This window comes from Parabacteroides sp. FAFU027, from assembly GCF_022808675.1.
Classification (GTDB): Bacteria; Bacteroidota; Bacteroidia; order Bacteroidales; family UBA7332; genus CAXXIC01.
This window is the reverse complement of record NZ_JAKZKV010000017.1, coordinates 1-55,171: the sequence shown is the minus strand read 5'-3', so window position 1 is coordinate 55,171 and position 55,171 is coordinate 1. Positions and strand designations below refer to the sequence as shown.

Genomic DNA, 55,171 nt, shown 5'->3' with positions numbered 1-55,171 from the left:
TTTCCAAAAGTCTCAAGCAATCTTCGTTGGGCCGCTGCCCTTCCTGTTTAGCGAGTGCAAAAGTAGTCGGTTTATCTATTCGCTCCAAATTATACGACGCCTTTTTTCTGTTAAAGAACATAACCTATTAAGAGACATACTACATAGAAACGACTTTGCATTAAGTCGAATTTGCATAAGGCGCAAAGTGAAAACAATATCGTTCTAGTATTGGTTTACCTGAAAGCACAAAAAGATATGAGATTAACGTTTCTACCATGTGCAAAAAAAATCCGGATAGCAATGCCACCCGGATTTTTCATATTTTCTAAGACACATCACCCTGGAAGGTTTTCGTCTATAATCTCTATTTTCTTAGCAACTACATCTAAATCGTCTTTTAGCTTCTGAATTTTTTTATTCATCTCATTAAGCAAGCTTCCGCCAGATTTAGAAGACGCAGATAAGAATCCGATATTATTCTCATAAGTTTTGAGTTCTCCCTTAATATTTTCATAGGTACGAACCAATCTTTCTCTTTCTTTATAGAGTTTGTTCTGCGAATTATCCTCTTCCGCTATAGTATTGATATTGCTCTTGAATGATTGTAGTCGTAGATTTGACTCTTTCATATTAAACTGAGCAAACAATTTGTCAATTACAGAGTGATATGCATTATAAATTTTATCCTTTTCTTTAAATGGAACATGCCCCAAAGCATTAAACTCATCCATTAAAGCACGAACGAGCTTCACCCCTTCCGTAGCATCAACATCACCATCGATAGCATTAAGCTTTTCAATTATCTCTTTCTTCTTGACCAGGTTTTCATGTTCAACTTCTTTACTTGAGGCAAAATGTTTATTCTTTTGCTCAAAGAAATAGTCACAGGCAGAAATAAACCGCTTCCAAACCGCATCTGAATGTTTTTTAGAAACAGGACCTACGGTTTTCCATTCCTTTTGCAATGCGACCAAAATATCTGCTGATTTTTTCCAATCGTTGCTATCTTTCAATGCTTCAGCCTGCTCGCACAGAGATTTCTTTTTCTCCAGATTAAGAGCCATATCATCTTTCACCTGCTTATAAAATGCAGCTTTAGCATCGAAGAACTTATTACAGGCATGACGGAAACGATCAAACAATTCGCCATTAACCTTTTTAGGGGCAAATCCAATTGTTTTCCACTTTTCCTGGATATCAAGAAGTTCTTTAGTTTTATCTTCCCATTTCACAAATGAATTTAGGCTTTCAAAATCAATCCCCTCTACTGTTTCACATAGAGCTACTTTTTCAGCTTCATTAATCTGCTCTTTCTCACGCAATTCATCAAAATATTGCTGATGACGTTTATTTATGATAGTAGATGCATTTTTGAATCTTTCCCATAGCTCTTCACGGTGCTCTTTAGCAACGGGGCCAATTTCACGCCATTCTTCGTGCAATTTCTGCAGTTGATGGAACGATGATATTATTTCATTATCCTGCGCCAACTTATCAGCAGTCTCGCAAAGTTGAAGTTTATGCTCATAATTCTTTTTAAAATCATAATCCCTCAACTCCTTATTAATCTTCAGTAGCTCGTAAAAATTCTCTACCTGAAGCTGGTAGTTTTTCCACAGATCGTTCAGATTTGTTTGAGGAAGCAGGGTGATTTCTTTGAAGCGTTGTTGCAATTGCTGAAACTCAGGGTAATGCTTACCCACTTCATCAGCTTTCTCACATAACGCTTTAATTTTCTCAATAATACCAAGCTTTTCCTCTAAATTAGCCTCACGCAACCGTTGCTGTTCAGCAGCCAGCGCCGCTTTCTTTTCTCTGAAAGCGTTTAATAATGATTTGAAAATCTCCTCTTTATCATCCGGCTTCTGAATGAATTCATCCTCAACTCCACCCTCTTCAATGAAGCGTTTACGGGATTCTTCTGTCTCCTGCTTTTGTATTTTGTAAAAGCTTTGTTTTAATTCTTCGACAAGGTCTTTAACCTCTTCCACCGGTTGCTCGATTAACTCTTTCAGTTTTTCGATGATTTCCTCTTTCATATTGTTATAGGCATTATTTTCCAGAACACAAATTAAACTAAAAAAAATCTTAACCCATAGCGTTTGGCCGGCTTTTTTTCAGTTCAGCTCCAAAAAAGTTCAATAATCTGCTAATCTATTGATTTTGTTCTATCAATTGTGTCAATTCAATAAACTCATTTACACTCAATTGCTCAGGACGTTTATCAAAAACCGGCAAAGAAAATGCCGGGTTATCTTTATTCATCATTGTTTTCAATGAATTCCTGAGCGTCTTACGACGCTGGTTAAAACCGGTTTTAACGACAGTCTTAAACAACTTCTCATCGCAAGGCAATTCTTTTACTTCATTACGGGTCATCCGGATGACAGCGGACTTAACTTTGGGGGGAGGATCGAAAACATGCTCTGATACGGTAAAAAGATATTCAACTTTGTACCAGGCTTGCATCAACACACTCAAAATGCCGTATGTTTTACTTCCGGGACCAGCGGCCATTCGCTCTGCAACTTCTTTTTGAATCATCCCGGAACAACAAGGAATCAGGTCTTTGTGATCAATGACTTTGAAAAAAATCTGGCTCGAAATGTTATAGGGATAATTGCCTATTATACAAAACGGCTCATGATATAAAGTGTTCAAATCCATCTTCAAGAAATCGGCCTCAACAATTCTTCCGGCTAAAGCAGGAAAATGCTGTTGTAAATAAGGAACGGATTCCCTGTCAATTTCGACAACGGTAAGATTATGGCCTTTATCCAGCAGAAAACGGGTAAGTACCCCCATCCCCGGTCCTACTTCTAATACAGGTAAATTTTTATATTCGCCTAAAGTATCGGCAATTCGTTCTGCGACCGATAAATCCTTTAAGAAATGCTGACCCAGAAACTTTTTTGGTCGGACTTTATTCATTCGTATTGGTTATTTCGACTTCTTTTTAAATTGATTAAAACAAGGAACAAATTGATAGGGGAAAGCGTTTTCGATACATAAGAATTGACAGCTAATTTTCCACAGATTCTCCCTGTTTTTTCCACGTTGTTATCCTTATAAGGCATTAACTTTGCAAAATAACACAAAATATCCTGATTAACGGCATTGGCTAGGTAATTGTTCTATAAAAATGAAACTAATAAAGGTCATTCTTAGAATTACGATTCCATTAGCATTGGGCATTCTGATCTTTTGGTGGGTGTACCGGAAAATGGATTTCGGGCAGATTCTGGATATTATGAGCCAGGGCATTCACTACGAATGGCTCATCATTTCCTGTTTGTTTGAACTACTAGCCCATATTATCAGGGCTATACGCTGGAAGATGTTGATCAATCTGCTGGGAGCTAAGCCTTCAATCAAAACTCTTACCAATTCCGTTTTTATTAATTTCGGAGGAAATCTGGTACTTCCACGGCTAGGGGAAGTTTCCCGTTGCGTTTTTATTTCCCGAAAAGAAAATATTTCTTTTTCAAAGGTATTTGGCACCTTGTTATCTGAACGTATCGTGGACAGTATTCTGGTAATTTTGATGGTTGTTATTGGCTTTTTTACCATGAATGATATCTATATGGATTTTCTGGAAAATCATGTCCACATCCATATTCCCTTTCGAAAGTGGTTTACCTCTCCCGAATTTTACCTTTTAATCGGATTTCTTTACCTGGCTGGATATATTATCTACAAGAAAACGAGACACCCGAGATTGGCACTGAAAATCAGGGTTTTTCTCCATGAATTGGTAATCGGGATCAAAACCTTTACCATTCTACCGCACAAGTGGCGATTTACTTATTTATCGGTAGCCATCTGGATATGCTATTTTATGCAGTTGTATTTATGTTTCTTTGCATTAGATTTTACCAGCCATCTTAACATCCGGATTGCCCTGGCGATGTTTGTGATGGGAAATATTGCCTTTGCGCTTCCCGTACAAGGCGGTATCGGCCCCTGGCACTTCATGGTGATCTCAACGATGATGTTTTATGGAATAGAACAGACTCATGCGGCTGCATTTGCTTTGGTGGCTCATACATTAATGACGCTGATAAATGCTCTGTTTGCGATTTACGCGCTCATATTTTCAGGAACTAAAGATGTAAAAACAAACAACTAATACGGAGTCGCCCGGGCGGCTTCTTTCACATTAAAACCACTTAACAATGAAAGTAAACGAACTTGCGCCACAGCCGCTGTGGTCAATTTTTGAGACTATCTCACACATTCCTCACCCCTCCCATCATTTGGAACAAATCACCTCTTATGTAGTAGATTTCGGTAAAAAACTCGGGCTGGAAACCGTTGTTGATGAAACCGGAAATGTGGTAATAAAGAAACCGGCTACTCCGGGAATGGAAAACCGTAAAAAAGTGGTGCTACAAGCCCATCTGGATATGGTTCCCCAAAAAAATGCAAGCGTCAACCATGACTTTACCAAAGACTCTTTACAATTGATTGTTGAAGGAGACTGGGTGAAAGCCAATAATACAACGCTCGGTTCAGATAACGGAATTGGTGTAGCTTCTATCCTGGCTGTATTGCAGGCAACCAATCTGAAGCATGGTCCAATCGAAGCGCTTCTTACAGCCGATGAAGAGACCGGTATGTATGGCGCTTTTGGCCTGAAACCCGGATTCATTGAAGGAGAGATCCTTATTAATACAGACTCTGAAGAAGAGGGAGAACTCTTTGTGGGTTGTGCCGGCGGAATGGATATGACCGCAACTTTTCAGTATAAAGATGTCTCTGAAATTCCCGAAGGAGATATCGCATTCAAACTAAGCCTGACCGGACTGAAAGGTGGGCACTCGGGTGTCGACATTCATTTGGGGCGCTACAATGCCAACAAGTTGCTTTTCCGTTTTCTGAAGACTGCTGTTGCTGAATATGAAGCACATCTCTCGTGGGTAAGTGGAGGTACGCTACGCAATGCTATACCGCGCGAAGCATTTGCCATTGTAACCATTCCCAATCAATTAAAAGATGAATTTCTGGATTTGGCGGCTGAGTTTGAAGGTATATTTAAAGATGAGAATGGAGCAACCGAACCTAATCTTGCTTTTAAAGCCGAAGAAACCGATTTGCCAAAAACTCTTCTTCCCGAAGAAATCCAGGATGACCTTATCAATGCCATTGTGGGTGTGAGAAACGGAGTTGCACGCATGAATCCCGGTTTGCCCGGAGTTGTTGAAAGTTCTTCGAATCTGGCTATTGTGGAAACAGAATCCGGAAAAACTACTGTAAATATTTTGATTCGCAGTTCACTGGAAACGATGAAAGAAGCATTGGCATCAAGCCTTGAAAGTGTATTCCTGTTGGCTGGGGCAAAGGTCGAATTCAGCGGCGATTATCCGGGATGGGCTCCAAATCCCGACTCCCCTATCCTGAAAACGATGAAATCGGTTTACCTGAACCTGTATGGAAAAGAACCGACTATCAATGTCATCCACGCCGGATTGGAATGCGGTATCATCGGAGCTGTTTATCCGGGCATGGATATGATTTCATTTGGTCCAACGCTTAAGTTTCCACACTCTCCGGACGAAAAAGTGAATATTCCGTCTGTTGAACGATACTGGAATTATCTGGTCGCAGTTCTGGAAAATATTCCCGTAAAATAAAAAATCAGCGTTTCAAAGTGGGAATATGTGTCGCAATTCTGCAGGAGATAATCCCGCCTCGGGAATGAGCCATGCAATTTTGCAGGAGATAATCCCAACCCGGGAACGAGCCCTGCAATTTTGCGAGAGAGCGTCCCGAGACGGGAACGTCTCTTTCAATTCTGCCGCACATCTTCCCGGTACGGGACAAATTCTTGCAGTTTTGTTTATTCCAATCCATTACAATAAAAGAGGCTGCCTCACCCGAGACAGCCTCTTTCACAATATAAAAAAACACATTAGTCTTGCTCTTGCAATTGCAGTTTTTCGTATTCTTTGAGCAGTTTATCCTGAACATCACCCGGAACAAGCTCGTAGGCGGCAAACTTCATACTGAAGGAAGCTCGTCCTCCGGTCAGGGAACTTAATGCTGTCGAGTAGTTTGACATTTCCTTCAACGGAACTTTAGCAATCAGCTTTTCAAAGCCTTTCTCGCTCTGCATTCCCATGATGACAGCACGGCGTCCCTGAAGGTCACTCATTACGTCACCCATCTTTTCGCCCGGCACTAAAACCTCGACATCATAGATAGGTTCCAGAATTTTCGGACCGGCTTCTTTAAAGGCCTGGCTAAAAGCATTCCGACCAGCCAGACGGAAGGAGATCTCATTGGAATCCACCGGGTGCATTTTGCCGTCATATACAATTACGCGGACATCGCGGGCATACGAACCGGTCAAAGGTCCTTGTTCCATTCTATCCATCAGTCCTTTCATGATGGCAGGCATAAAGCGGGCGTCAATTGAACCACCAACAATACTGTTGATGAAGACCAGTTTGCCACCCCAATCCAAATCGACCACCTGCGTATCACGAACTGATATTTTAAATTCCTGACCGTTAAACCGATATACTTCAAGAACCGGTGCGCCTTCGAAGTATGGTTCGATGATCATGTGTACCTCTCCAAACTGGCCGGCACCTCCCGATTGCTTTTTATGACGAAAATCAGAACGGGCAGCTTTCGTGATGGTTTCGCGGTAAGGAATTCGCGGTTCGAGAAACTCAATGTACATTTTATCGTTGTGCTCCAGACGCCATTTCAGGGTTTTCAGGTGAAATTCTCCCTGACCGGAAACGATAATCTGTTTAAGCTCTTTGGAATGCTCGATAACCCAAGTCGGGTCTTCTTCGTGCATACGGGTGAGCAATTCGCTGAGTTTCTCGGCATCAGCTTCATTGACCGGCTTGATGGCCCGGCGATATTTGGGTTCCGGATATTTAATGAAGTCGAACCTGTAATCACAACCTTTATCGTTCAAGGTATTTCCCGTGCGGGTATCTTTTAGTTTCACTGCAACACCGATATCACCGGCTACCAACTCTTCTATTTTCGTACGGATTTGCCCGGCCACACAGAATATCTGTGCCATACGCTCTTTAGAACCCCGGTTAGCATTTACTAAATCGACTCCTTCGTGGATTTTACCGGACATCACTTTGAAGTAAGTAACCTCACCGATGTGTGGCTCGATGGTGGTCTTAAATACATAAAGGCTGGTGGGGCCATTCACATCGGGAGAAATATCTTCGCCGTCAGTGGTTACCACGTGTGGCATTTCGCTTACGAATGCACACACATTTCCCAGGAACTCCATCAGACGGCGCACACCCATATCCCGGCCGGCACAGACGCAAAATACAGGAAACATGCTGCGGGTCAATAATCCTTTATGAATACCTTCTCGCATCTCATCTTCGCTCAGCGTACCCTGTTCGAAAAATTTCTCCATCAGTGTTTCATCGTTCTCGGCGGCTGCCTCGACCAGTTTCTGGTGTAAATCTTCTGCTTTATCTTTTTCCGAATCGGGGATTTCGAGGATATCGGGTGCTCCCCCTTCGGGCTTCCATTGATACATCTTCATTTTCAACACGTCCACCACGGCATTAAACTGCGGCCCGCAAACAATTGGATACTGAATCTTAACGACTTTGCTGCCGTAATTTTCCTTTAGCTGTTCGACCACATTGTCGAAATCAGCCTTTTCACCATCCAACTGATTGGTTACGAAAATGGTGGGTTTACCCAGTTTTTCCGTAATGCGAAACATGTTTTGAGTTCCGACTTCCACACCATACTGCGTATTGATGAGCAACAGCGCTGTATCGGTAACATTCAACGCGGTATAAGCGCCGCCTACAAAATCATCCGAACCCGGACAATCCACAAAGTTCAGCTTCTTCCCGTTCCACTCTACATGGAAAACCGTCGGAAAGACACTATAGCCGTATTCCTGCTCTACAGGAAAATAATCACAAACGGTATTATGTGCATCCACACTACCGCGACGTTTTATAATACCACCCTCGTAGAGCATAGCCTCAGCGAGTGTGGTTTTTCCCGAGCCTGAACTTCCCAACAATGAGATGTTCTTAATTTCATGTGATTGATAAACTTTCATGGCCAATCGTATTAGTTGGTTAATGAATTAAGAAAGGAAATGCACTCGCAAATTATGTTTTTTTATCAAGTACACCAACAAATTGCCACTGTTAGACAACATGATTAACAGACTATGTTTACAGGGTATATTCTTTAGCGTGAAAAGAGGTTACATTCTGATGAATGCTTTGTGAATAGCTGAAAATATCGGAATAACCCATTCGCATTTCGGTGATTAATGCTTATTTTTACCTCAACATTATATGACAAAGAATTATGAGCCTGACTGTTAATCTGATACCCATCATAGAAAAAGGGTGGTACAACTACAACCCCAAACGCCATATCCGCAAAATCGAGGATTTAAGCGTCAATGTCTCTACCAATAAGGTTTTTAAAATCACTTTCAAAGACAAGACCTTTGTCTTTGCCAAGGTTTCCAACTTTGGGAAGTTTGAGAATTTCAAGGAAGACCACCAGATTATTAATGTATTGGCAAATAATCTGGAGCGGCCTTACGACCATTTCCTGTCCAGTTCGCTGATGAAAGGCGACCAGCTCTACCTCTACCGGCATGAAGATGAATACATTGACGTGTGGATGGTATTTTACCGCGCGGTGAGGGTGAAAAACACGTTACCCAAACGATTGACTGACGAGCAGGTGCGCATTTTGGGAAAAGAGGTGGCCAAGTTTCACAAGATTTGCGACGAGATGACGCCGGTTTTGCCTCAATCTTCCAAAACGTTGATAAAAGACATCAACCACCTGTTGCGCCGTTTGGAAAAAACAGACAGCATGCTCCGGTTTATGGGCTATAACGACCTGATTCGTGAGCATTGTCATATTTTCCTAAAAAATGCCGAGACTCTCGGATATAAAGACTTTATCAAAATCCCTGTGTTTGTGGACTGGAATATCGGAAACTTTTCGGTGCGCGACAACAATACGCTCTTTTCGCGCTGGGATTATGACTGGTTTCGGATGAGTTCGCGGGTGCTTGACTTTTATTCGTTTAGCCGGGTTTGTTCAGATATTGGCGACAAGACCGATTTTTCTTACACATTTTCCCAACTGAATGAGCCTCGTTTCCTTGAATTCCTCAAAGAATATCACAAGGTGTTCCCATTGACCCGAAATGAAGTTCTATTTATGAAGGAAGCTTACCGTTTCTTTATCCTCAACTATGTCATCAGCAACGGGCGCTTCTTTTTTACGGACGCATATGCTCAGAAGCTGCAAAAAGAGGCCTATCAATTGCATTTGCCCAATCTGGATAGCGGATTCAATGCCGATTTGATTCTGGATGCGTTGGGACTCTGATTGGTTTACTGCTTAAACTAACGTTAGTTTACCGGCGAAATCCGCACGAGTTTACATGTGAAACTAACCCGTGTTTTCCATCCGAACCAATATTACAACATAGCGCTACCCACTACCGGGCGATAGTGAGTGACGCTATAATATTTTTGAGGGTATCGCTATAACGTTATATTGACCCCTTATCCCGCACGAGGTTATTTACGGTACTTGCAACATCCCGGCAGATTGTTATAGGTCTTATTATCAGCCTTGAATTTGTCGGTGTCGTGACCCACTTTGGCAATGGCCTTCTGAATGGACTCAACATTCGTTTTGTTGCTGTCGAAATTCACATGAATCTTTCTGGTCTTCATATCCCAGACGGCAGAGGTGACTCCTTTGACCGATTTTGCAGCTTTTTCAATACGCTCTTTGCAGGTTTCACAATTTCCATACACCGTAAACAGGGCATGTTGCGCCATTTGCATATCTTCATGACCGGCATGTTTGTCCGCCGTTTTCGCTTGTCGCATACTGCCGTGTACATGTCCGGTTGATGTATTGCCTGCCTTTTCATTCATCATGCTGGGTTTCCCTTCGAGCTGCGCTGCGGCATCCACATTGAAAGTGCCCTGGGTGACGATTTCCTCGCCTTCCTCCAATCCCGAAACCACGATGTAGCTGTTGCCGAGGCGTGGGCCAATCTCAATCTCGCGGGTCTTGAAGGCCGGTTGTGCAGCATCTTTCTGTTTGACGAAAACGATGGAGCGTTTGCCGGTCCACAATACAGCCGAGGAGGGAATGACCAGTTTGTCCTGATAACGGTCAAGATTGGCGCTCACTATACCTGTGGCAAACATTTCGGGCTTGAGCTTACCGCCCGGATTGGGAACTTCGACACGAATCTTCGCCACGCGGGTATTCGGGTCAATGACCGGGTCGATAAAGGATATGCGTCCGGAAAAACGGGTTTCAGGCATGGCCTGTATGGTGAAGTCAATCTTGTCTCCTTTTTTGATAAAAGGCAAATCACTCTCGTAGGCATCAAACAAAACCCACACATGCGACAGGTTGGCCACGTCGTAGAGCACACCGCCCTGCGAAATGTAATCGCCGTTGTTTACCCGCTTGGCCGTGACAATGCCGGACGAATTAGCCACAATAGCCACGCTCTCCTTCACCCGGCCGCTGCGTTCCACTGCCGAAATCTGCCCATCGGTAAGCTTCCACTGGTGAAGCTTTTCGCGTGCAGCCTGATAGATTTCGGGCTGGGATTGCTTGCTTTTGGCCGCTTCGAGCAGTTCCTGCTGGGCCGTGATGAGTTCGGGCGAATAGACTTGTGCCAGCACTTGCCCTTTACTGATATTCTCGCCGGTATAATTGACCGTCAATCGCTCGATACGACCGGAGATGTGCGCTACCTGACTTTGTTGCAGGCGTTCGTCGGGCTGTACCTTGCCGTAAAGGCGAACCTCTTTCACCGGCTTTTGGCGGGAGACGACAGAGGTGGCGATATCGGCCAGTTCGGCTGCATCTTTGGTCAACTGCACAGCATCGGCATCGACCGGCGTACTGTTGTCATTCAGGGGAATGAGATCCATTCCGCAGATGGGGCATTTGCCCGGGTGGTCCAGGCGTATCTGGGGGTGCATGGAGCAGGTCCAGATGGTTTTCTTCTTTTCTGTTTTGGAAATGCCCGGTGAGGCATGATCATGAGAAGGAGAGTGGAAGAATAACCATCCCAGGAATAATCCGCCGAGCGCAAAGAGGGCGTATCGGAGGTTTTTATTGGCAAATATCTTTTTCATATCTTGTAAATTGAGTTTAAACTAAAGGTTGGTCAAATAACCAACAACGGCTTTTTATGTCATCCCGCACTTGATGCGGGATCTCTTAACCGAAGAAGAATGTGTAATGCAATCTTTCCTCATTGTTCCAATCGCCTGCCGCGGGCCTTACTTTTTGGCGCAAAAAGTAAGCAAAAACATAGTCCAAAAGAACAACTGGATTTACAATTTAGTCATTTACAATTTACGATTGAGAATCCGGAGCATTCTTAAATTGTAAATGGTAAATTTTTCAATTGTAAATAATGAGGTCTTCTCGCTCAGACAGCTTTTGGGCAGTCTGGAATTTGTGTTTGTCCCTTCGGGGCGGGTATGGAAGCTTTAACTGCTTAAGCTTTCGCAAGCGAACAGCGGCTTAATGCCGCTTGTCGCGTTTTGATGACAGTAAACCTAACAGGTTTCAAAAACCTGTTAGGTTTGGCTTCTATTCACCACATGAAACCAGCCGCTTAATCCACGCTACAGCAGTATTGTAGTCGGCAATGGCTTCTATCTGTTTCTGCTCGTAGTCGAGCTGTTGCCGGCGAATGCTCAGCAGTTCAGTCAGTCCGGCGCCGGATGCAGAGAAGCTCTTGATGGTAATATCGAGCGACTTCTGAGCCAACGCGGTCTGATTAGCATAAAGTTTTATTCGCCGGGCAGCATCCTGATAAAGTTGCATCGCTTCGTAGTATTCGGCATTTAGCGCATTAGCAGTTGCCTGATATCCCTGCTGTGAAGCGGTTTTCATCAGTTCGGCTTCGTTCTGCATCGCTTTATACTTCTTGCGGTAAATGGGTAGCGTAACCGTCACCATCGGCATCACCATATCCTTGCCGTTCATTTCGGAGGTGGACATCGGATTCTTGTTAATGAGCGAATAGTTGAGCCCAACACCGACCATCGGATAGCCCATCTTCGTCACCATCTTCTTGCGGGCTTCAGCCGATTGCTGTTCGTAGAGAAGCATCCCCAGCATAGGATTTCCCGAAAACAATGAGTCCGATAATGTCTTAGGTAAAATGTCTGATGAATCAACCACCAGCTTATCCGGCGTGATGACACCGGTAGTTACTGGCCGGTTGAGATAGCTGTTGAAGCGGGCCACGATGGTCTGCTCCTGACTATGCAGCAGGGCAAGGCTGTTTTCCAGTTCGCCCCGTTCCATCTGGATGCGGTAAATATCCGCCAATCCCGAACCTGAAGCTGAACTGCCCATTCCTCCACCGCCCATCGGAGGCGTTGAAGGTGATACCGCGGAAGAGTTTCCTCCGCCCCCCATGCTATTCATACCCGAATTTCCTCCTGATGAATTGCCGGATGCGGCAGCCGGAGATGCAGATGAACTACCGGCGCTTGCCTTCCCGATGGAAGCCACGCGGAACTTCACCAACGAAATCCGCTCTACCGTTTTCAATAACTCGATATTCTTCTCCGTAATGCGGATGTTCTGCTTCACTTTCTGCAACTCATACCACGTGCGTTGCACATTGTAAAAGGTTTGCAGTTTGGCATCGCGGAAAGACTCGAACTTCGCTTTGGCCATCAGGCTCATTTCATCTTTAGCATTCTTCAGCACCCCAAACCACGGAAACATCTGCATCAGCTTGATGTCCGCGACCTGATTACCGCCAATCAACTCCATCGGCGAAAGAAACACACCGACGTTCAGTTCCGGATCGGGCAGGCTGCCCACTTGGAGTACCTTTTGCAACGCGGCTTTGTATTCGGTGAACTTCTGCAACACTGCCGGATTATTCTTAGCCGCCATACTTAGGTATAGCGATAACGAGTCTTGTCCGTAAGCCGAAATGCAGAAGAACATGACTATCAGATTAAGCATCCACTTCTTCATTTCCTTCATTTTTTAATTCATTCATTCCCTTCATTTTCTTCACCGCGCCTTCCCGCCACATCGCCTGAAAGATAGGTACTACGAAAATAGTCATCACCTGGATAATCATTCCTCCGAATGTCGGTATCGCCATCGGCACCATGATATCGGCGCCTTTTCCCGTAGAGGTGAGTACAGGCAACAGGGCAATAACCGCCACCGCCGTAGTCATCATAGCCGGACGAACACGCTTCTTTCCGGCTGCAACGACGGCTTCACGCACATCGTGTACCGTATCCGGATGCCGCGCTTCAAATACCTGGTGGATGTAGGTTCCCATGATTACGCCGTCGTTGGTCGCGATACCAAACAGGGCGATGAATCCTACCCAGACCGCCACGCTCAGGTTAATTGGGTGCATCTGGAACATATCCCGCAGGTTGATGCCCGCCACGGAGAAGTTCATAAACCAATCCTGCCCGTAGAGCCACAGCATCAGAAAGCCTCCGGCAAATGCCACGAAGACGCCCGAGAAGTGGATGCACGATGCAGTCACCGTCCGGAACTGGAAGTAGAGCAGCAGGAAAATCAGCACCAGACTGATAGGTATCACTATCGAAAGCCGTTTGGTAGCCCGGATTTCCTGCTCGTAGTTTCCGGCAAACTTGTAGTTCACGCCGGGCGGCAGTTTCAATTCACCCGAGTCAATCTTCTTCTGTAAAATCTTATCACCTTCATTGACCACATCCACCTCGGCTTTTCCTTCCGTCTTATCGAAAATAACATAACCGACGAGGAAGGTATTTTCACTACGAATCATCTGTGCACCGCGTGTATATTGAATATCGGCCACTTCGCTCAACGGTATTTGTGCTCCGTTCATCGCCGGGATGAGGATATTCTTCAAATCCTCGGGGTTGTCGCGCAACTCTCGGGCATAACGTACCCGCATCGGGAAGCGTTCGCGTCCCTCCACCGAACTACTCAGCGTCATGCCGCCTACAGCCACTTGCAGGATTTCCTGCACATCGCTCACGGTAAGTCCGTATCGGGCCATCGCTTCACGGTTGAGCTTGATTTCGAGGTATGGAGCACCTACTGCCCGGTCATAGAAGACTGAAGACGCTTTGACTGACGGTACCTGCTTCAGCGCCTGTTCGAATTGCAATCCGGCCTTCTCGATAGATGCCAGGTCAGGCCCGTACACCTTGAGCCCCATAGGCGCACGCATACCGGTGGAAAGCATTACCAAGCGGGTCTCGATGGGTTGCAGTTTGGGTGCAGAGGTCAGACCGGGAATATTGGTCACTTTCACAATCTCGTTCCAGATGTCGAGCGGCTTTTTAATTTGTGGCCGCCACTGACGGAAGTATTCACCGCCATCATCGGGAATCAGGCTATCAGCCGGAATAGCCCGGAATGCCTCTTTCTCCGGATTGTATTTTGTTCCGTTTTTCAGGACAAAGCTTTCCTCTTTATCCACTTTGAAGCGCATCCGGTGGCCGTTTTCATCCAGAATATATTCGGAGCGATAGTTGATGGTGTTTTCAAACATCTGTACCGGCGCAGGGTCAAGGGCTGAATTGACGCGGCCCCATTTACCTACCGCCATTTCCACCTCGGGAATTGACGACAGCCGTTTATCCAGCAACTTGATATATTCGAGGTTTTTCTGAATGCCGGAGTGAGGCATACTGGTAGGCATGAGCAGGAACGAACCTTCGTTGAGCGACGGCATAAACTCCTTACCCGTACCGGGGAATTTCTCAGTAACGCCTTTCCATAAGGAGGTTTGTCGGAATGTGCTCCAGCCCGCCTTCTCCATGCCCGTAGCCATGAAGCCAAACATGCGGTCAAAGCCCTGCCAGATTAATACACCAAACAGCAGCGTAACAATCGGCAATGCCAGAAATTTCCATTTGTTAGTCAATCCCCAGCGCAGGATATTTTCATAATAATGCACCATCGACATCAGTCCGGCCAGAATGACCGCCACGATGCCACCCACGAAGAGGTAGTTGGCCAGCGTGCTGTTGTGAGCCCCCAACGGTAGCCATTCCACCGCTAAATAATAGATAGCGACGAGCACCGTAATGGCAATATTGATATAAGTCGGATACTCCTTGCGGGCTTCGTCCCAGCGACCGACCAGCAGGTTATTGACTCCGATGCCAATCAGCGCCACAGCCACCACCGAGTGCCAGAAAATCAGCGCCAGAACGCCTGTGCCAATCACTACCCAGTTGCATATCTTGCGGATCTTCTTCGTATCGATGCGGAAATTAAAGAAGATATGTACCAATGTCGGCAGCACCACGATACCGAGGATAAATGCCGAGAGCAGGGCGAAGGTTTTGGTAAATGCCAGCGGATGGAAGAGTTTTCCTTCGGCTGATTCCATCGCAAATACTGGCAGGAAGCTGACGATAGTGGTCGCAATGGAGGTCACCACAGCCGCCCTGACTTCAGTCGTTGCCTGATAAATAACGGACAAGAGCTGTTTGCCGCGAATACCTTTGTTCTCAGGCATTTCGAGGTGCCGGAGAATATTCTCGACATCCACGATACCGATGTCCACCATCACCCCGATAGCGATGGCGATACCTGACAGCGCCACGATATTGGCATCCACACCAAAGAAATGCATCAGAATAAAGGTCATCAGAACGCCGATGGGCAGCAGTCCGGCCACAATCATCGAAGCCCGGAGGTTGAGCACCAGCACGATGATGACGATGATACTAATCAGGATTTCGTGCGAAAGAGCCGATTCGAGCGTACCGATAGTCTCCTTAATCAGCCCCGTCCGGTCGTAAAAGGGAACGATGGTCACTTTGGAAATGGAACCGTCTGCCAGCTTCTTTTGTGGTAATCCGGCCTCTATCTCTTTGATTTTGTCCTTGACGTTATTAATCACCTCCATCGGATTGGAACCGTAGCGAGCTACCACCACGGCACCCACAGCTTCAGCGCCACCCTTGTCCAGCCCACCGCGACGGGTAGCCGGACCGAATGTCGTATGTCCCACATCGCGGATGCGGACGGGCACATTGTTACGCACCGTCACCACGGCATTTTCCAAATCTTCCGGATTCTTAATATAACCCAGTCCGCGGATGATGTACTCCACGCTGTTGAGCTCGATAGTCTCGGCTCCAATGTCAAGGTTACTCTTGCGCACGGCATTCATCACATCCATCACCGATACGCCATAAGACTTCATCGCCTCTGGATTGATGTCCACCTGATACTCCTTGACAAATCCACCCACGGCGGCCACTTCAGAGACCCCTTCGGCAGCTGACAAGCTGTATTTGACATAGAAGTCCTGTACTGTGCGCAGCTCCTGCGGACTCCATCCGCCGTTGGGTTTGCCGGTCTTCGGATCGCGCCCTTCGAGCGTGTACCAGAAGATTTGGCCGAGCGCTGTAGCATCAGGCCCCAGTGTAGGAGTTACTCCGGCAGGAAGGGTTCCGGCAGGCAGCGAGTTGAGCTTTTCCAGTATGCGCGAACGGCTCCAGTAAAACTCCACATTGTCTTTGAAAATAACATAGATAAATGACATGCCAAACATGGAGGTACTGCGCACGGTTTTGACACCGGGAATACCCAGCAATGCGGTAGTCAGCGGATAAGTCACCTGGTCCTGAATGTCTTTGGGTGAACGTCCCATCCATTCGGTGGCAACAATCTGCTGGTTGTCGCCAATGTCGGGTATAGCATCCACCGGAATTGGATTGCGGGGAATAATTCCCGTCTTCCAGTTGAACGGTGCATAAACGATTCCCAACAGAATAAAGGCAATCAGGAAGATAAAGGTGACTAGCCGGTTTTCGAGAAAATATTTTACTAATCGGTTGAACATCGATTTGAGTTTTTAGGGGGTAACAAAACCTGACAGGTCTTCGAGACCTGTCAGGTTTGAATTCAAATAAAATCACTTGCCTCTTTCGTATTGGCAACAACCCGGCAGAGCCTTATAAGTTTTGTCAGCAGCTTTGGCTTTGTCGGTATCGTGACCGGCAGCAGCGATTTTTTTGTGGATGTCCATCAGCTTCACCTTTGAGGCATCGTACGATACGCTAAGCATCTTGGTCTTATCGCTCCAGTTGGCCTTGGTGGCACCGGCTGCTTTGGCAGCTGTCTCGATGCGGGTTTTGCACATATCGCAGTTTCCCCATACTTTAAAAGTAGTGGTAGTAATTGTGGCTTTCACCGTATGGTGATTCTGGTGCATGGCAGCATTTTGGGCAACGACACTCATTTGAGCAAACAATACGATAAGGGCAACTGAAAGCATTTTTATAGTTTTCATAACTGTGGTATTTTGGAAAATGAATAATTGAGTTTTTTTGCAATCCGGCAAGCGGATTTGAGCCGCTGCTCGGTAGGGAGCGCTAGCGTTCAGCGGCTTCAAGCCGCTTGACGCGTAACAGATTTCCCTTTAAAATGATTTGCGAAATAGGAATCGGTCTATCCGATACAGAAACGTATGGATACGACGATTCATCCGACTCGTTTGGAATAAGGTAAACACCTTATATCTAACAAATCAGAGAAACGGTTTGCTCATTAATTCAACACAGGAAGACTTGAAGCATAGCCGAAGGATTGTCGGCTGTCAGTGGAGGAGAATTGTAAGGTATGTAGGCCGAATGCAGTGCAAAGGACAGTTCGGTCAGCGTAAAAGCCATCACCGAAGGGGCTTCCAGCCAGTCCAGTGAAATCACCTTAACGGCTGGCGCATGCACATCATTCGAAGAGAGATAATCATTGGTTACCTTTTGGGTAAAGGTTTCGTTGTGGCAGCAGTTGCAGTGGTCCCCGCAGCAGGATTTGGGTTCTCCGGCCAGGGTGATTTTCTTCAACTCATTACCACAATAATGACGCGTCACGGTCACCCCGGCCGTAGCCAGAATCAGCGTGAACATAATCAGTATATGTGATAACCTGCGTGCCATAATGCAATGATTGATATGCAAATATACAATTCGACACGACTCATTGTTCTACGATCGAATTTCTTTTCGTTAAATTAACAGCTAACGTTAATGGCAATTGCACCCTTTATCGTTGGGAATCCGGTATATCAGCATCTGTTCATGCGTGCCCTGGCAAAGGGACTTCATTCTGTTAGAAAAATCTCAACTGTATATTCTCCTCTCCTTCCACCTGACTCATCTCAAATTTACCTTTATAGACCATCTTCATCCCATTCAGCTTACCTGACTCCACCAATCGGGAGAGAAACAACTGATGTTTCGCCTCAACACATTCGTGATTAAAAAACACCAGCAATTTATCGGCATCCGTACCATCAAACTGAATGATAAAAATACCATGTTCCGAAAATACCAAATCTTCGTAAGCATATCCGATATCCAGTCCGGTAGCATCCTTCATGATGAAGCGTACCTTTTCCAATTCATAAAAGACAATCTTTTCTTCCGGTGCTAAGCTTTCTGTTTCCATACCTATCGTTTATTTACATTTTAGACATTTGTGATTTACAATTTGACAGCACAACTGTCTAAGTGTAAAGATGCAAATAAACGAGACAGCAAACAAACAATATGAGCACATAGACAGCATTTAAAACACCATTTTATCATCATTTAACCTAACTTACAATCAAAACGATACTTTCGCAAAGTAAAATATAACAACTGGAAATCAAAAATATCCGAAAATCAATAGACATCGGCTATTTTTATTGCACATCTTCCTCGTAAAAACATATAGGTATCTTTCGCTTTCTGCAAAAAATCAATCCCTACGGACTAATTTACCATTCCCCACGGATAAATTCCGATACTACCATATCGGTTGCACCTATAAGTCCCGGAGATATCCTTTCTCCCCCTATCCTTCACTATAGCTTCAGTAATGGTCTTGTATTAATCTAATTTATGATTTTACTGGTATAACACATATATAATATAGGTATGATACTGGTATAAAATATGCTTTAAAAGAGTAGTTTTATATCAGTGTTTAATCAATAATACACGAATAATTTGTAAATATGGATTTATAATCAACCTATTTAAAACCATAATGAGACCTCATAGGAATTGCATAAACAAAAAAGATACCGGCATTTTAAGCAATCGAGTAGGTAGGGGGATTGCTCCCCCGCCCTCTCACACCACCGTGCATGCTCTCGCACACGGCGGTTTCCTTAAATTGTTTAACCTCGCGTAGTTTAATGTCAGGTTGTATAAGCCTTGTTCCTCAAACCATTGATTGTCCATGGCCTGATTGGCTTGTGGACATCCTGATTTTCGCCAGCAACCCTTTCCCGATAGCGCCAGTAGCCAGCTCGTTCCTTTCTTCACTCCCAGACCTACTAAAAATCGGTATAGAGTGATGGGGCGTTTACATTGCTTTAGTCTGTAACAGCGAAGCTTCCTTCGTATCCATGCGTCCAGCTTTTGTAGTTGTCTTTGACATTTGGCATATTGATAGTAATTTAACCATCCTCGCAGCACGGGTGTGAGTTCTGATATGAGCTGCTCAAACTTTACCCCTCTGTTCCGCTTGGTGATGGTACGTACTTTCGCCTTTAATCGGTCAAGGCTCTTCTGGGCTACTGTCAGGTTGCCACTCTGTTGAATGGTGTAGCCTAAGAATTTGGTTTGATTAACTTCGCATACTTTGCTCTTTTCTTTGTTCACGATGAGTTTTAGTTTGCTTTCGATAAAGTTGCTTATCGATTCCATAACCCTCTCTCCTGCCATTTGGCTTCGTACGAAGATGTTGCAATCGTCAGCATAGCGAACAAATTTGTGTCCCCGTTTACCCAGTTCTTCGTCTAGTTCGTCTAATACGATATTGGACAATAATGGGAAGAGTGGACTGCCTTGCGGTGTGCCTTCTGTGCGTTGACTTATTACTCCGTCAACCATTACCCCGCTTTGAAGGTATCGCCGTATCAGTTTCAATAGAATTTTGTCTCCAATAGTCTCCGATAGTCGATACATCAGGCGGTCATGGTGCACTACATCGAAAAATGTCTTTAAGTCGATATCTACGACTGTCAGTCTGCCTTCTTCTATGTATCCGCTTGCTTTCTGCAATGCCTGATGTGCATTGCGATTGGGACGGAAGCCGTAGCTGTGGTCGGAGAATTTCCGTTCGTAGATCTGACTTAGCACTTGGGCTATCGCTTGCTGAATTATCCTGTCTGTTACCGTCGGGATTCCCAGTTTTCGTTTCCCGCCGTTCGGCTTCGGTATCTCTACCTGTTTGACTCCCTGCGGATGATAGCTTCCTGTGTGGAGGTGGGCTATCAGAGTGGCCCCTTCCTGTGTATACCACGTCGCAAACTTGCCTACCGGCATTTGGTCTATTCCGGCTACTCCTTTGTTCTGCTTTACCTGTTTGTAGGCTCGTTTGATATTGTCGTGACTCAATATCTCTTCCATTAAATTCCGGGCTAAGGCTCGTTTCTGTTCTCCTGCTCCTTCTACTTGCAACTCCCTTATGACTTCCGCTTGGCTTACGGATTCACGGTTCGAAAAAGGGCGCAAAGTGCCCATATCTGCCTCTGTGAACAAATCTAATTGGTACGCTCTGCCTTGCTGTTGCTCCATAAAATAAATTTCAAACTAACTGCTCCTTAAATTTAAAGATTCAGACCTTCGTCCTGACTGTTCCTGTCCCGACTACTATGTCCTCTGCTGACTTCTTGCAACATATCGGAAATTATCGCTAATCTCTTTGTCCCAGGGGACACGAGGCAAGATCTCTCGGGATAAGACTCTTCTCTTTCGTTAGGTTCTGCTTGATTTACTGTCTGCGATTACGGTTGATTTTCGGGCTATACGCAATCCAACGCTCGCTCACCCTCGCTTGACAGCCTTGTATCAAATTTCTGTGCGTCAGTACGCTAACTTTGCTGATGGCTTCTTTCAGATTCCGCCTCACGGGGGACACCCTTGCCATTCGCTAACACTTCCTTTCAACACGGCGTGTACAGGGACTTGCACCCTGCAAGTAGAAGAACCATGCCCGACATACAAAAAAAGAGACAGCCCAATGGACTGCCTCTTCCTATTCATACACACACTTCACCACTAAACTATCAAATCTACCCGTGATGAAAAGATAGATCCTATTTTTTCCAGAGCTCTTCGATCGATTCGAGAGTCTTACCTTTTGTTTCAGGAACGAATTTCCACATAAACAATGCCGACAGGATACCCATGATACCGTAAATCCAGTAAGAGAATCCGTGATTAAACTGAGCAGTCAACCAATCATTGTCATTCATCATAGGGAAAGTCAGCGACACGATCCAGTTGGCAATCCACTGAGCTGCAACAGCGATGGAGAGCGCTCCACGAATTGAGTTCGGGAAAATCTCAGCCAGCAATACCCAGCAAACCGGGCCCCAGCTCATCGCAAAGGCTGCCGTGTAGATCAACATAAAGATCAGGGCGACAATACCCACATGACCGGAGTAGAAGGTGAATCCCAATGCGATCATACTGATGGCCATACCGATAGAACCGATAATCATCAAAGGTTTACGTCCGAATTTATCCACAGTCATGATGGCTACCACCGTAAAGGTAAGGTTTACCACACCGACAATGATGGTCTGAAGCAAAGATGAATCAGTAGAAGCGCCCATGTTGCGGAAGATGTTTCCGGCATAGTAAAGCACCACGTTGATACCTACTGCCTGCTGGAATACCGAAAGCAGGACACCTACCACGATCACACCGAAACCGTAAGATAACCACGGAGCGTTAATTTCGTGCAATGTGCCTTTAATGTCGGTCAGGATGCTTTCTGCACTGCTCTTTCCGGCAATCTTTTCAAGTACGCTCAGCGCTTTTTCGTCTTTGCCCTTCATTGCCAGGTAACGTGGAGTCTCAGGTACAAAGAACAAAAGTAATATAAAAATTCCGGCAGGAATCGCTCCCGAAAGGAACATGTATCTCCATCCTTCGGTAATTAACCACTGCTCATCCCCCTGACGGGCAATTACAAGATTGACAAAGTAAATCACCAACATACCGAAAATGATTGCAAACTGGTTAAACGAAACCAGCTTACCGCGTACATTCGCAGGAGCAATCTCTGCAATGTACATCGGGGAAATCATAGATGCGATACCCACACCGATACCACCGATAATGCGGTAAACCACGAATGAGTACACATCAAGTGTTCCGAAAACGTTGAATGCCTCAGGTTTCCAGGCTCCCACCGCAGAGATAAAGAACGCTACCGCTGCGATAAAAAGGCCGTTTTTACGACCCAATGATTTGGAGATAAATCCGGACAAGGCGCCACCAATGATACATCCGATCAGGGCACTGGCAATCACAAAACCTTTTACTGCGTCAGCTGTACTTTTCATCTCCTCGATGTCAGTCAGTGCAGGCAAAGATTTACCGATGAAGCCTACTGCCCAAACAGTCAGTCCGGCCAGAACCACCACGCTAAGAATTCCTCCTTTTTTCGTGCCGAGCAGACGGATAATCTGTCCGCAAATCACGAGAAATACAATATAAAGTACAATCGTCATCATCACCCGGTACTGGCTGATGAGCGTCATAATATCGTTGTTAAATACATAGTCAGCACCTTTAGTCGTGTAGATGTAAAATTCTACAAGCGATTTTTCAGCACCGTTTACTACGGCTGTATCATAACCGAATAATAAACCGCCGAGTGTTGCCACCAGCGTCAAAAGAAAAATGTAGAGCTTACTGCCCTCTTGAAAGGAATTCGATTGACTTCCTCCTGTGTCTATAAAAGCCATGGTTGTGAGTTGTTAGGTATTAGTAATTAGTAGATTTATTTAATCAAGATGATTAGATCAAAGACAAAAGACGTTATGGTCAGTGGTGTTTTTCTTTAGTCCTTTATCTTTAGTTTGATTTCTGTTGTCTGTTATCTGAATTCAAAAAAAGAGCAAAGACAAGACCATGATATGGTTTCAACAGTCTTATGTCTTTGCTCTTCTATCTGTTATCTGATTAGATATACATGTTTACAATCGCTTCGTAAAGCTCTTGTTTTCCGCTGATTTGTTTTGGTTCTCCGTTTGCTTTTGCGTAAGCGTAAACATCTTCCAAAGAAAGTTTACCTTCTTCGAATTCTTTACCTTTACCAGCATCATAAGATGCGTAACGGTCAGAAACCATTTTTTGGTATGGAGACTCTTTAAGGATAGCAGCAGCTGATTCCAAAGCACGAGCCATTACGTCCATTGCACCAATGTGAGCGATGAACAAGTCATCCATATCGGTAGAGTTACGACGGATTTTAGCATCGAAGTTGGTACCGCAACCTTGCATACCACCACCTTTAAGCACTACCATCATAGCCTGAGTCAATTCGAAAATGTCAACAGGGAATTGGTCAGTATCCCAACCGTTCTGAACGTCACCGCGGTTTGCGTCGATAGCACCCAACATACCGGCATCAACGGCACACTGCAATTCGTGCTCGAAAGTGTGGCCAGCCAAAGTAGCGTGGTTAACCTCGATGTTCAATTTGAAATCATTTTCCAAACCGAACTCTTTCAGGAAGCCGATTACAGTTTCGCTATCCACATCATACTGATGTTTCATTGGCTCCATTGGTTTAGGCTCGATAAGGAACACGCCTTTGAAACCTTTAGCGCGGGCATAGTCACGTGCTTTTTGCAACATGGTACCCATGTGTTGTTTTTCACGTTTCATATCAGTGTTCAACAATGACATGTAACCTTCACGTCCTCCCCAGAACACATAACCTCTACCACCCAATGCGATAGTAGCGTCGATAGCGTTTTTGATTTGCAACATTGCACGGGCAGCAGTATCGAAATCAGGGTTGGTGCTTGCACCGTTCATATAACGAGCAGGAGAGAATACGTTTGCAGTACCCCACATCAGTTTGATACCAGTCTCAGCTTGTTTTTGTTTAGCATATTCAACGATAGCTTTCAGGTTAGCTTCGTATTCTTCGATGCTGCTGCCTTCGCTTACCAAGTCGATATCGTGGAAACAGTAGTATTCGATACCCATTTTTTGCATGAACTCGAAACCAGCATCCATTTTGTCTTTTGCAGCTTGTACAGCATCAGTTGCACCTACCCATGGGTGAACCTGAGTACCGCCACCGAATGGGTCTCCACCTTCAGCGCACAAAGTGTGCCACCATGCCATGCTGAATTTGAACCACTCAGCCATAGTTTTACCGAAAACTACTTTCTCTGCATCGTAGTAACGGAAAGCCATAGGGTTTTTACTCTCTTTACCTTCAAATTTGATTTTTCCTATGCCAGGAAAATACTCTTTTTGTGCCATCTTGTTTTGTGTTTTGAGACTCCCTGTCTCCTAAAAAAAGACAAGGAAGTCATTGATAATTGATTATTGAATTATTAACTTCTCTAAAAGCCGTAAATTGTAAAGTGCTAATATTCTTCGTTGAGGTTATTGTGTTTGTACTTTGTCTTCCCGCCCCTAAATCCCCTAAAGGAGACTTTTAGAGAGTGCTAAACATTTACAGAAGTACAAATCTCAGTTTCCCTAAGCGCTCACAGTTCATATTTGCAATTCTGTAGAAGTCCCCTTTAGGGGATTTAGGGGTAGATGAATTAAAGCTTGCTTTTCCACAACTCATAAGCCGCCTTATAAGCTTCTTCCTGAGCTTTATTGGGTTCGATTACTTTCAGTTTCTCGAGTGATGCAAAGGCCTCAACGTTTGATTTGTAGATTCCGGCACCGATACCTGCACCTTTAGCCGCACCTACAGAACCGTCTGTATCAAACAACTCAATGGTAGCTCCGGTAACACCAGCCAGTGTATCACGGAAGATCGGGCTCATAAACATGTTGGCGAAACCGGCGCGAATGACACGGGTATCAATACCCATGCCCTGCATCACCTCCATACCGTAAGCGAAGGAGAATACGATACCCTCCTGAGCCGCACGCAACAGGTGAGCTTTACCGTGTTTGTTGAAGTTGATGCCATGCACCGAGCAGCCCACCTCTTTATTGTTGAGCATGCGCTCAGCACCATTACCGAAAGGCAGGATAGAGATACCGTTTGATCCGATTGCCACAGCTTCTGCCAGCTCGTTCATCTCATTGTACGAGATCCCTTCCGGCGCAACGTTCTTCTTCATCCATGAATTCAGGATACCGGTACCATTTACACAAAGTAATACGCCCAAACGGGTAGTATCAGCAGTGTGATTAACATGAGCAAATGTATTTACGCGTGATTGCGGATCATAATTCACGTGGCCGTTTACACCATATACAACCCCTGACGTACCAGCTGTTGCGGCAATCTCACCCGGATTGAACACATTAAGTGAGAGTGCGTTATTCGGTTGGTCTCCGGCACGATAAGTAACGGGAATTCCGGCAGCCAGTCCCAGTTCGGCAGCAATATCAGCTGTTACTTTACCCTGATCAGCAAACGTAGGCAGGATAGTCGGGATGACAGAAGCGTCAAATCCGTAGTATTTCATCACATCTTCCGAAACTGAATTCGTTTTGAAATCCCAGAACATACCTTCCGACAATCCGGAAACGGTAGTGGTGATTTCACCGGTCAGTCTCATGGCGATGTAGTCGCCCGGAAGCATGATTTTGTAGATTTTAGCGAAGAGTTCGGGTTCGTTTTCCTTTACCCAGGCCAGTTTGGATGCGGTAAAGTTACCCGGAGAGTTGAGCAGGTGAGAAAGGCATTGTTCTTCTCCGATGGCTTTGAAAGCCTTTTCACCGTAAGGTACGGCGCGGCTGTCACACCAGATGATAGACGGACGGAGCACCTCTTTGTTTTTGTCCACCAACACCAGGCCGTGCATCTGGTAAGAGATACCGATGGCTTTGATTTCATTGCCCGATACGCCCGATTTGGACATGATCGACTGGATGGCATTTTTCATATTGGCCCACCAGGCTTCAGGGCTTTGTTCTGCCCAACCCGCTTTTACAGCCATGATTTCCATCTCTACTTTCGGTGAAAAGTCGGTGGCCACACATTTGCCGGTCTCTGCATTAACCAGCGAAGCCTTTACCGATGAACTACCAATGTCAACTCCTAATAAATACATTGTCTTTATGTTTTACGTTATACGTTATAAGTCTTACGTTTAGATTGCAATTTGTGAGATTCTTCATTCTCCCCCTCTATTATTCAATCCCTCAATCCCTTTATTACCCGTGTATCTTATTATAAATCTTCTTATCGAAGCGATAATAGCGTGCCGCACGGTGCGATACATTGCTCTGTCGCTCTTCCAATGGAACGACATACTCCATCGCTGCTATCTTTTTGTGGAAATTGCGCACATCGGCTTTCACACCGTGTACCATATCGAAAAGAGTACGAAGCTCAAGTGCTGTAAATTTTCTAGGTAAAAGCTCAAACAATACCGCAGGCTCCATCTCAATCTCTTTGCGCACCTGCTTCACCGCATCCTCGATAATCAGATTATGGTCAAAGGCAAGGGATTGCAACTCATCAAGCGGACACCAAGTCGCATTATGCTCTTTGGAGAGTTGCGGTCCTTTCTTATCAATGCGCAGCAATGCCAGGTAACCGACCGTAATAATCCGGCCAATCTTTTGCCGGATGGCATTCTCCAGCCAGTATTTATCACGTGGATTTTTAGTACGATCTGGGTTGGCAAAACATTTAAACTGTTTCATGTAAATGTTTTTGATGCCGGTCAGTTCATACAAAACCCGTTCTGCCGCATCATCCACATCTTCGTTATCGTAAATAACACTTCCCGGCAGCTTCTGGCTGTTGAATTTCTCCGTATCCAGTTCGCTACCATATTCTACTAATAGCACGTTAAGTTTTTCTCCGTCGTAACCTAACAGGACACAGTCAACAGATAAATGCGGAAAGAAGCCGGGATTTGTACTCACTGAAACGATTGATTTGATTAACGACTACAAAGATATAGTCACTTTTACGAAAAGCTTATTGTAATCGCGATGTTATAAAACATAATGTACTGAATATCAACTATTTAATATTCATACATTTTACAATAAGGGTATATGATAAACGCCTATTTCAAAAGCATTTACCCGAATGTCTACAATGTAGATTTTACAATAAGAAAAGCAGCTTATCTTATTGTAAAAAACACAACAACAATTTATCCGACTGAATTGGATAAAGAAAACGCCAATCCCGTCAAAAGGAACAATCAATCTATCAAAATCGTTATGCTCTGATCTGGTGAAGGGATATATATTTGGCCTATGTAACTATAACATCGAATAACACCTATAACCCTGACAATAAAACCCATGAACAAAAACACATTCCTCAGGCTAATGCTTTTAGCCTTTATCAGCTCACCGGTAAATCTGGCAGCTCAAACCGTAATGCAGACAGGCGGTCATAAAATGCCCAACGCCTGGATAGACAAAGAGACCCATCACAAAGTCATTCGACTGACGCAACGTGAAGGCAACAGTGCAAGCTTCTATTTTCACAACAATCCGTTTATTTCCGGAAAAGGCAATGAAGGCGATCGTATGGTATTTTACGGAAATGACGCCTACAAAGCAGACGGCATGGGACAGAATTTATTCACGGTTAACCTGAAAACGCTGGAGATAAAACAACTCACCGGCAGTACAACATACAAAAGAGGGGAAATCGTGGACCAACGCTCTCACAACATCTACTACCAGGTCGAAGACAGCGTTTTCAGCACAAATGCAGACTCACAACAGACAGAACTCGTATTTGTATTCCCATCCGACTTCAAAGGAGGAATCACCACGTTAAATGCAGATGAAACGTTGCTGGGCGGAGTCAGCTCTTCCGAAGCGGAAAAAGAGATCGTGAAAGCCTACCCGGAAAAGAAAGATTTTTTCAACAGAATATATGAAGCTCGCTTGCCGAGAACTCTATTCGCCATCAATCTCAAAACAAAACAACTTACGCGACTCTTTACCGATAATGCATGGCTCAATCACGTGCAGTTTTCACCGGCAGATCCCAAAGTGATGATGTTCTGCCATGAAGGACCGTGGCAAAAGGTGGACAGAATCTGGACAATCAATACGGACACCCAGAAAGTCGGACTTATCCATAAAAGAAGCATGAAAGATGAAATTGCCGGCCACGAATGGTTTGGTCAGGATGGAAAGACGATCTGGTACGACCTGCAATTACCTCGCGGAAAGGATTTCTATGTAGGAGGGACAAATCTGAAAACGGGGAAAGAGGTGAAATACCGACTGACCCGCGATCAATGGAGCGTACATTACACAACGTCTCCTGACCAGAAACTATTTGCCGGTGACGGTGGCGATACCGTGTCGGTAGCCAATGCGAAAAACGGAAAGTGGATTTACCTCTTCACTCCGGAAGGGAATCACTTCAAAGCGGAACGGTTAGTCAACATGAAGTTCCATAAATACAAGCTGGAACCCAATATCCATTTTTCACCGGACATGAAATGGGTTATCTTCCGGGCTAATTTTGAAGGATTTGAAAGCGTATATGCCGTAGAAATAGCCAAAAGCAAGGCTGATAAATAACTGCCGGATAGAGCTCCCAATAACAAAATAGAACAACAAAAAAAACGTCGGAATGATACCTCTTAATCATTTCGACGTTTTTTATTGTTGCCGGGAAAGAACTTATTCTTTTTCTCCGAAAGCCAAATCACCCGCATCACCGAGCCCCGGAATAATATAAGCATGCGCATTCAGCTCCGGGTCAATGGCTGCCACCCACAGGGAGACATTTTCCTCACCAAACTTCCCCATAAAATAATCAACCGCCGGCTGACTGGCTATCACGCAGGCAATATAGGTGTGAGTGGGAGTTCCTTTAGTCTTCAGTATATTATAGGCCATTTCGAGAGAACTTCCGGTTGCCAGCATGGGGTCGGCAATGATCAGCGTCTTCCCATCCAGGCCGGGAGAGGCCAGGTATTCACTACAAATCTCAAATTGCTCCTCGTCTTTATACTTTCGAAAAGCCGATACAAACGCATTCTCCGCCTTATCGAGGATGTTGAGAAACCCCTGATGAAAAGGCAGTCCGGCCCGCAAGACGGTCGCAATCACAATCCGATTATCAGATGTCTCTACGTGTGATATACCCAGAGGCGTCTGAATCGCTTTGGGCGAATAGGTAAATGTTCTGCTGATTTCATAGGCCATGACCTCCCCTATCCGTTCCAGATTACGGCGGAAACGAAGACGATCTTTTTGAACATTCACATCGCGAATCTCAGCCACAAAACGTGAAAGCTCCGAATTATTCCGGGAAAGATCATGCAAAACCATACTCGATATAGATTAAATAGTGCTCAATTCTGTTTACATAGACAAATATACTACCTGAATCATTTTTTCCATGTCAATTTATGTCAAAAACAGAATTTGATTTGTTATAGTAGAAAGAAGATAAGATTGCGTTCACTCCACTCCATTCGACAAATACATTCAGAACTAATATTGCTCACTATGACAAAGAATCACGATTTAATCCATTGGGTAAATAAATGGGCCGAACTTATGACTCCCGATAAAATCTATTGGTGCGATGGCTCAGAAGAGGAAAATCAACATTTGTTGAATGGTATGGTCTCCAGCGGAATGGCCGTCAGGCTTAATGATAAACTAAGACCCAATTCCTATTACTTTCAATCCGACCCGAGTGATGTCGCCCGGGTGGAAAGCCGGACCTTTATCTGTTCCGAATCGCGGGAAGATGCCGGACCGACCAATAACTGGCATGATCCGGAACAAATGAAGACAACCCTGCGTGAACACTATAAAGGCTGCATGAAAGGACGCACAATGTATGTGATCCCATTTTGCATGGGCCCACTACACTCCGACATATCCCACCTTGGCGTTCAACTTACCGATTCACCTTATGTGGTGGTCAATATGCGCATCACTACCCGTATGGGAAAAGAGGTACTTGCCCTGATAGACCATTCCGATATATTTGTACCATGCGTCCATTCCGTAGGTTACCCGCTTGAACCGGGACAACCGGATGTAAAGTGGCCATGTGCTCCTATTGAACGAAAATATATCGCCCATTTCCCCGAAACCCGTGAAATCTGGTCCTTTGGCTCCGGTTACGGAGGAAACGCCCTGTTAGGGAAGAAGTGTTTTGCCTTGCGCATTGCCTCCACCTTAGCTCTTGATGAAGGCTGGATGGCCGAGCACATGCTTATCCTCGGCATCACAAACCCGCAAGGAGAAAAGAAATACTTTGTAGCGGCATTTCCATCGGCTTGCGGGAAAACAAATCTGGCCATGCTGACCCCTACCCTGCCCGGCTGGAAAGTCGAGACCATCGGTGATGATATAGCCTGGCTGGAATTTCGTCACGACGGGCGGCTCTATGCCGTCAATCCTGAAAACGGATTCTTTGGCGTAGCGCCCTGCACTTCCATGGATACCAATCCGAATGCAATGTTGTCCGTGAGCAAAAACGCACTGTTTACCAATGTGGGACTGACCCCGGATGGCGACGTATGGTGGGAAGGCATCGGGCACGATATGCCTCCCGGAACAATGGACTGGAAAGGCCGCTTCCACGAACCGACACATTGCGAACCCATCGCCCACCTGAATTCACGCTTTACAGCACCTGCATCACAGTGCCCCAGCATCGACCCCGACTGGGAAAATCCTATGGGAGTTCCTATTTCGGCCATACTCTTCGGTGGCCGGCGGGCGACAACAGTTCCGTTGATCCTCGAAGCCCGCAACTGGGATCACGGGGTATTTATGGGATCAACTATCGGCTCGGAAGTAACGGCCGCAGCTATCGGTCTGAAACCCGGCGTCCGTCGCGATCCGTTTGCCATGTTACCTTTCTGCGGATATAATATGGGCGATTACTTTGCCCACTGGATAGAGATGGGAAAATGCACCAGGCCGGAGCTATTACCTAAGATATTTACAGTAAACTGGTTCCGCAAAAAGGAGGGTCAGTTCCTGTGGCCCGGATATTGTGAAAACAGCCGGATACTGGCCTACATTTTTGACCGCTGCAATAATGAAAGGAAAACAGAGAATACTCCGTTAGGGGTAATCCCTGCGACCGGAGAAATAAACACCGAAGGGCTTGACATAACTACAGAACAACTGGAACAGCTATTCAGAATAGATCCGGATGAATGGAAAGACGAAGTGGACTCAATTGATGAACACTATAACAAATTCAGTCATTTACCGGCAGAGCTACATAACGAGTTGGAGATGTTGAAGATAAATCTCGGGCTGTAGCCTGCCATTTAAGCCAAACCTGACCGGTTTTAAAAGCCTGTCAGATTTGTTAAAACATATCACCGTATGAAACAAGCATAAACTAATGCTCATCAAAGTGGATGACATTATATGCGAGTTCCATACGTAGCCAAAACAAAAATAAATAATGACGTATGAAAACCTTCAATCAACAACTGACAGACAGGATTGAATCTATACTGAACGGAAAAATAACATCCGTTATCCCTGTCCCCGGAGGAGATATCAACCGGGCTTTTCGTATTTCAGTAGGACACGACAACTTTTTCATCAAGATAAACTCCTCTGTAAAATTTCCGGATATGTTTCGCAAAGAGGCCCGGGGACTGCAACTTCTGAGGGATGCCGACGGGTTACATATTCCGCAGGTAATTGCGTTTGAAGTAGTGGATGATACCACATTCCTGCTCATGGAATTCCTGCATCCTGGCAACCGGTCGCCTCATTACTGGCGGGATATGGGCCGTGGACTGGCAACCATCCACAATACAACAGCATCTGTCTTTGGCCTGGAAGAATCGAACTATATCGGGTCATTGGTGCAACAAAACACACAACACTGGAGCTGGACCGACTTTTTTGTTCAGGAAAGAATTGCCCCAATGATCAAACGGGCGCATGACCATCATCTGATCAGTAAAAAACTGGAGCAACAATTTAATAGTTTCATGAGTAAGGTCGGAGAGATATTTCCACTTGAAGCACCGGCGTTGTTACACGGCGACCTCTGGATTGGAAACCAGATACCGGATGCTTCGGGAAATCCCTGCCTGATCGACCCGGCGGTATATTTCGGACTCAGAGAAACTGATATTGCCATGACCCGGTTATTCGGTCATTTCAGCACGGAGTTTTACCATGCTTACAATGAAATATTCCCGTTGCAACCGGGATGGGAAGAGCGTATGGATTACTACAATCTTTATCCGTTACTGGTACACCTCAATCTGTTTGGCTCGTCTTATTTGCCTCAGATCGAGGATATCCTCGAAGCGTTTTGATAAAACAAAAAACCGCAGAAACTCCGTGAAGTTTTTGCGGTTCTTCGTTCCTATGATAATTGATCAGGGCTGATACCCCGACTCCTGAAGAATCGTTTTTCCATCTGTTTGCTGAAACAATTCAGAAACGGGGATATCCTGCTTTTTCATGTAGGACTCCACAATGCGATACCCCATCCACACGCCTACCTTTGCCGGTGACGCTTGTCCGAAAAAGGGTGTAAAAGGAGCTTCTCCGGTATATTTTGCTTCCAGCACAGGGTCAGTCGAATAGAGATGCTGATTGTCTGCCATATACAGCCAGACTTCTTTCTCTGACTTTGTCAGCCAATTCCATTGTTTTTTGTTGTATCCGAATAACTGTTCCGGCTTTGCATCCGGTAGCAACAAGCTCAGTAAATAGTGGATTTTCCCCTGATAAACCATCAGGTCCAGCAGATTTTGTTGTTTGGTCAACGGAAATTTACCAAACAAATAGGCCTTCAGTGCATCTACTACAATCCGGTCAGATTGCATATCAGACAATTGATAATCGTAGTAATATCCTTTGTACAACGGATAATCCTTACCCAGGTACTTATCTCCCGCAATAGAGACATAATCGCCGACCGTAATTACCGACTGGCTCAATCCGGACAGGTGCATCCGAAACTTCGGAAGCGGGCTTTTTGGGAAAAGCTCTTTGTATCTGCCAACTGCTTCCCCCAACCTTTTCTCCAGTGCGCTGAGATCTTTATAGCGATATTGCTCATCAGCATAGATTTTCATCAGCGTTGAGTCACTGAAAAAGCTATGCAAAGCCTCCATCGTTTGCATCCGTCCGGCCTGCGGTGCGTGAAGGATCCCACTTAAGTACAAGGGGAGAAAATCGTGATATTTCTTTAAAAACTTCTCCTCTGCCGATGACGAACCCGGATTTATCAGAATCTGGTAAAGTTCGGTATCAAAACGTTCAATCTTCAGTTGCTCCGGTTTCACCTCTTTCTTACAGGAAACAAGAGCGACCGTCAAAATAAGGCAAAGACTCCAAAATACTTTTTTCATTTGCCCGAAACAATCACTTATCATTTAAAAGCAGCTCTTCAATCACTTTGGGGAAATACTCGTATTCAAGAGCATGAACTTTTGTGGCTACATCATCCGCGGTATCCTCTTTCAGCACCGGGCATTTTGCCTGAAAAATGATAGCTCCCTCATCGTAGTGCTCATTCACATAATGAATGGTAATTCCTGACTCCGTTTCTCCGGATTCTATAACGGCCTGATGCACACGTTCGCCATACATTCCTTTGCCACCAAACTTAGGCAATAGCGCCGGGTGGATATTGACAATTTTACCATCAAAAGCTTCCAGCAGATTCTGAGGTACTTTGAGCAGGAATCCGGCCAGAATAATCCACTCCGCACCGCTTTTTTTGATAGCATCCAATAAAGCCTCAGTTTCATTCATCTCTTTTTTGGTAAATACAAAAGAGGGAATCCCCAGCTTTTTGGCTCGCTCCAACACGTATGCATTGGGGTTGTTTGAAAGGATCAATGTAATCTCCGCAATGCCTTTTCCTTTAAAATAATTGGCAATATTCTCGGCATTTGAACCGGAACCTGACGCTAAAATGGCAAGTTTTTTCATCTAATCTATCTATTTGTTGTATATTTGCACCCGAAAACAGCGCAAAGGTCGGTTTTTATTGCTGATTTCAGGCTATAAAAACTCTGTATTATTGTAATAAATAACACGGAAACAGCGCTCCAAATTGCACAACACACGCACAAATGCGCACAAAATGGCAATAATTAGTCGTTTTATTGTGTAGTTTGGAGAAAAATACCTTACTTTGCGCTGCAAAATTAAGAAACTATATTTACTAATTCACTAAAAACTTAAGTCATGTCTGAAATTGCATCTAAAGTAAAAGCGATTATCGTTGACAAATTGGGAGTAGAAGAATCAGAAGTAACTCCAGAGGCAAGCTTCACTAACGATCTTGGAGCTGATTCACTTGACACTGTAGAGTTGATCATGGAATTCGAAAAAGAATTCGGTATCTCTATTCCAGACGATCAAGCTGAGAAAATTGCTACTGTAGGCGACGCTATCGCTCACATCGAAGCAGCTACTAAGTAATTGTCTTTACTTTAGTAATTTATGGAATTAAAAAGAGTTGTAGTAACGGGTCTGGGAGCAATTTCACCACTCGGCAATAACGTACAGGACACCTGGAGCGCTATGCTGAATGGAGTAAGTGGTGCCGGGCCTATTACTCTTTTCGATGCTTCCAAGTTCAAAACTCAGTTTGCCTGCGAAGTAAAAAACTTCGACGCAAGCAAATATTTCGACCGTAAAGAGTTGCGTAAATTCGACCGTTACGCTCAGTTTGCCGTAGCTGCCGCCAAAGAAGCTATCGAAAACTGTGGTGTTGACCTCGAAAAAACCGATTGCGATGAAGTAGGTGTTATCTTTGCTGCCGGTATCGGTGGTATCGGTACATTCGAACAAGAGATCGGTTCATACTACAAAAACGAAGAAAACGGCCCGAAATTCAATCCATTCTTCATCCCGAAGATGATTGCTGACATCGCTGCCGGTCACATCTCTATGATGTACGGTTTCCGCGGTCCGAACTTTGGAACTGTATCAGCATGTGCTTCTTCAACCAACGCACTGATCGACGCATTCAACTATATCAGACTGGGAAAAGCAAATATGATTGTAGCCGGAGGAGCTGAGGCTTCTATTACACCTGGCGGTGTGGGCGGTTTCAACTCTTTGACTGCTTTGTCGACCCGTAACGACGAACCGACAAAAGCTTCCCGTCCGTTTAGCAAAAGCCGTGATGGATTCGTAATGGGTGAAGGTGCTGCTTGTCTGATTTTGGAAGATCTTGATCACGCCTTAGCACGCGGAGCAAATATTTTGTGTGAGGTAGTTGGTGGCGGTATGTCTGCTGACGCTTATCACCTGACAGCGACTCACCCTGAAGGGTTGGGTGCGAAACTGGTAATGGCTAGAGCATTGAAAGATGCCGGCATGAATCCTGAAGACATTGATTACATCAACGTTCACGGTACTTCAACTCCGGTTGGGGATATCTCTGAATCGAAAGCAATCAAAGATGTATTCGGCGAACATGCTTACAAACTGAACATCAGCTCAACCAAATCGATGACTGGTCACCTTCTTGGTGCTGCCGGAGCTATCGAAGCGATTGCATCTATACTGTCAGTTGTAAATGACATTGTACCTCCAACCATCAACTTTACTGAAGGAGATGAAGATGAAAATATTGACTACAAGCTCAATTACACCTTCAACCAGGCTCAGAAACGCGAAGTAAGAGCTGCTCTTTCTAACACATTTGGTTTCGGTGGACACAACGCAAGTATCATCGTTAAGAAATTTGTTAAGTAATCGTGCTTAAGAATTTATACAGAAAAATACGGCTCTTTTCGAATAAGAAGAAAGAGCCGTATTTACTTTACTCCAAAATCCTCGGATTCTACCCCAATGACATCGAGGTTTACGAACAGGCCTTTTTACATAAATCCTCCTCTCTAAAAAACGAAAAAGGCAGATGGGTCAATAATGAACGCCTTGAATTCCTGGGTGATGCCATTCTTGATGCTATTGTTGCAGATATTGTTTACCACAAATTTGAAGGAAAAAAAGAGGGCTTCCTCACCAACACGCGTTCCAAAATCGTTCAGCGCGAATCGCTAAACCGGATCGCCCTTGAGCTTGGACTGGATAAATTTATCGTTATCTCATCCCGCACCAAATCTCACAACAGCTGTATTTACGGCAATGCTTTGGAAGCACTTATCGGCGCTATCTACGTTGACCAGGGCTATGAAAAATGCCGCCAGTTCGTAGAGAAGAAAATGCTCGAGCCATACATCGATCTGACACACATCGCCCGCAAAGAGGTCAACTTCAAATCAAAACTGATTGAATGGAGCCAGAAATACAAAATTCCGATCGAATTCAGCCTTATTGAATCGTTTACCGATAACGACAACAATCCCGTATTCCAGACTCAAACTCTTATCTCCGGAATCTCCGCCGGCGTAGGAATCGGCTATTCAAAAAAAGAATCGCAACAGAATGCCGCCAAAATGGCTATGAAAAAGATCCAGACCGACAAGGACTTTAGCGAGCTGATTTTCAAAGGAGTGAATCCGGCTGAAGGTGACGAAGATTTGAATGATCCGGACATTTACAATGACGAGGAAAATCCGGTTCCCCCGGTAATCGTTACAGAAAATCAGCCAGAGCCGGAAACATCTACACCGGAAGAACCGAAGAAAGAACCTAAAGCTGAATAAACATCCTTTTTCATATATTCCCCGCTTTGTATTTGTTTTTCGGTTAATTTTGTCCGATATTGTCCATTATGTCGGAAAAGTTAGTCATCACCCTGCTGCATGAGCACAAAACCTTGGGAGCGCTCGTATATCCGTATGTCGCTCAGGTTCTGAGTCCGATTGCTATGCAGTTACTGGAGCCGCTGACTCCAGAATGTGCCAATAACTATCCGGAACTTGTATCGCCGGAAATCAGCAGACTAATTACCTATTCTGATAAATATAGCGAACATGCACTATTCAGGCTGTTCAACAAAGACAAAAAGCAAAAGTTTAAGGAGTTTATCGAGCACATTGACGAAGATACTTCTGACAAGACGATCCGTCCATACATCGAAAAATACCAGACGAAGGTTCTGGCTATAATAAAACAAACTGCGACTCCTCTTTTCATAAAAGATTCTTTTGACCAAACGGTTTCCACAGCATGTCGCATTCATATATCCGACATGGAGTACACCCCCCATTTTCACTTTAACAGAAATGAAAATGGTTTTCAATATACACTTCAAATCAAGTCCGCAAAGGGGCTATTGGATATCCTCCATTCCAAAGCAACGATTCTTTGTCAGTTTCCCTGTTGGCTCCAGATTAACCGTGAGTTATACCACATCAACGGTATCGAGGCAAGCAAACTCAAACCCTTTTTGAAAAATCCTCATATCTGTATTCCAAAGCATTTAGAGGAAACATATTTCAAAGGCTATATAGCAGAAGCCATCAGACGGTTTGAAACCACATCTGAAGGCTTTACCATTGAATACCAACAACCTGAGCCTCATCCCTTACTGGTATTAACCCACACACTCGACTTCCGACTAGCGTTTGAATTACAATTCAGCTATAATGGTTTGTTACTCAAATCAACAGACAACCAGCCCGTATTTGTCAAAACGGAAACTCAAAACAATGAATTTAAAGCCTTCAAAATCATCCGCAATAACGATGTAGAATCCCAATGGAAGGCCAGATTGGAATCGGATGAATTCATTCAACTTAAAAACGGATTGTTCTCTCTGGAGCTAGAAGATGTAGACGCATTGAAAGAAACCTACCACACCATCAACTGGTTGAATTTCAACAAAGAATATATTCACACAATTGGTTTTGACCTTGACGAGCAGATTCTGAAGGATGAGTATTTCACCAATGACATTGATTTAATCATCGAAACCGGAGAAAAGACGGATTGGTTTGACGTAAATATCAAAGTCAGATTTGGCGAGTTTTTAATTCCCTTTTCCAAACTCAGGAATAACCTCAAAGAGGGAAACCGTGAATTCATACTTCCAGACAAACGCATAGCAATAATCCCGGAAGAGTGGTTTGCCCGATTCCGCGATCTGGTGGAACTGGGAAAAGTAAATCAGGAGGGAAACTTCGAACTCCCCAAATTTCATTTCAACCTGTTAGAACAAATTAGCGGCATTAAACAATACGATTCAGCTCTGCTGTTTACAGAAAATAAGCTCGTTTCACTCCCTTTAGCCTTAAAAGCCCAATTGCGCCCTTATCAGGAAACTGGCTTCCAATGGATGTACCAACTTCAGCAAAACGGGTTCGGTGGCATTCTGGCGGATGACATGGGACTTGGAAAAACTCTTCAGACCATTACTCTTATAGCTAAATTGCGGGAGGAAGAATATCCGGCATCCAACTTCCAACAGAATGCTCAACTGGATATATTTGCTCCACCTCCCGTTATTGTGAAACCCATTCTGATAGTTATGCCACTCTCCCTTCTCTTCAACTGGGAAAGGGAAATCAGAAAATTCGCACCAACTCTTCAAGTAAGAAACCTGACCAACGAAACAGCATGGCGAAATCACGGTGTTCCACTTTTTACCGATATCGCTATTATTTCGTACGGAACTATGCGCAATTATGCCGATAAATTAGCCAAAACGGAATTTCGATGCCTTATTCTGGATGAAAGCCAAAACATCAAGAATCCTACTTCAAAAACCTATCAGGCTGTTATGAAACTGAAGGGGGATTTCAGGGTTTCTATTTCCGGCACTCCCATCGAAAACAGGCTGGCAGACTTATGGGCACAATTCAATTTCATCAATCCGGGATTGTTGGGCAATTACACCTACTTCAAACGGGAATTTGCAGCTCCCATCGAAAAGGGCGACCAGACCGGCAAACAGGAGCGTTTACAAAAACTTATCCAACCTTTTCTGCTCAGAAGAACGAAAGAAATGGTTGCACCTGATCTTCCGGAACTGACCCAGCAAACCATCTTCTGCGATATGAGTCAGTCTCAACGTTCTCTGTACGAAACAGAAAAATCGAGAATCAGAAACTGGGTGATGGACAATATCTCCAGAGTTGGCGTGAAACGTTCGTCAATCATAATACTGAAAGCACTTCACACTCTAAGGCTGATGGCCAATCACCCGGCTCTCTCCCACCCCGATTACAAAGATGATTCAGGAAAAAGCAACATTATCTTTGAATACCTCTCTGACATTGTGGAACAGGGTCATAAGGTGCTGATTTTCTCTTCCTATGTACGACATCTGCATCTGGTGGAGCAACATCTGAAACAAAAGGGAATAGGCTACGAGAAGCTAACCGGTAGCCTGAAGCAGAAAGAGCGCATTGAGGCTGTTGCCCGTTTCCAGGAAAATACAGATAAATCAGTTTTTCTTATTTCTTTAAAGGCAGGAGGCATCGGACTCAATCTGACAGCTGCGGATTACATTTTCATCCTTGATCCATGGTGGAATCCGGCCGCTGAAGCACAGGCACTCAACCGGGCGCACCGCATCGGACAGGATAAAAAAGTTTTTGTTTATCGTTTCATCACCCGACAAACGATCGAAGAAAAAATCCAGCAACTTCAGGAAAAGAAAAGCGAATTATCCGCCCTGATTCAGAGGACGGATAATCCGCTTAGCCAACTAAAAGCAGAAGAACTCTCTGCTTTACTGGAATAATTTATTTGACCATCTGCCCGGAAAACCGGATGAAACTTCGTTTATCACAGGTCACACCTATACTGGCGTATCCTTCCGGGCCGATCTCAACTACAAACCGATAATTATCCTCTTTCGTTTTGGCATTGAAGTTAATTGTGAAACCTTTCTTTGAGGAATATATCTTCTTGTAATTTGAATACGGCTCCATAAATTCCAGGCCTCCACGATTCGGATCCATTGGAGCAACATAAGCCCTGCCATAATATGGAAGCCAGGACAGCACAGAATCGTTGCGAATCTCCAGTGTATACACTGACGTTAAATTAATAACCCCTTCTGATACAGTACCCGGCATAGGATACGCCTGATTCACCTCAATCTTAAACTTTCCGGAGTCGATACGTTGGACAATCCAGGCGTATTTATCAACCTTTCCTAAAACAGACTTACCTGAAGAACAAGACATTATCAAAAAAGAGATTAATGCTAATCCTATGAAATTAATGGTTTTCATGATTACTATATTTTATACTGCTACAAATGTTTCACTAATACTCCTGTCCAATTGTGGTCGATAGAGATATGCGAATATGGCTTATACCCATAATGGGACATGTGATCAGCCAGTTTTACCTGATTCAAACCATGATGGCCTTTCCTGGATACTTTAGGATAAACAATCCAGAAAATGGTCTCCCGGGAGCATACTTGTATTGCCCGTCCAATCGTGTGTAGAAAATTTTCCTCGTCCCGTACAAACTGAATCAGTAAATCTGGATGCAGGCAGGGAGTCTGACCGATCAGACCAACAAAATAACTTTTCAATTCAATGGGCACCGACATCATAAGGGTCTTCATACCCGGATAGTACTTTAGCCTTGATAATATTGCATTCATTTATTTGAGTTTTAAAGATAAGACACACAACAACTTTTCCTTCCATTTTCTGAAAAACCATTTCATATATAAACACACCCAATACTTTTCCTGTTCATTCTCAAAAACATATCCTCAAACATAGTATTATGTGTTGCATAGTACCTTATCTGATATTATCTTTGTAAAATAAAATTGGGAACATGAATATAGAAAACGTAAAGTCACAGATGCGGAAAGGGGTATTGGAGTACTGTATCTTACTGATTCTAAACAAAGGAGAAGCTTATGTATCGGACATTATCCAATCTCTGAAAGATGCCCGACTGATTGTAGTAGAAGGCACCCTATATCCCTTGCTCACACGGCTTAAGAACGATGAACTACTCTCCTATACATGGAAAGAGTCTTCGCAAGGACCACCGCGTAAGTACTACAATCTGACAGAGAAAGGACACACATTCCTGACTGAACTTGAAAAATCATGGAATGAACTGAATGAGACAATCCTGAGTTTAAAAAGATAACACAAGTCGCTAATGCATATTCTTATAAAACGAGCATAAAGAAATATTCATCTAAGAGCATGACATTATAAATGATACCGATAGCTATCTGGTACCATATGTAACCAAAACAAAAATAATTAATGACATATGAAAAAGACACTGACTATAAATCTCGCAAATACGGTCTATCATATTGACGAAGATGCTTACAATAAGCTCCAGGTGTATTTCGAAAATCTAAGAAAGCATTTTTCTAACGAAGAAGATGCCAATGAAATACTAACAGATATAGAAGCCCGGTTTTCAGAGTTATTTAACGAAAGGCTGAAGTATGGCATGCAGGTAATCACACTAAAAGAAGTGGATGAGACTATTGGCATTATGGGAAATCCAAATGAATTTGAAGACACGACCGATCACCCTGATGCCAACGGTGAAAACAGCGAATCAAATGATGAAAAGACGCCTCAGAAGAAAAAACGCAGATTATACCGGGACATCGAGAATCAGAAAATTGCGGGAGTCGCTGCCGGTCTGGCTGCATATCTGAATGTGGATGTTACGCTGATACGAGTGATACTTCTTTTACTGGTATTGATTGGGGTCGGTTCCATTATTCCAATTTACCTGATATTATGGATTGCCATTCCAGAGGCACACACGTCCGCGCAAAAACTTGAAATGCGTGGAGAAGAACCAACCATCGAGAATATCAAAAACTTTGTCAAAGAAAATGTGGAGCGGGTTGCCGAAAAGGCAGAAAAGGAGATAAAAGCAGCCCGCGAAAGGAATTTTTTTCAAAAAGCAGGTGATGGGCTTATAGAAATCATCCAGGCTGTCGCCAAAGTGCTAATGGCTTTAATTGGTGGAGTATTTGGGCTATTAGGATTAATAATACTACTTATGCTTTTGGCCTCTATTGCTTTTGTAGTACCGTTCCTTATTACAGGAGCCAGCTCTCCGTTTTTCCCATTCGGTTCCAACATTTACATTGAAGGATATAACATCGGCAATCTGGCTATGTATCCGCAGTTAATGGTTTCGTTATTACTGTTTATCGGAATTCCGTTGGGAGCGATTGCTTATGCTATTTTCCAGAAAATATTCAACTGGAGACCCACCTCTAAAAGCACCGGATGGATCTTGGTTGCTATTTGGCTGATCAGCTTCACTCTGACAATGTATTACGGAATAATTTACGCTCACGAAATATTCGTTTTAAATTCAACCAACCTATAAAGCAAAAGCAGAAGGGGGCGTTTTCATTGTGAAAACGCCCCCTTCTGCTTTTATAATTTTTAAAACTTACAGCGGATGGATTCTGCGATCAAAGCCATTTCAGCAGCGCTTAAACTCAGTTTCGGATTTGAAAAATTCAAATCTCCCTCCGAGTGTAATGGCACCAAATGAATATGAGCGTGAGGCACTTCCAGGCCAATAACAGCAACTCCAATGCGTTTACACGGAACTGCGGCTTTGATAGCGCCTGCCACTTTTTTGGCAAAAACGGTCATTTCAGCCAGAAGAGCATCATCCAAATCAAAGATGTAATCCGTTTCCTGACGGGGAATAACCAGCGTATGTCCTTTTGTCAACGGGCTGATATCCAGAAAAGCATAAAATTTATCGCTTTCGGCTATTTTATAGGAGGGTATTTCACCGGAAGCAATTTTGCTGAAAATAGTTGCCATAGTGATTAGATGTAGGTAAATCCGGTTACTAAATTAAATAGAAATATCTACGACTTCAAAAGTCATCAAGCCAGATGGAACGTTGATTTCAACAACATCACCCACTTTTTTGCCTAACAACCCTTTAGCAATAGGCGTATTCACCGCAATCTTTCCTTCTTTCAGGTTAGCTTCGGTTTCAGACACAAGCATATATTGCATTACTGCATTATTCTTCGTGTTACGAATCTTCACTTTATTCAGAATCTTCACGCTGTCAGTCGTAAGTTGAGATTCATCCAGCAAACGGGCATTAGCTACGACATCTTTCATTTGCGAAATCTTCAACTCCAAAAGACCTTGTGCCTCTTTGGCTGCATCATACTCGGCATTTTCGGACAAGTCACCTTTGTCACGCGCTTCAGCAATCTGCTTAGAAATCTCGGGACGTTTAACTGTCTCCAGATAGCTAAGGTCTTCCAACAATTTTTTGTAACCTTCTTCGGTCATATAATTAACCGCCATATATCCTCCTGTTTTTTGTTTAGTGTTTATAAAAATAAAAAGAATCCCAATCAGATGATTGGAACTCCTTTTCTGCGTTTTTTCTAATACGTAAGTGCAAAGATAAACGAATTTCTCTCTTTTTCTATAAGAGGGCTATAAATTATAGCATTTTTTCAACCTCAGCCTTCAGCGTTTTAAGATTATCAACTCTCTTCACCACTTCTCCTTGTTTATTGAGAATAAAGAAAGTGGGCAATTCCGACACATTATAAGTGCGCGCATATTGAGAATACTGTCCATCAGCATCTCTCACACAAATCCAGGGTAGGTTAGCCGCTGACACCTTCCAATAATTCTCATCCGGATCAAGCGACACCTGATATATTTCAAATCCTTTAGCTTTACAAGAGGAATAAATGCTTCTCAATTCAAGATTAACTTCGGGTGAAAATTTAGTTTGATAAGCTGTAAAGCTCAACAATACCACCTTACCAATTTGAGAAGACAACTTTTGGGTACTACCTTTTTTATCAGGAAGCGTTACTTCAAAATTTCCTTTTACACTCACCTGCTCTTCTTTAATCTGAATTGGTTTTGGAGCACGGGTAGCTTTCATAGCCTGCAAGGTAAACTCTTTGAGGTGTTTAGATCGAGGATTATTGGGGTGGTACACATCATAAGACGTAGCCACTGCCGCAAAAGCCCTGAGGTCTTCTTTTTTGTATGGATCAAAAATCAGGTATCCATGTATCTTTTGAAACAAAGCAAAATATGCAGCTCCTGATTTAGGATTTCCGAAGATATACCGGGAAGCCTCTGCCTTATATTTCTTCAATATATTTTGTACCGTTGAGTCAAACTTCTCTGTTGAAATCAATTTTGCCTGATTCAATTTGAGGAGAGAATCTATTTTTAATTTTGTCTGAATAGCTCCAATATTCATCTTCTGTATTTGAGCACAATTCTCAGAACCTTGCACCAAATACGATGTTGCAAACTTTCCGGCGTTTGCCTTGATATCAATCTCCTCCGTTGAATCAACCGATAAGTTAATTAGCTGATCTTTTAGTCTTAACCGATAAAATTCTGGAGAAAACTCAGGGGCTTTTTGTTTAAATTTGAACTCACCATCCGAAGACAAAATAACGGAATCAAGTACTTTTACTTCATTCATGCCGACTTGCTCTAAGAAAAGCGTATCTCCTTTAGCACTTTCAACCTTACCGGTAACAGAAAACTTATCAGATTTCCCGCATGATACCAACGCCAACAATGCGGCACCGTAAACAACTATTTTTCTCATGTAACGAATATAAATTTAAGGTCTTCAACCTGTCAAAATCCATTGCAAACTTACGTAATTATTTTTCAAAATCAGAATCTCTGTTTTAAAACATCTGCATCAAATTCGACAAATCATTTTCACCCCACAATTTCAGCTGTACAAAATCAGGCTTAAAGGGATTTCATTGGTTATTTGAAGCCATCTTTAAGCGGAATTTTTGTCATTATCATTCCATTACCATTAAACTTTGCTTATCTTTGCGTGATTTTAAGAAGATGTAAAAGAATAGAGAATTAAATTATGCTTAATCCAATCGTTAAGACAATCGAATTGGGTGATGGACGTACCATCACCATCGAAACCGGAAAGCTTGCCAAACAAGCTGACGGTTCGGTAATGGTTCGAATGGGAGGAACCATGTTGCTTGCAACTGTGTGTTCGGCGAAAAACGCAACTCCCGGAACCGACTTTATGCCGTTATCGGTAGAGTACAAAGAGAGATATTCTGCTTATGGTCGTTTCCCGGGCGGTTTTACCAAGAGAGAAGGTCGTCCTTCTGATGCTGAAATCCTCACTTCACGCTTAGTTGACCGCGCTCTGCGCCCCCTTTTCCCAGATGATTATCACGCTGATACATTTGTAAACATCATGCTTTTCTCAGCAGACGGTGTAGATATGCCTGACTGTCTGGCTGGTTTGGCTGCATCAGCAGCATTAGCTGTTTCTGATATTCCTTTCAACGGACCAATCTCTGAAGTGCGTGTTGCACGTATCGACGGTAAATACATAATCAATCCTTCATTCGACCAACTGAAACAAGCCGACATGGATATTATGGTAGGTGCTACCATGGACAATATCATGATGGTGGAAGGTGAAATGGAAGAAGTTTCTGAAGCTGAATTGCTCGAAGCTATGAAAGTGGCGCACGATGCAATCAAAGTTCAATGTCAGGCTCAGATTGAATTAGCTGAGATGGTTGGCAGCACTGAAAAACGTGAATATTGCCACGAAGAAAACGACGAAGATTTGCGCAAAGATGTTTGGGCTAAATGCTACGACAAAGCTTATGTCGCTGCATCATCTTGCAACCCTGATAAACATGCCCGTGCTGAGGCTTTCGAATCAATTTTAGCTGAATACAAAGCTGGATTGAATGAAGAAGAAGTTGCAGCAAAAGGCGCTATGATTGCTAAATATTACCACGACGTAGAAAAAGAAGCTATGCGTCGTAGCATTCTGGATGAAGGTAAACGTCTTGACGGACGTACAACTACCGAAATCCGTCCTATCTGGTGCGAGGTAGATTACCTACCGGGACCTCACGGTTCGGCCCTGTTTACCCGTGGTGAAACTCAGTCATTGACTACCGTAACTTTAGGGACCAAACTGGATGAGAAAATCATTGATGAAGTTTTGGAAAAAGGTCGCGAACGCTTCCTGTTGCACTACAACTTCCCTCCTTTCTCAACCGGAGAAGCTCGCCCTTCACGTGGTGTTGGCCGTCGTGAAATTGGTCACGGAAACCTGGCTCACCGTGCTTTGAAACGTATGATTCCTGCAGATTGTCCATATTCTGTACGTGTTGTATCGGATATTCTGGAATCAAACGGCTCGTCATCAATGGCAACTGTATGTGCAGGAACGTTGGCGTTAATGGACTCTGGTGTTAAAATCAAGAAACCCGTTTCAGGTATCGCAATGGGATTGATTACAGATAAAGGTAACGTGAAATTCGCCGTACTTTCTGATATCCTTGGTGACGAAGACCACTTGGGAGATATGGACTTCAAAGTAACCGGAACTAAAGACGGTATCACTGCGACCCAAATGGACATCAAAGTAGATGGTCTGTCTTACGAAATTCTGGAAAAAGCTTTAGCTCAGGCAAAAGAAGGCCGTATGCATATTTTGGGTAAAATCACCGAAACTATCGATGCTCCACGTGTAGACCTGAAACCTCACGCTCCACGCATTGAAGTTGTTATTATTCCAAAAGAATTCATTGGAGCAGTGATTGGCCCAGGTGGAAAAATCATTCAGGACATCCAGGAAAAATCTGGCGCAGTCATAACCATCGAAGAAATTGACGGTGCTGGTCGCGTAGAAATTGCCGGTAACAACCTTGAATGTATCAATATCGCTCTTTCCCGCGTAAAAGCTATCGTTGCTGTTCCTGAAGTGGGCGAAGTTTACAAAGGTAAAGTAAAATCAATCATGGCATTCGGTGCTTTCGTTGAGTTTATGCCGGGTAAAGATGGTCTGCTTCACATCTCTGAAATAGACTGGAAACGCTTCGAAACAATGGAAGAAACCGGACTGAAAGAGGGTGATGAATTGGAAGTTAAACTTCTTGACGTTGACAAGAAAACTGGCAAGTTCAAGCTTTCTAGAAAAGCCTTGTTTCCACGTCCTCCAAAACCTGAAAACAAACAGTAATCACTGAACAATTCAGATATTCAAGCAGATAGATTTTCATTAATCTATCTGCTTTTTTTATGACCAATACTCATCACATTACAGCTCATAATATCTATTTAGGCTCTTCATATCAGGACATAAAAAAGCCGCTCTACTATTGCAGAGCGGCTTTATATACTAAATAATCAGATTATTAATCCTGGAACTTAGCTGCAATAAACTCGCGGTTCAGACGAGCAATATTGCTGATAGAGATATTTTTAGGACATTCAGCTTCACAAGCACCAGTGTTGGTACAGTTACCGAAACCAAGTTCGTCCATTTTACCAACCATCGCTTTTGCACGACGGGCAGCTTCTACACGACCTTGTGGCAACAATGCAAACTGGCTAACTTTAGCAGAAACGAACAACATTGCAGAACCGTTTTTACAAGCGGCAACACAAGCACCACATCCAATACAAGAAGCTGAGTCCATTGCTTCGTCAGCATCTACTTTAGAGATAGGAATTGCATTAGCGTCAGGAATACCACCTGTATTTACAGATACGTAACCACCAGCCTGCATGATTTTATCAAAAGCTGAACGGTCAACCATCAAGTCGCGGATTACAGGAAAACCTGCAGAACGCCATGGTTCGATAGTGATAGTTTCGCCATCTTTGAATTTACGCATGTGCAACTGGCAAGTTGTTACATCTTCGTCTGGTCCGTGTGGGTGACCATTCACGAACAAAGAACACATACCGCAGATACCTTCGCGGCAGTCGTGGTCAAATACCACTGGTTCCTTACCTTCATTCACCAATGACTCATTGAGAATGTCCAACATTTCGAGGAACGAGCTATCGGTAGAGATACCGTTCAATGAATAGGTCTCGAATGCACCTTTTTCCTTCGGACCTCTCTGACGCCAAACTTTCAGCGTTATATTGATTGTTTTTTCCATTGTTTCTTAAGTTTACGCTTTGTAGTTACGTTGTTGAACTTTTACGAACTCGTAGTTCAGGTCTTCTTTCAGAAGCTCAGGCGCTTTGTCTTCACCTTCAAATTTCCAGCAAGCTACATATGAGAATTTATCATCCTGACGCATAGCTTCACCTTCCTCTGTCTGAAATTCTTCACGGAAGTGACCACCGCAAGACTCTTCACGGTTCAACGCGTCACGAGCCATCAGTTCACCAATCATGATGAAGTCTTCCAGACGAAGTGCTTTTTCAAGCTCTGTATTCAGGTCGCTTCCGGAACCCGGGATACGAACATTTGAATAGAAGTCTTTACGCAATTCTACGATTTTCTCCAAAGCTGTTTCGAGGCTTTCTTTTGTACGAGCCATACCTACGAAATCCCACATGATGAGACCCAGTTTTTTGTGGATTGAATCAACAGAGTGCTGTCCTTTTACGTTCATCAAACGATCGATACGAGCCTGTACATCTTTTTCTGCTTTTTCGAATTCAGGCAATGAAGTGCTGAAACGTGGAACACGGATTTGATCAGCCAGATAGTTCTGGATAGTGTAAGGCAATACGAAGTAACCGTCAGCCAAACCTTGCATCAATGCTGATGCACCCAAACGGTTAGCACCGTGATCAGAGAAGTTAGCTTCACCAATTGCGAACAAACCAGGGATAGAAGTTTGCAATTCGTAGTCAACCCAAACACCACCCATTGTGTAGTGGATAGCTGGGTAAATCATCATCGGAGTTTCGTATGGATTTTCGTCAACGATTTTGTCATACATTTGGAAAAGGTTACCATAACGAGCTTCTACTGTTTTCTGACCAAGGCGGTTGATAGCATCTGAGAAGTCAAGGTAAACAGCCAAACCGGTAGAACCAACACCGAAACCTGCATCACAACGTTCTTTAGCTGCACGAGAAGCAACGTCACGAGGGACAAGGTTACCAAATGCAGGGTAACGGCGCTCCAAATAGTAGTCGCGATCGTCTTCTATGATTTGAGTTGGTTTCAGTTTGCCAGCGCGGATAGCTTCAGCATCTTCTTTTTTCTTAGGCACCCAGATACGTCCGTCATTACGAAGGGACTCAGACATCAGAGTCAGTTTAGACTGGAACTCACCGTGTACAGGGATACAAGTTGGGTGAATCTGAGCGTAACATGGGTTAGCGAAGTAAGCTCCTTTTTTGTAAGCCTGGATAGCGGCAGAACCGTTAGAACCCATAGCGTTAGTAGAAAGGAAGAAAGTGTTTCCGTATCCACCGGTAGCGATAACCACTGCGTGAGCTGAGAAACGTTCGATTTTACCGGTAACGAGGTTGCGGGCAATGATACCACGAGCACGACCGTCGATGATTACAACGTCGAGCATTTCGTAGCGGGTATAAAGTTTTACAGAACCTTTGCCTACCTGACGGCTCAATGCTGAGTAAGCGCCAAGCAACAACTGCTGTCCTGTTTGTCCTTTTGCGTAGAAAGTACGTGATACCTGCGCACCACCGAAAGAACGGTTATCCAAAAGACCGCCGTATTCGCGAGCGAAAGGTACACCCTGAGCGACACACTGGTCAATGATACTACCAGATACTTCAGCCAAACGGTGTACGTTAGCCTCACGAGCACGGTAGTCACCACCTTTGATGGTGTCGTAGAACAAACGGTAAACTGAGTCACCGTCATTCTGATAGTTTTTAGAAGCATTGATACCACCCTGTGCAGCAATAGAGTGTGCACGACGAGGTGAATCCTGAATACAGAAGTTCAATACGTTGAAACCAAGTTCACCGAGTGAAGCAGCTGCTGAACCTCCGGCAAGACCTGTTCCGACAACGATGATGTCCAAACGGCGTTTGTTAGCCGGGTTAACCAATTTTTGATGTGCTTTGTAGTAACTCCACTTTTCAGCCAATGGCCCCTGAGGAATTTTAGAATCTATTTTTGACATAACAAATATTTTTCTGAATGGATAATCAAATTACTCGCGGATTAAAGGCTCTTCAGGAAGAATACTACAACTACAAGAGCAAATCCAAGGAATACGATGGTAGAGAAAATGTTTGAAATGCATTTCAAACGGTTGAACCATACTTTACCGTTCCAACCCACACTTTGGAACATACTCCAGAATCCGTGAGTCAGGTGGAACCACAAAGCTACAAACCAACCCAGATAAAGAACGACATAAACCGGATTAGCAAATAATTGCTGTACCAATTCCGCGCCTGATTCTGATTGACCGCTTACCAATCCGGCAAACATCATTTTGTACCAAAAGTTAAACAAGTGCAATACCATGAAGCCAAGAACGATCGCACCCAATACATACATGTTTTGAGAAGTCCATTCTACAGTTTTAGGCGTTGAAGTTACTGCATAACGTTCTGTACCACGAGCTTTGCGGTTCTGAAGAGTCAGAATAGACGCATAAACGATGTGGATAACAAAACCGGCAGCAAGCACAAGTGTACCTACCAAAGCATACCAGTTTATGCCTAAAAATTCACACACCGCATCATAAGCCTCGGTAGAGAAAACCGCTACCAGGTTCATGGACATGTGAAACAACAAAAACAGAATAAGGAAAAGGCCTGATACACTCATGATCAGTTTTCTCCCAATTGACGAATTAAGAAGCCACATAAAGATTTAATTTAGATTTAAATAATTGATTGATTTATGTATTGTATATCTTAAGGCCTATTTTTTGCACCCGCAAAAGTACAGCTTTAGCTCTTATCATACAAATAATATTACGGAAATATTTCCACAATCAATTATCTCAAACGAATAAAATGCTGCTAATATAAGTCAGGAAGTGTGGAATATTCCACAATGGAAGAAAATCAGCAACAATTTATCAATAAGGCAAGAATCTTACTTTTGTTTCCAAAGCCTACAATTCATATAAAAAATCCGCTAAACATTGGCGTGCCACCTCTGTTTAACGGATTAATGATGTAAAATATCGTTGTTCTACAACGTCAGTTCTGCGAGATAATGATAATGGTCATCTTCGTAGAGCTTCTCACATTTGAAGCCGTGTTGGTGAGCCAATGCCTCCAGTGTATCGAAGTCAATATAAATCCAGTCAAAATCGACTCCTTTATAATTGCCGAAGTCCATGCGGTAAGTCATTTCACCGTAATAATCGGCATTGAGATTAATCAGGGCACTGCCATCTTCCTCCTCATACATATAAATGATATTCGAGGAATCCATGACAATTTTACCGCCCGGATTCAACATCCTCTTTGCCTGAATGAAAAATTCGGGGAATTTGTCCAATGACTGCACAATACCGATGCCATTCATCAGAAGGAGCAATGTGTCGTATTTCTCTTCTTTCATTGAAAAGAAATCCTGAAGACGCGCAGCTTTGACACCACGCATTTTCATTACTTCCACAGCGCCTTCCGAGATATCAATCGCCGTCACTTCTTTACCCTGGTTTTGCAACCAAAGGGCATGACTTCCCGCTCCTGCACCGGCATCAAGTACCCTGCCTTCACATCGGTTCAATGCAATCTGCTCAATCTCGGGCATTTTATCAAAGGAGCGAAAGAAAGTAGCGACATCCCACTTTTCCGTTTCAGCCAAATCACTATGAACGGTAAATTTGGCGTTTCTCATGCCTTTCTGGTAGGCCAGCAGACCTTTGCCATAGGCATCTTTATCGATTATCTTCATTATGCTTTTCTTTCCAGTTCGCGAAGGTTCTCCATTTTCTTGTGTTGAAGGAATTCATAGATGCCTTCGAGGTGTTCGGTTACCTTCTTGTTTCCAAACTCATATACTTTAGTCACCAATCCATCCAGGAAGTCGCGATCGTGCGATACCAGGATCAACGTTCCGTCAAATGCCTGCAACGCTGCTTTGAGGATATCCTTCGTCTTCATATCGAGGTGGTTGGTCGGCTCATCGAGAATCAGCAGGTTCACAGGTTCAAGTAACAGTTTCAATAACGCCAGACGGGTACGTTCTCCTCCCGAAAGTACTTTTACCTTCTTCGTAGAAGCTTCCCCGCCAAACATAAACGCACCGAGCATATCCTTGATTTTGTTGCGAATGTCCCCTTCAGCCACATCATCGATGGTTTGGAATACGGTCAGGTTTTCATCCAGCAACGATGCCTGGTTTTGGGCAAAATAACCAATCTGCACATTGTGCCCGAGGGTCAGATGGCCGTCGTGCTCAATCTCCTTCATGATACATTTGACCAAAGTGGATTTACCCTCACCGTTACGTCCCACAAACGCAACCTTTTCACCACGTTCAATCATAAAATTGGCATTGGCAAAAACCAAATGGTCGCCGTAGCTTTTGGCAACACCATCTGCAGTTACGGGGTAAGAACCCGAACGGGGGGATGGCGGGAAACGCAGTCTCAAAGCCGAAGTATCCTCTTCGTCCACCTCGATCAGCTCCAGCTTCTCGAGCATCTTCACACGCGACTGCACCTGAAGGGTTTTCGAATATGTGCCTTTGAAGCGCTCAATAAACTCCTTATTTTCGGCAATCATCTTTTGCTGCTCTTCGTAAGCCTTCTGCTGTTGAGAACGACGGTCTTTGCGAAGCTCCAGGTATTTCGAATAATTTACCTTATAGTCATAAATGCGGCCCATCGTTACCTCAATGGTACGTGTGGTGATATTATCGACAAAAGCGCGGTCGTGCGAAATCACCACTACTGCCTTGGCACTGGTCGTGAGGAACTCCTCCAGCCATTGGATAGAGTCAATATCGAGGTGGTTGGTCGGCTCATCAAGCAGAATGACATCCGGATTACGCAACAGAATTTTCGCCAGCTCGATACGCATGCGCCAGCCCCCGCTGAAATCACCGGTCGGACGGGTAAAGTCTTCGCGGGAGAATCCCAGTCCCAGCAAAGTCTTCTCCACCTGCTCTTCGTAGTTGGTCGCATCAATGCTGTAAAACTTCTCGCTCAGGGTAGAGACTTTCTCGATCAACTCGTAATAGCTGTCCGAATCGTAATCGGTGCGCTCTGCCAGTTGTTTATTCAGCTCTTCAATCTCCGCCTCCATTTCAAAGAGTTGGGAGAAAGCCTGCGATGTCTCTTCAAATACCGTGCGGCTATTTTCCGTCATCAAGTGCTGAGGCAGGTAAGCGATGACTGTATCTTTGGGAGCTGACACTTTTCCGCGGCTGGGGCTGCGTTCACCGGCCAGCACTTTGAGCAGCGTTGATTTTCCCGCACCGTTTTTACCCATCAGGGCGATGCGGTCTTTCTCATTGATTACAAATGAAATATCCTGAAAGAGTGGCGAACCGCCAAATTCCACCGTTAGTCCGTCTATCGAAATCATAAAACTGTTTGAAAATTAAGGCGCAAAGATAGGCAAAGTTTGAGGAACAGGGAAACCGGATGGCTCTTTTGATAACGCGAACCCGTAAATGACGAGGGTAGTTTCCGTAGCTTAGAGATCGGTTGGCGAAACCTAGAGGAGGGTTAGCGAAACCTAGAGAACGGTTAGCGAAACCTAGAGGATGACCTTCGAAACCTAGAGACCGGTTAGCGAAACCTAGAGGATGACCTTCGAAACCTAGAGACCGGTTGGCGAAACCTAGAGGACGACCTTCGAAACCTAGAGACCGGTTGGCGAAACCTAGAGGATGACCTTCGAAACCTGATGCACAAAATTACCCCGATAAAGTCAGATAATCCATGACAATAGAGGTGACTGACATTTACCTTAAATGGTCAAATCGCTATCTTTGCCTTTGCAAAAGCCATAAAAACAATGAAGAAAACATTCCTAACCGCACTATGCTTTTCGGTTACGATGGGGATATTTGCCCAAAAAGGAAAGGTTACCAATCAGCCGTTGGTACCCGACAATCTGGCAGACCCTACCATCGTACAATTTGGAGATACCTATTATCTGTATGCGACCAGTGACATTGGCGACCAGAAATCCGACCTAAGTACCTCTGGCAAACCCGTCGTATGGAAATCCAAAGACTTCGTCAACTGGAGTTTTGAGGGGGTTATTATTCCCGGTATCGACTGGAACAAATACCGTTACTGGGCTCCCGGTCGCGCCATTTTCAATAAAGGTAAATACTACCTCTACTTCACCTGCGAAGGCCCGACACATGTAGCGGTGGCCGATTCACCCGAAGGTCCGTTCAAATTGGTCAACGGCCCCGAAACCTTTACCGGTAAGGAGACCGACTCTGCCGTTGCACCGGACATAGATGGCTGTCCTTTTATCGATGATAACGGCAAGGGATATATCTTCTGGCGCCGCCGAAAAGCAGCCGAACTGACCGACGACTATCTTAAAATCAAAGGCAATACCATTGACATCCCCACCGGTTGGAAAGGCTATTCGGAAGGCCCGCAAATGTTTAAGCGCAAAGGCATTTACTACTATTTATATACAAATGGCGGATATGCAGATTACCAATACGGATACGTGATGAGCAACAAATCGCCGCTCGGCCCGTTCACAACACCGGAAAATGACATCATTTTATCCTCCGATACAAAGCAAAACATCTGGGGCCCGGGCCACGGATTTGTTTTCAATAAGAATAATACGGATGAATGGTTCTTCGTCTATCTCGACTACGGAATCGGCGGAACGAGCCGTCAGATTTACGTCTCACCGCTGAAATTCAATGCCGACGGAACTATCCAACCGGTTAAAATCAACAATAACGGTGTCGGCTACTTTGCCAAAAGTACGATGCCCAAAGAGTTGAAATTCCCGCATGCCGTGGCGACTGCCTCCTCTTACCGTCCCGACATGACTGTCATTCCGCATCGCTGGCGAAACCAGAAAGACCTGAAGTTTCACCTTCCCGACTCGCTGCCGAAACGGGAAATCAACTTCGCTCCGGCCAATGCCCTGGATGATTCCAACTACACCCGCTGGTGGGCATCACCCGATGATAGCGTCAAGTGCTGGCAGGTCGATTTAGGCAAAACGGCCAACATCAACCGCTGTAATATTTTCTTTGTCCATCCATCTTTAGGACACGTTTTTACACTTGAGAAATCCCTTGATGGTAAAAACTGGCAAAAAATATATGCAGAAAATGAACGTACCACCCGTTCACCTCATACCGCCAATAAAATCGGAACCACCCGCTACCTCAGAGTCCACATCCTGGAAGGACAACCGGGCATCTGGAATATCAAACTGTACTAACCTGAAAGGGGATTGAACATAAGTGTTTCAATCCCCTTTCTTTTTGGGCGAGCCCCTGCGGGTCGGGCTATCCGCTACGAGTTCCCGTCCTGAAATACAGTCCGGGAAGCTCTCCGCTTCTATCCCTCTCGCCTGGGTGCGGATTGCAGTCCTCTTGATAACAAATCCCCTCCGCATCCGTTCTATAGTCATGCCATTTTGTGC

Annotated in this window: 41 protein-coding genes; 14 read left to right on the top strand and 27 right to left on the bottom strand. The window is 44.2% G+C overall.

Annotation, left to right across the window (positions count from 1 at the left end; translation table 11 throughout):
* Positions 1-317 precede the first annotated feature (317 nt).
* Together MLE17_RS17945 and rsmA are read right to left on the bottom strand one after the other, a co-directional pair.
* Positions 318-2,021: a DUF349 domain-containing protein gene (locus MLE17_RS17945; RefSeq protein WP_243350153.1), complete on the bottom strand. Its 1,704-nt coding sequence runs from the start codon at positions 2,019-2,021 to the stop codon at positions 318-320.
* 115 nt (positions 2,022-2,136) lie between these two features.
* A complete protein-coding gene (rsmA, locus tag MLE17_RS17940; protein WP_243350152.1) occupies positions 2,137-2,913 on the bottom strand; it encodes a 16S rRNA (adenine(1518)-N(6)/adenine(1519)-N(6))-dimethyltransferase RsmA in 777 nt (258 codons plus the stop codon).
* Positions 2,914-3,124: 211 nt separating this feature from the next.
* Here rsmA and MLE17_RS17935 point away from each other — a divergent pair, with 211 nt between their 5' ends.
* Both MLE17_RS17935 and MLE17_RS17930 read left to right on the top strand, forming a co-directional pair.
* A complete protein-coding gene (locus MLE17_RS17935; RefSeq protein WP_243350151.1) occupies positions 3,125-4,111 on the top strand; it encodes a lysylphosphatidylglycerol synthase transmembrane domain-containing protein in 987 nt (328 codons plus the stop codon).
* 46 nt (positions 4,112-4,157) lie between these two features.
* Complete coding sequence (locus MLE17_RS17930; RefSeq protein WP_243350150.1) at positions 4,158-5,615, top strand: aminoacyl-histidine dipeptidase; 1,458 nt, start codon at positions 4,158-4,160, stop codon at positions 5,613-5,615.
* A gap of 278 nt (positions 5,616-5,893) precedes the next feature.
* Here MLE17_RS17930 and MLE17_RS17925 read toward each other — a convergent pair whose 3' ends face one another.
* The gene (locus MLE17_RS17925; RefSeq protein WP_243350149.1) at positions 5,894-8,056 is read right to left on the bottom strand and encodes an elongation factor G; all 2,163 of its coding nucleotides are present in this window, start codon (positions 8,054-8,056) and stop codon (positions 5,894-5,896) included.
* A gap of 257 nt (positions 8,057-8,313) precedes the next feature.
* Here MLE17_RS17925 and MLE17_RS17920 point away from each other — a divergent pair, with 257 nt between their 5' ends.
* Entirely contained in the window at positions 8,314-9,360 is a 1,047-nt protein-coding gene (locus MLE17_RS17920; RefSeq protein ID WP_243350148.1) for a hypothetical protein, read from the top strand.
* 194 nt (positions 9,361-9,554) lie between these two features.
* Here MLE17_RS17920 and MLE17_RS17915 read toward each other — a convergent pair whose 3' ends face one another.
* The 11 genes from MLE17_RS17915 to MLE17_RS17865 all read right to left on the bottom strand — a co-directional run bounded on the left by MLE17_RS17915 (position 9,555) and on the right by MLE17_RS17865 (position 26,897).
* Positions 9,555-11,147 (bottom strand): efflux RND transporter periplasmic adaptor subunit, encoded by a 1,593-nt coding sequence (locus tag MLE17_RS17915; RefSeq protein WP_243350147.1) that lies wholly within the window; start codon positions 11,145-11,147, stop codon positions 9,555-9,557.
* A 463-nt stretch (positions 11,148-11,610) separates the two neighbouring features.
* Positions 11,611-13,020, bottom strand: a complete 1,410-nt coding sequence (locus MLE17_RS17910; protein ID WP_243350146.1) for a TolC family protein — start codon at positions 13,018-13,020, stop codon at positions 11,611-11,613.
* Complete coding sequence (locus MLE17_RS17905) at positions 13,001-16,864, bottom strand: efflux RND transporter permease subunit (protein ID WP_243350145.1); 3,864 nt, start codon at positions 16,862-16,864, stop codon at positions 13,001-13,003. The genes MLE17_RS17910 and MLE17_RS17905 overlap by 20 nt, the downstream gene beginning before the upstream one ends.
* Positions 16,865-16,936: 72 nt before the next feature.
* Positions 16,937-17,314, bottom strand: a complete 378-nt coding sequence (locus MLE17_RS17900) for an ATPase (protein ID WP_243350144.1) — start codon at positions 17,312-17,314, stop codon at positions 16,937-16,939.
* A 262-nt stretch (positions 17,315-17,576) separates the two neighbouring features.
* Positions 17,577-17,960 carry an HYC_CC_PP family protein gene (locus MLE17_RS17895; protein ID WP_243350143.1) on the bottom strand — a complete coding sequence of 128 codons (384 nt, stop codon included), beginning with the start codon at positions 17,958-17,960 and terminating at the stop codon, positions 17,577-17,579.
* A 172-nt stretch (positions 17,961-18,132) separates the two neighbouring features.
* Positions 18,133-18,471, bottom strand: coding sequence for a hypothetical protein (locus tag MLE17_RS17890; RefSeq protein ID WP_243350142.1), 339 nt, complete (start codon positions 18,469-18,471; stop codon positions 18,133-18,135).
* Positions 18,472-19,142: 671 nt separating this feature from the next.
* The gene (ltrA, locus tag MLE17_RS17885; protein WP_243350141.1) at positions 19,143-20,426 is read right to left on the bottom strand and encodes a group II intron reverse transcriptase/maturase; all 1,284 of its coding nucleotides are present in this window, start codon (positions 20,424-20,426) and stop codon (positions 19,143-19,145) included.
* Positions 20,427-21,115: 689 nt separating this feature from the next.
* Positions 21,116-22,777 carry a D-xylose transporter XylE gene (gene xylE, locus MLE17_RS17880; protein ID WP_243350140.1) on the bottom strand — a complete coding sequence of 554 codons (1,662 nt, stop codon included), beginning with the start codon at positions 22,775-22,777 and terminating at the stop codon, positions 21,116-21,118.
* A 217-nt stretch (positions 22,778-22,994) separates the two neighbouring features.
* Positions 22,995-24,311 carry a xylose isomerase gene (gene xylA / locus MLE17_RS17875; RefSeq protein WP_243350139.1) on the bottom strand — a complete coding sequence of 439 codons (1,317 nt, stop codon included), beginning with the start codon at positions 24,309-24,311 and terminating at the stop codon, positions 22,995-22,997.
* 290 nt (positions 24,312-24,601) lie between these two features.
* Positions 24,602-26,074: a xylulokinase gene (locus MLE17_RS17870; protein ID WP_243350138.1), complete on the bottom strand. Its 1,473-nt coding sequence runs from the start codon at positions 26,072-26,074 to the stop codon at positions 24,602-24,604.
* Between the two features lie 103 nt (positions 26,075-26,177).
* The gene (locus MLE17_RS17865; protein WP_243350137.1) at positions 26,178-26,897 is read right to left on the bottom strand and encodes an NUDIX hydrolase; all 720 of its coding nucleotides are present in this window, start codon (positions 26,895-26,897) and stop codon (positions 26,178-26,180) included.
* Positions 26,898-27,287: 390 nt separating this feature from the next.
* Between MLE17_RS17865 and MLE17_RS17860 the strand changes: the two genes are divergently transcribed.
* Positions 27,288-28,532, top strand: a complete 1,245-nt coding sequence (locus tag MLE17_RS17860) for an oligogalacturonate lyase family protein (protein ID WP_243350136.1) — start codon at positions 27,288-27,290, stop codon at positions 28,530-28,532.
* 102 nt (positions 28,533-28,634) lie between these two features.
* On the opposite strand, the gene upp is transcribed toward MLE17_RS17860, so the two are convergent.
* Entirely contained in the window at positions 28,635-29,288 is a 654-nt protein-coding gene (gene upp, locus MLE17_RS17855) for a uracil phosphoribosyltransferase (protein WP_243350135.1), read from the bottom strand.
* A gap of 180 nt (positions 29,289-29,468) precedes the next feature.
* Between upp and MLE17_RS17850 the strand changes: the two genes are divergently transcribed.
* Both MLE17_RS17850 and MLE17_RS17845 read left to right on the top strand, forming a co-directional pair.
* A complete protein-coding gene (locus tag MLE17_RS17850; protein ID WP_243350134.1) occupies positions 29,469-31,253 on the top strand; it encodes a phosphoenolpyruvate carboxykinase (GTP) in 1,785 nt (594 codons plus the stop codon).
* Positions 31,254-31,408: 155 nt separating this feature from the next.
* Positions 31,409-32,275 carry a fructosamine kinase family protein gene (locus MLE17_RS17845; RefSeq protein WP_243350133.1) on the top strand — a complete coding sequence of 289 codons (867 nt, stop codon included), beginning with the start codon at positions 31,409-31,411 and terminating at the stop codon, positions 32,273-32,275.
* 63 nt (positions 32,276-32,338) lie between these two features.
* Here MLE17_RS17845 and MLE17_RS17840 read toward each other — a convergent pair whose 3' ends face one another.
* Together MLE17_RS17840 and purN are read right to left on the bottom strand one after the other, a co-directional pair.
* Positions 32,339-33,319 carry a hypothetical protein gene (locus MLE17_RS17840; RefSeq protein WP_243350132.1) on the bottom strand — a complete coding sequence of 327 codons (981 nt, stop codon included), beginning with the start codon at positions 33,317-33,319 and terminating at the stop codon, positions 32,339-32,341.
* 13 nt (positions 33,320-33,332) lie between these two features.
* On the bottom strand, positions 33,333-33,905 hold the full coding sequence (gene purN / locus MLE17_RS17835) for a phosphoribosylglycinamide formyltransferase (RefSeq protein WP_243350131.1): 573 nt from the start codon (positions 33,903-33,905) through the stop codon (positions 33,333-33,335).
* 258 nt (positions 33,906-34,163) lie between these two features.
* Between purN and MLE17_RS17830 the strand changes: the two genes are divergently transcribed.
* The 4 genes from MLE17_RS17830 (at position 34,164) to MLE17_RS17815 (ending at position 39,582) form a co-directional block, all read left to right on the top strand.
* Positions 34,164-34,400 (top strand): acyl carrier protein, encoded by a 237-nt coding sequence (locus MLE17_RS17830; protein ID WP_243350130.1) that lies wholly within the window; start codon positions 34,164-34,166, stop codon positions 34,398-34,400.
* A gap of 21 nt (positions 34,401-34,421) precedes the next feature.
* On the top strand, positions 34,422-35,684 hold the full coding sequence (gene fabF / locus MLE17_RS17825; protein ID WP_243350129.1) for a beta-ketoacyl-ACP synthase II: 1,263 nt from the start codon (positions 34,422-34,424) through the stop codon (positions 35,682-35,684).
* A 2-nt stretch (positions 35,685-35,686) separates the two neighbouring features.
* A complete protein-coding gene (gene rnc, locus MLE17_RS17820; RefSeq protein ID WP_243350128.1) occupies positions 35,687-36,598 on the top strand; it encodes a ribonuclease III in 912 nt (303 codons plus the stop codon).
* Positions 36,599-36,666: 68 nt separating this feature from the next.
* A complete protein-coding gene (locus MLE17_RS17815; protein ID WP_243350127.1) occupies positions 36,667-39,582 on the top strand; it encodes a DEAD/DEAH box helicase in 2,916 nt (971 codons plus the stop codon).
* Position 39,583: 1 nt separating this feature from the next.
* On the opposite strand, the gene MLE17_RS17810 is transcribed toward MLE17_RS17815, so the two are convergent.
* Positions 39,584-40,078 carry a DUF4251 domain-containing protein gene (locus MLE17_RS17810; protein ID WP_243350126.1) on the bottom strand — a complete coding sequence of 165 codons (495 nt, stop codon included), beginning with the start codon at positions 40,076-40,078 and terminating at the stop codon, positions 39,584-39,586.
* A gap of 20 nt (positions 40,079-40,098) precedes the next feature.
* Complete coding sequence (locus MLE17_RS17805) at positions 40,099-40,461, bottom strand: hypothetical protein (RefSeq protein WP_243350125.1); 363 nt, start codon at positions 40,459-40,461, stop codon at positions 40,099-40,101.
* Positions 40,462-40,643: 182 nt separating this feature from the next.
* On the opposite strand from MLE17_RS17805, the gene MLE17_RS17800 reads away from it, so the two are divergent.
* Positions 40,644-40,967, top strand: coding sequence for a PadR family transcriptional regulator (locus tag MLE17_RS17800; protein WP_243350124.1), 324 nt, complete (start codon positions 40,644-40,646; stop codon positions 40,965-40,967).
* Positions 40,968-41,096: 129 nt separating this feature from the next.
* A complete protein-coding gene (locus tag MLE17_RS17795) occupies positions 41,097-42,188 on the top strand; it encodes a PspC domain-containing protein (RefSeq protein ID WP_243350123.1) in 1,092 nt (363 codons plus the stop codon).
* A gap of 59 nt (positions 42,189-42,247) precedes the next feature.
* On the opposite strand, the gene MLE17_RS17790 is transcribed toward MLE17_RS17795, so the two are convergent.
* From MLE17_RS17790 to MLE17_RS17780, 3 genes are all read right to left on the bottom strand, one after another.
* Positions 42,248-42,640 (bottom strand): HIT family protein, encoded by a 393-nt coding sequence (locus tag MLE17_RS17790; protein WP_243350122.1) that lies wholly within the window; start codon positions 42,638-42,640, stop codon positions 42,248-42,250.
* A 33-nt stretch (positions 42,641-42,673) separates the two neighbouring features.
* Entirely contained in the window at positions 42,674-43,144 is a 471-nt protein-coding gene (gene greA / locus MLE17_RS17785) for a transcription elongation factor GreA (protein WP_243350121.1), read from the bottom strand.
* 142 nt (positions 43,145-43,286) lie between these two features.
* The gene (locus tag MLE17_RS17780; RefSeq protein ID WP_243350120.1) at positions 43,287-44,429 is read right to left on the bottom strand and encodes a thioredoxin-like domain-containing protein; all 1,143 of its coding nucleotides are present in this window, start codon (positions 44,427-44,429) and stop codon (positions 43,287-43,289) included.
* Between the two features lie 282 nt (positions 44,430-44,711).
* On the opposite strand from MLE17_RS17780, the gene pnp reads away from it, so the two are divergent.
* On the top strand, positions 44,712-46,850 hold the full coding sequence (gene pnp, locus MLE17_RS17775; RefSeq protein ID WP_243350119.1) for a polyribonucleotide nucleotidyltransferase: 2,139 nt from the start codon (positions 44,712-44,714) through the stop codon (positions 46,848-46,850).
* A gap of 175 nt (positions 46,851-47,025) precedes the next feature.
* On the opposite strand, the gene MLE17_RS17770 is transcribed toward pnp, so the two are convergent.
* The 5 genes from MLE17_RS17770 to MLE17_RS17750 form a co-directional block, all read right to left on the bottom strand.
* A complete protein-coding gene (locus MLE17_RS17770) occupies positions 47,026-47,781 on the bottom strand; it encodes a succinate dehydrogenase/fumarate reductase iron-sulfur subunit (protein ID WP_243350117.1) in 756 nt (251 codons plus the stop codon).
* A 12-nt stretch (positions 47,782-47,793) separates the two neighbouring features.
* Positions 47,794-49,737 (bottom strand): fumarate reductase/succinate dehydrogenase flavoprotein subunit, encoded by a 1,944-nt coding sequence (locus MLE17_RS17765; RefSeq protein ID WP_243350115.1) that lies wholly within the window; start codon positions 49,735-49,737, stop codon positions 47,794-47,796.
* Between the two features lie 41 nt (positions 49,738-49,778).
* Complete coding sequence (locus MLE17_RS17760) at positions 49,779-50,393, bottom strand: succinate dehydrogenase cytochrome b subunit (RefSeq protein ID WP_410795640.1); 615 nt, start codon at positions 50,391-50,393, stop codon at positions 49,779-49,781.
* Between the two features lie 372 nt (positions 50,394-50,765).
* Positions 50,766-51,479: a class I SAM-dependent methyltransferase gene (locus MLE17_RS17755; RefSeq protein ID WP_243350111.1), complete on the bottom strand. Its 714-nt coding sequence runs from the start codon at positions 51,477-51,479 to the stop codon at positions 50,766-50,768.
* Positions 51,479-53,116, bottom strand: a complete 1,638-nt coding sequence (locus MLE17_RS17750) for an ABC-F family ATP-binding cassette domain-containing protein (protein WP_243350110.1) — start codon at positions 53,114-53,116, stop codon at positions 51,479-51,481. The genes MLE17_RS17755 and MLE17_RS17750 overlap by 1 nt, the downstream gene beginning before the upstream one ends.
* Before the next feature lie 435 nt (positions 53,117-53,551).
* Here MLE17_RS17750 and MLE17_RS17745 point away from each other — a divergent pair, with 435 nt between their 5' ends.
* Positions 53,552-54,967: a family 43 glycosylhydrolase gene (locus MLE17_RS17745; protein ID WP_243350109.1), complete on the top strand. Its 1,416-nt coding sequence runs from the start codon at positions 53,552-53,554 to the stop codon at positions 54,965-54,967.
* Positions 54,968-55,171 lie beyond the last annotated feature (204 nt).

Bases quoted from the DNA above. Each gene is read 5' to 3' on its own strand.
- MLE17_RS17945 (WP_243350153.1), bottom strand. From the start codon at position 2,021: ATGAAAGAGGAAATCATCGAAAAACTGAAAGAGTTAATCGAGCAACCG.
- rsmA (WP_243350152.1), bottom strand. From the start codon at position 2,913: ATGAATAAAGTCCGACCAAAAAAGTTTCTGGGTCAGCATTTCTTAAAG.
- MLE17_RS17935 (WP_243350151.1), top strand. From the start codon at position 3,125: ATGAAACTAATAAAGGTCATTCTTAGAATTACGATTCCATTAGCATTG.
- MLE17_RS17930 (WP_243350150.1), top strand. From the start codon at position 4,158: ATGAAAGTAAACGAACTTGCGCCACAGCCGCTGTGGTCAATTTTTGAG.
- MLE17_RS17925 (WP_243350149.1), bottom strand. From the start codon at position 8,056: ATGAAAGTTTATCAATCACATGAAATTAAGAACATCTCATTGTTGGGA.
- MLE17_RS17920 (WP_243350148.1), top strand. From the start codon at position 8,314: ATGAGCCTGACTGTTAATCTGATACCCATCATAGAAAAAGGGTGGTAC.
- MLE17_RS17915 (WP_243350147.1), bottom strand. From the start codon at position 11,147: ATGAAAAAGATATTTGCCAATAAAAACCTCCGATACGCCCTCTTTGCG.
- MLE17_RS17910 (WP_243350146.1), bottom strand. From the start codon at position 13,020: ATGAAGAAGTGGATGCTTAATCTGATAGTCATGTTCTTCTGCATTTCG.
- MLE17_RS17905 (WP_243350145.1), bottom strand. From the start codon at position 16,864: ATGTTCAACCGATTAGTAAAATATTTTCTCGAAAACCGGCTAGTCACC.
- MLE17_RS17900 (WP_243350144.1), bottom strand. From the start codon at position 17,314: ATGAAAACTATAAAAATGCTTTCAGTTGCCCTTATCGTATTGTTTGCT.
- MLE17_RS17895 (WP_243350143.1), bottom strand. From the start codon at position 17,960: ATGGCACGCAGGTTATCACATATACTGATTATGTTCACGCTGATTCTG.
- MLE17_RS17890 (WP_243350142.1), bottom strand. From the start codon at position 18,471: ATGGAAACAGAAAGCTTAGCACCGGAAGAAAAGATTGTCTTTTATGAA.
- ltrA (WP_243350141.1), bottom strand. From the start codon at position 20,426: ATGGAAGAGATATTGAGTCACGACAATATCAAACGAGCCTACAAACAG.
- xylE (WP_243350140.1), bottom strand. From the start codon at position 22,777: ATGGCTTTTATAGACACAGGAGGAAGTCAATCGAATTCCTTTCAAGAG.
- xylA (WP_243350139.1), bottom strand. From the start codon at position 24,311: ATGGCACAAAAAGAGTATTTTCCTGGCATAGGAAAAATCAAATTTGAA.
- MLE17_RS17870 (WP_243350138.1), bottom strand. From the start codon at position 26,074: ATGTATTTATTAGGAGTTGACATTGGTAGTTCATCGGTAAAGGCTTCG.
- MLE17_RS17860 (WP_243350136.1), top strand. From the start codon at position 27,288: ATGAACAAAAACACATTCCTCAGGCTAATGCTTTTAGCCTTTATCAGC.
- upp (WP_243350135.1), bottom strand. From the start codon at position 29,288: ATGGTTTTGCATGATCTTTCCCGGAATAATTCGGAGCTTTCACGTTTT.
- MLE17_RS17850 (WP_243350134.1), top strand. From the start codon at position 29,469: ATGACAAAGAATCACGATTTAATCCATTGGGTAAATAAATGGGCCGAA.
- MLE17_RS17845 (WP_243350133.1), top strand. From the start codon at position 31,409: ATGAAAACCTTCAATCAACAACTGACAGACAGGATTGAATCTATACTG.
- MLE17_RS17840 (WP_243350132.1), bottom strand. From the start codon at position 33,319: ATGAAAAAAGTATTTTGGAGTCTTTGCCTTATTTTGACGGTCGCTCTT.
- purN (WP_243350131.1), bottom strand. From the start codon at position 33,905: ATGAAAAAACTTGCCATTTTAGCGTCAGGTTCCGGTTCAAATGCCGAG.
- MLE17_RS17830 (WP_243350130.1), top strand. From the start codon at position 34,164: ATGTCTGAAATTGCATCTAAAGTAAAAGCGATTATCGTTGACAAATTG.
- fabF (WP_243350129.1), top strand. From the start codon at position 34,422: ATGGAATTAAAAAGAGTTGTAGTAACGGGTCTGGGAGCAATTTCACCA.
- MLE17_RS17815 (WP_243350127.1), top strand. From the start codon at position 36,667: ATGTCGGAAAAGTTAGTCATCACCCTGCTGCATGAGCACAAAACCTTG.
- MLE17_RS17810 (WP_243350126.1), bottom strand. From the start codon at position 40,078: ATGAAAACCATTAATTTCATAGGATTAGCATTAATCTCTTTTTTGATA.
- MLE17_RS17805 (WP_243350125.1), bottom strand. From the start codon at position 40,461: ATGAATGCAATATTATCAAGGCTAAAGTACTATCCGGGTATGAAGACC.
- MLE17_RS17800 (WP_243350124.1), top strand. From the start codon at position 40,644: ATGAATATAGAAAACGTAAAGTCACAGATGCGGAAAGGGGTATTGGAG.
- MLE17_RS17795 (WP_243350123.1), top strand. From the start codon at position 41,097: ATGAAAAAGACACTGACTATAAATCTCGCAAATACGGTCTATCATATT.
- MLE17_RS17790 (WP_243350122.1), bottom strand. From the start codon at position 42,640: ATGGCAACTATTTTCAGCAAAATTGCTTCCGGTGAAATACCCTCCTAT.
- greA (WP_243350121.1), bottom strand. From the start codon at position 43,144: ATGGCGGTTAATTATATGACCGAAGAAGGTTACAAAAAATTGTTGGAA.
- MLE17_RS17780 (WP_243350120.1), bottom strand. From the start codon at position 44,429: ATGAGAAAAATAGTTGTTTACGGTGCCGCATTGTTGGCGTTGGTATCA.
- pnp (WP_243350119.1), top strand. From the start codon at position 44,712: ATGCTTAATCCAATCGTTAAGACAATCGAATTGGGTGATGGACGTACC.
- MLE17_RS17770 (WP_243350117.1), bottom strand. From the start codon at position 47,781: ATGGAAAAAACAATCAATATAACGCTGAAAGTTTGGCGTCAGAGAGGT.
- MLE17_RS17765 (WP_243350115.1), bottom strand. From the start codon at position 49,737: ATGTCAAAAATAGATTCTAAAATTCCTCAGGGGCCATTGGCTGAAAAG.
- MLE17_RS17760 (WP_410795640.1), bottom strand. From the start codon at position 50,393: ATGAGTGTATCAGGCCTTTTCCTTATTCTGTTTTTGTTGTTTCACATG.
- MLE17_RS17755 (WP_243350111.1), bottom strand. From the start codon at position 51,479: ATGAAGATAATCGATAAAGATGCCTATGGCAAAGGTCTGCTGGCCTAC.
- MLE17_RS17750 (WP_243350110.1), bottom strand. From the start codon at position 53,116: ATGATTTCGATAGACGGACTAACGGTGGAATTTGGCGGTTCGCCACTC.
- MLE17_RS17745 (WP_243350109.1), top strand. From the start codon at position 53,552: ATGAAGAAAACATTCCTAACCGCACTATGCTTTTCGGTTACGATGGGG.